The organism is Sphaerisporangium perillae (genome assembly GCF_023276435.1).
In the GTDB taxonomy this organism is placed as follows: Bacteria; Actinomycetota; Actinomycetes; order Streptosporangiales; family Streptosporangiaceae; genus Sphaerisporangium; species Sphaerisporangium perillae.
Map to the genome: position 1 here is coordinate 57,672 of NZ_JALLPO010000030.1, position 57,022 is coordinate 114,693.

Annotated in this window: 51 protein-coding genes and 1 pseudogene (1 of these 52 running past the window's edge); 21 read left to right on the plus strand and 31 right to left on the minus strand. The window is 71.5% G+C overall.

Annotation, left to right across the window (positions count from 1 at the left end; genetic code table 11):
• Positions 1–4, minus strand: partial view of a thiopeptide maturation pyridine synthase gene (locus MYF83_RS27475; RefSeq protein WP_248963612.1) — the start only. The gene continues 1,151 nt to the left of window position 1, outside the view; the window shows 4 of its 1,155 coding nt (coding positions 1–4); it begins with the start codon at positions 2–4; its stop codon lies beyond the left edge, outside the window.
• Positions 1–1,020, minus strand: coding sequence for a lantibiotic dehydratase C-terminal domain-containing protein (locus tag MYF83_RS27480; RefSeq protein ID WP_248963613.1), 1,020 nt, complete (start codon positions 1,018–1,020; stop codon positions 1–3). The genes MYF83_RS27475 and MYF83_RS27480 overlap by 4 nt, the downstream gene beginning before the upstream one ends.
• A complete protein-coding gene (locus MYF83_RS27485) occupies positions 1,017–3,593 on the minus strand; it encodes a lantibiotic dehydratase (RefSeq protein WP_248963614.1) in 2,577 nt (858 codons plus the stop codon). Before MYF83_RS27485 ends, MYF83_RS27480 begins: the two co-directional genes overlap by 4 nt.
• Before the next feature lie 207 nt (positions 3,594–3,800).
• On the minus strand, positions 3,801–3,980 hold the full coding sequence (locus MYF83_RS27490; RefSeq protein ID WP_248963615.1) for a thiopeptide-type bacteriocin: 180 nt from the start codon (positions 3,978–3,980) through the stop codon (positions 3,801–3,803).
• Positions 3,981–4,054: 74 nt separating this feature from the next.
• On the minus strand, positions 4,055–5,731 hold the full coding sequence (locus MYF83_RS27495; RefSeq protein WP_248963616.1) for a SagB family peptide dehydrogenase: 1,677 nt from the start codon (positions 5,729–5,731) through the stop codon (positions 4,055–4,057).
• Between the two features lie 60 nt (positions 5,732–5,791).
• Positions 5,792–7,774 carry a TOMM precursor leader peptide-binding protein gene (locus tag MYF83_RS27500; RefSeq protein WP_248963617.1) on the minus strand — a complete coding sequence of 661 codons (1,983 nt, stop codon included), beginning with the start codon at positions 7,772–7,774 and terminating at the stop codon, positions 5,792–5,794.
• Complete coding sequence (locus MYF83_RS27505) at positions 7,764–9,743, minus strand: hypothetical protein (protein ID WP_248963618.1); 1,980 nt, start codon at positions 9,741–9,743, stop codon at positions 7,764–7,766. The genes MYF83_RS27500 and MYF83_RS27505 overlap by 11 nt, the downstream gene beginning before the upstream one ends.
• 170 nt (positions 9,744–9,913) lie before the next feature.
• Between MYF83_RS27505 and MYF83_RS27510 the strand changes: the two genes are divergently transcribed.
• The 3 genes from MYF83_RS27510 to MYF83_RS27520 all read left to right on the plus strand — a co-directional run bounded on the left by MYF83_RS27510 (position 9,914) and on the right by MYF83_RS27520 (position 12,063).
• Positions 9,914–10,066 carry a hypothetical protein gene (locus MYF83_RS27510; RefSeq protein ID WP_248963619.1) on the plus strand — a complete coding sequence of 51 codons (153 nt, stop codon included), beginning with the start codon at positions 9,914–9,916 and terminating at the stop codon, positions 10,064–10,066.
• A 64-nt stretch (positions 10,067–10,130) separates the two neighbouring features.
• Positions 10,131–11,090 (plus strand): ATP-binding cassette domain-containing protein, encoded by a 960-nt coding sequence (locus MYF83_RS27515; protein ID WP_248963620.1) that lies wholly within the window; start codon positions 10,131–10,133, stop codon positions 11,088–11,090.
• A gap of 220 nt (positions 11,091–11,310) precedes the next feature.
• Positions 11,311–12,063, plus strand: a complete 753-nt coding sequence (locus MYF83_RS27520; RefSeq protein ID WP_248963621.1) for an ABC transporter permease — start codon at positions 11,311–11,313, stop codon at positions 12,061–12,063.
• Between the two features lie 73 nt (positions 12,064–12,136).
• Here the strand turns inward: MYF83_RS27520 and MYF83_RS27525 are convergent, their stop codons facing one another.
• The 4 genes from MYF83_RS27525 to MYF83_RS27540 all read right to left on the minus strand — a co-directional run bounded on the left by MYF83_RS27525 (position 12,137) and on the right by MYF83_RS27540 (position 15,744).
• The gene (locus MYF83_RS27525) at positions 12,137–12,970 is read right to left on the minus strand and encodes an NAD-dependent epimerase/dehydratase family protein (RefSeq protein ID WP_248963622.1); all 834 of its coding nucleotides are present in this window, start codon (positions 12,968–12,970) and stop codon (positions 12,137–12,139) included.
• A gap of 151 nt (positions 12,971–13,121) precedes the next feature.
• Positions 13,122–14,024 carry a hypothetical protein gene (locus MYF83_RS27530; protein ID WP_248963623.1) on the minus strand — a complete coding sequence of 301 codons (903 nt, stop codon included), beginning with the start codon at positions 14,022–14,024 and terminating at the stop codon, positions 13,122–13,124.
• Between the two features lie 23 nt (positions 14,025–14,047).
• Positions 14,048–14,569, minus strand: coding sequence for a SigE family RNA polymerase sigma factor (locus MYF83_RS27535; RefSeq protein ID WP_248963624.1), 522 nt, complete (start codon positions 14,567–14,569; stop codon positions 14,048–14,050).
• Positions 14,570–14,805: 236 nt separating this feature from the next.
• On the minus strand, positions 14,806–15,744 hold the full coding sequence (locus MYF83_RS27540) for a MerR family transcriptional regulator (protein WP_248963625.1): 939 nt from the start codon (positions 15,742–15,744) through the stop codon (positions 14,806–14,808).
• A gap of 183 nt (positions 15,745–15,927) precedes the next feature.
• On the opposite strand from MYF83_RS27540, the gene MYF83_RS27545 reads away from it, so the two are divergent.
• Positions 15,928–16,587 (plus strand): ATP-binding protein, encoded by a 660-nt coding sequence (locus MYF83_RS27545; RefSeq protein ID WP_248963626.1) that lies wholly within the window; start codon positions 15,928–15,930, stop codon positions 16,585–16,587.
• 110 nt (positions 16,588–16,697) lie between these two features.
• On the opposite strand, the gene MYF83_RS27550 is transcribed toward MYF83_RS27545, so the two are convergent.
• The 4 genes from MYF83_RS27550 to MYF83_RS27565 form a co-directional block, all read right to left on the minus strand.
• Positions 16,698–17,543 (minus strand): SAM-dependent methyltransferase, encoded by an 846-nt coding sequence (locus MYF83_RS27550; RefSeq protein WP_248963627.1) that lies wholly within the window; start codon positions 17,541–17,543, stop codon positions 16,698–16,700.
• 322 nt (positions 17,544–17,865) lie between these two features.
• Positions 17,866–18,660 (minus strand): class I SAM-dependent methyltransferase, encoded by a 795-nt coding sequence (locus MYF83_RS27555; protein ID WP_248963628.1) that lies wholly within the window; start codon positions 18,658–18,660, stop codon positions 17,866–17,868.
• Complete coding sequence (locus MYF83_RS27560) at positions 18,645–19,640, minus strand: aminoglycoside phosphotransferase family protein (RefSeq protein WP_248963629.1); 996 nt, start codon at positions 19,638–19,640, stop codon at positions 18,645–18,647. The genes MYF83_RS27555 and MYF83_RS27560 overlap by 16 nt, the downstream gene beginning before the upstream one ends.
• On the minus strand, positions 19,640–22,063 hold the full coding sequence (locus MYF83_RS27565; RefSeq protein ID WP_248963630.1) for an AAA family ATPase: 2,424 nt from the start codon (positions 22,061–22,063) through the stop codon (positions 19,640–19,642). The genes MYF83_RS27560 and MYF83_RS27565 overlap by 1 nt, the downstream gene beginning before the upstream one ends.
• Before the next feature lie 225 nt (positions 22,064–22,288).
• Between MYF83_RS27565 and MYF83_RS27570 the strand changes: the two genes are divergently transcribed.
• Both MYF83_RS27570 and MYF83_RS27575 read left to right on the plus strand, forming a co-directional pair.
• Positions 22,289–23,353, plus strand: coding sequence for a Dyp-type peroxidase (locus MYF83_RS27570; RefSeq protein WP_248963631.1), 1,065 nt, complete (start codon positions 22,289–22,291; stop codon positions 23,351–23,353).
• Positions 23,350–24,144 carry a family 1 encapsulin nanocompartment shell protein gene (locus tag MYF83_RS27575; protein ID WP_248963632.1) on the plus strand — a complete coding sequence of 265 codons (795 nt, stop codon included), beginning with the start codon at positions 23,350–23,352 and terminating at the stop codon, positions 24,142–24,144. Before MYF83_RS27570 ends, MYF83_RS27575 begins: the two co-directional genes overlap by 4 nt.
• A 9-nt stretch (positions 24,145–24,153) precedes the next feature.
• Here the strand turns inward: MYF83_RS27575 and MYF83_RS27580 are convergent, their stop codons facing one another.
• Positions 24,154–24,987: a PaaX family transcriptional regulator gene (locus MYF83_RS27580; RefSeq protein WP_372500257.1), complete on the minus strand. Its 834-nt coding sequence runs from the start codon at positions 24,985–24,987 to the stop codon at positions 24,154–24,156.
• Positions 24,988–25,147: 160 nt separating this feature from the next.
• Between MYF83_RS27580 and MYF83_RS27585 the strand changes: the two genes are divergently transcribed.
• Positions 25,148–26,215, plus strand: coding sequence for a phosphotransferase (locus MYF83_RS27585; protein WP_248963634.1), 1,068 nt, complete (start codon positions 25,148–25,150; stop codon positions 26,213–26,215).
• A 174-nt stretch (positions 26,216–26,389) separates the two neighbouring features.
• Here MYF83_RS27585 and MYF83_RS27590 read toward each other — a convergent pair whose 3' ends face one another.
• Positions 26,390–26,599 carry a substrate-binding domain-containing protein gene (locus MYF83_RS27590; RefSeq protein ID WP_248963635.1) on the minus strand — a complete coding sequence of 70 codons (210 nt, stop codon included), beginning with the start codon at positions 26,597–26,599 and terminating at the stop codon, positions 26,390–26,392.
• Positions 26,600–26,609: 10 nt separating this feature from the next.
• Here MYF83_RS27590 and MYF83_RS27595 point away from each other — a divergent pair, with 10 nt between their 5' ends.
• Positions 26,610–26,810 (plus strand): hypothetical protein, encoded by a 201-nt coding sequence (locus MYF83_RS27595; RefSeq protein ID WP_248963636.1) that lies wholly within the window; start codon positions 26,610–26,612, stop codon positions 26,808–26,810.
• 107 nt (positions 26,811–26,917) lie between these two features.
• Here the strand turns inward: MYF83_RS27595 and MYF83_RS27600 are convergent, their stop codons facing one another.
• Together MYF83_RS27600 and MYF83_RS27605 are read right to left on the minus strand one after the other, a co-directional pair.
• Entirely contained in the window at positions 26,918–27,610 is a 693-nt protein-coding gene (locus MYF83_RS27600) for a 3-oxoacid CoA-transferase subunit B (RefSeq protein ID WP_248963637.1), read from the minus strand.
• On the minus strand, positions 27,607–28,284 hold the full coding sequence (locus MYF83_RS27605) for a 3-oxoacid CoA-transferase subunit A (protein ID WP_248963638.1): 678 nt from the start codon (positions 28,282–28,284) through the stop codon (positions 27,607–27,609). Before MYF83_RS27605 ends, MYF83_RS27600 begins: the two co-directional genes overlap by 4 nt.
• Before the next feature lie 329 nt (positions 28,285–28,613).
• Between MYF83_RS27605 and MYF83_RS27610 the strand changes: the two are divergent.
• From MYF83_RS27610 to MYF83_RS27630, 5 genes and pseudogenes are all read left to right on the plus strand, one after another.
• Positions 28,614–29,003 (plus strand): annotated as a pseudogene (locus MYF83_RS27610) (FAD binding domain-containing protein); the annotation flags it as partial.
• A gap of 181 nt (positions 29,004–29,184) precedes the next feature.
• Positions 29,185–29,355 (plus strand): hypothetical protein, encoded by a 171-nt coding sequence (locus MYF83_RS27615; RefSeq protein ID WP_248963672.1) that lies wholly within the window; start codon positions 29,185–29,187, stop codon positions 29,353–29,355.
• Between the two features lie 22 nt (positions 29,356–29,377).
• Positions 29,378–29,971, plus strand: coding sequence for an SRPBCC family protein (locus MYF83_RS27620; protein ID WP_248963639.1), 594 nt, complete (start codon positions 29,378–29,380; stop codon positions 29,969–29,971).
• An 81-nt stretch (positions 29,972–30,052) separates the two neighbouring features.
• Positions 30,053–30,841 (plus strand): VWA domain-containing protein, encoded by a 789-nt coding sequence (locus MYF83_RS27625; RefSeq protein ID WP_248963640.1) that lies wholly within the window; start codon positions 30,053–30,055, stop codon positions 30,839–30,841.
• Entirely contained in the window at positions 30,769–31,302 is a 534-nt protein-coding gene (locus MYF83_RS27630) for a LysR substrate-binding domain-containing protein (protein WP_248963641.1), read from the plus strand. Before MYF83_RS27625 ends, MYF83_RS27630 begins: the two co-directional genes overlap by 73 nt.
• 54 nt (positions 31,303–31,356) lie before the next feature.
• Here the strand turns inward: MYF83_RS27630 and MYF83_RS27635 are convergent, their stop codons facing one another.
• The 4 genes from MYF83_RS27635 to MYF83_RS27650 all read right to left on the minus strand — a co-directional run bounded on the left by MYF83_RS27635 (position 31,357) and on the right by MYF83_RS27650 (position 35,387).
• On the minus strand, positions 31,357–32,343 hold the full coding sequence (locus MYF83_RS27635) for an aldo/keto reductase (protein WP_248963642.1): 987 nt from the start codon (positions 32,341–32,343) through the stop codon (positions 31,357–31,359).
• A gap of 115 nt (positions 32,344–32,458) precedes the next feature.
• Positions 32,459–33,214 (minus strand): hypothetical protein, encoded by a 756-nt coding sequence (locus MYF83_RS27640; RefSeq protein WP_248963643.1) that lies wholly within the window; start codon positions 33,212–33,214, stop codon positions 32,459–32,461.
• Positions 33,215–33,456: 242 nt separating this feature from the next.
• Complete coding sequence (locus tag MYF83_RS27645) at positions 33,457–34,629, minus strand: glutathione-independent formaldehyde dehydrogenase (protein ID WP_248963644.1); 1,173 nt, start codon at positions 34,627–34,629, stop codon at positions 33,457–33,459.
• A gap of 200 nt (positions 34,630–34,829) precedes the next feature.
• Entirely contained in the window at positions 34,830–35,387 is a 558-nt protein-coding gene (locus tag MYF83_RS27650; RefSeq protein WP_248963645.1) for a DUF6082 family protein, read from the minus strand.
• A gap of 496 nt (positions 35,388–35,883) precedes the next feature.
• Between MYF83_RS27650 and MYF83_RS27655 the strand changes: the two genes are divergently transcribed.
• The 4 genes from MYF83_RS27655 to MYF83_RS27670 all read left to right on the plus strand — a co-directional run bounded on the left by MYF83_RS27655 (position 35,884) and on the right by MYF83_RS27670 (position 39,651).
• Positions 35,884–36,411 (plus strand): hypothetical protein, encoded by a 528-nt coding sequence (locus MYF83_RS27655; RefSeq protein ID WP_248963646.1) that lies wholly within the window; start codon positions 35,884–35,886, stop codon positions 36,409–36,411.
• Between the two features lie 7 nt (positions 36,412–36,418).
• Complete coding sequence (locus MYF83_RS27660; protein WP_248963647.1) at positions 36,419–37,651, plus strand: efflux RND transporter periplasmic adaptor subunit; 1,233 nt, start codon at positions 36,419–36,421, stop codon at positions 37,649–37,651.
• The gene (locus MYF83_RS27665; RefSeq protein WP_248963648.1) at positions 37,638–38,303 is read left to right on the plus strand and encodes an ABC transporter ATP-binding protein; all 666 of its coding nucleotides are present in this window, start codon (positions 37,638–37,640) and stop codon (positions 38,301–38,303) included. Before MYF83_RS27660 ends, MYF83_RS27665 begins: the two co-directional genes overlap by 14 nt.
• Before the next feature lie 106 nt (positions 38,304–38,409).
• Positions 38,410–39,651: an ABC transporter permease gene (locus MYF83_RS27670; protein ID WP_248963649.1), complete on the plus strand. Its 1,242-nt coding sequence runs from the start codon at positions 38,410–38,412 to the stop codon at positions 39,649–39,651.
• Here the strand turns inward: MYF83_RS27670 and MYF83_RS27675 are convergent.
• The 8 genes from MYF83_RS27675 to MYF83_RS27710 form a co-directional block, all read right to left on the minus strand.
• Entirely contained in the window at positions 39,648–40,331 is a 684-nt protein-coding gene (locus MYF83_RS27675; RefSeq protein ID WP_248963650.1) for a response regulator, read from the minus strand. The genes MYF83_RS27670 and MYF83_RS27675 overlap by 4 nt on opposite strands.
• Complete coding sequence (locus MYF83_RS27680) at positions 40,328–41,752, minus strand: HAMP domain-containing sensor histidine kinase (RefSeq protein ID WP_248963651.1); 1,425 nt, start codon at positions 41,750–41,752, stop codon at positions 40,328–40,330. Before MYF83_RS27680 ends, MYF83_RS27675 begins: the two co-directional genes overlap by 4 nt.
• 104 nt (positions 41,753–41,856) lie before the next feature.
• Positions 41,857–42,063 (minus strand): TauD/TfdA family dioxygenase, encoded by a 207-nt coding sequence (locus tag MYF83_RS27685; RefSeq protein ID WP_248963652.1) that lies wholly within the window; start codon positions 42,061–42,063, stop codon positions 41,857–41,859.
• Positions 42,064–42,211: 148 nt separating this feature from the next.
• A complete protein-coding gene (locus MYF83_RS27690; protein WP_248963653.1) occupies positions 42,212–45,322 on the minus strand; it encodes an alpha-mannosidase in 3,111 nt (1,036 codons plus the stop codon).
• A gap of 6 nt (positions 45,323–45,328) precedes the next feature.
• Complete coding sequence (locus MYF83_RS27695; protein WP_248963654.1) at positions 45,329–45,517, minus strand: acetylxylan esterase; 189 nt, start codon at positions 45,515–45,517, stop codon at positions 45,329–45,331.
• On the minus strand, positions 45,514–47,943 hold the full coding sequence (locus tag MYF83_RS27700) for a glycosyl hydrolase family 95 catalytic domain-containing protein (protein ID WP_248963655.1): 2,430 nt from the start codon (positions 47,941–47,943) through the stop codon (positions 45,514–45,516). The genes MYF83_RS27695 and MYF83_RS27700 overlap by 4 nt, the downstream gene beginning before the upstream one ends.
• A gap of 97 nt (positions 47,944–48,040) precedes the next feature.
• Positions 48,041–49,993: an alpha-galactosidase D gene (locus MYF83_RS27705; protein ID WP_248963656.1), complete on the minus strand. Its 1,953-nt coding sequence runs from the start codon at positions 49,991–49,993 to the stop codon at positions 48,041–48,043.
• 72 nt (positions 49,994–50,065) lie between these two features.
• A complete protein-coding gene (locus MYF83_RS27710) occupies positions 50,066–51,232 on the minus strand; it encodes an ROK family protein (protein WP_248963657.1) in 1,167 nt (388 codons plus the stop codon).
• A gap of 44 nt (positions 51,233–51,276) precedes the next feature.
• Between MYF83_RS27710 and MYF83_RS27715 the strand changes: the two genes are divergently transcribed.
• From MYF83_RS27715 to MYF83_RS27730, 4 genes are all read left to right on the plus strand, one after another.
• A complete protein-coding gene (locus tag MYF83_RS27715; RefSeq protein WP_248963658.1) occupies positions 51,277–53,436 on the plus strand; it encodes an alpha-galactosidase in 2,160 nt (719 codons plus the stop codon).
• Positions 53,437–53,582: 146 nt separating this feature from the next.
• Positions 53,583–54,899, plus strand: coding sequence for an ABC transporter substrate-binding protein (locus MYF83_RS27720; RefSeq protein WP_248963659.1), 1,317 nt, complete (start codon positions 53,583–53,585; stop codon positions 54,897–54,899).
• A gap of 13 nt (positions 54,900–54,912) precedes the next feature.
• Positions 54,913–55,869: a carbohydrate ABC transporter permease gene (locus MYF83_RS27725; protein WP_248963660.1), complete on the plus strand. Its 957-nt coding sequence runs from the start codon at positions 54,913–54,915 to the stop codon at positions 55,867–55,869.
• Positions 55,869–56,774, plus strand: a complete 906-nt coding sequence (locus MYF83_RS27730; RefSeq protein ID WP_248963661.1) for a carbohydrate ABC transporter permease — start codon at positions 55,869–55,871, stop codon at positions 56,772–56,774. Before MYF83_RS27725 ends, MYF83_RS27730 begins: the two co-directional genes overlap by 1 nt.
• Positions 56,775–57,022 lie beyond the last annotated feature (248 nt).

The window sequence follows — 57,022 nt, forward strand, 5'->3', positions numbered from 1 at the left end:
TCACCTCCGGGAGTCGATGCGGCCGGCCAGGTCGGCGAGGGCGCGGGCGAGCAGGAAGGACACGTGGTGCTCGGTCCCGGCCCGCAGGCCCAGCCGGTTGTGGAACAGGTGGGCGCACCGCAGCAGGACCAGCGGAACCGTGCGGCGCTCGGGCGGCACCGCCATGGCGAGGAAGGCGTGCGGGGAGCCCGAGTCGGACGGCGCGCACCTGCCCGCCGCGTGCAGCGCGGCGAGGTCGTCGCGCAGGCCGCGCACCGAGGACGCCCACGCGCCGAGCAGGCCGCCGCCGGACTCCGGAAGGTCCCACAGCCCGCGGGTCTGCGCGAGCAGGGCATCCCTGCGGCGCAGCCAGTCGTCCTCCCCGCCTGGGATCTCGGGCCGCCGGCCCGCCTCCCGGGCCGCCGCGGCGAACCGGCGCGTGGCGGCGGGCAGGTCGGGCTCGCAGGCGGCGAGCGCGATGGTGAGCGCGGCCAGCCCGATCGCGGCGCGCCGCTCCATTCCGGCCCCCGCGCGCAGCACGTCGAGCGCGAGCGCGCTCGACACCGTGAAGTGCCGCTCCGCGGCGGAGACGCAGGCGGCGCCGCCGTAGGCCGCGTGCTCCGGCCGGTAGGCGATGAACTCCACCGAATCGGTGCGGTGCAGCCGCTCGTCATACCGCTCGCGCCGCTCGCCCCTGGCGACGGTCGCCGCGAAGGCGCGGTACGCCTCCAGGTCGACCGGGGGAGAGGGGCGCGCGGCGAAGTGGGCCGCCGCCCGCTCGCGCACCAGGTCGCGGGCGTGCGCCGCCCGCGAGGGATCGGGGACCTCCACCCGCAGCCGCACGTGCTGGCCGCCCTCCCAGTAGCGCAGGAAGAAGTGGCCGCGCGCCGTCCCGTCGGCGGCCAGCTCCCGCACCACCGGCTCCACCACGCCGGTGACCAGGGCGTCGAGGTCGCCGAAGTGGAACAGGTGGGCGCTGACCCAGCGGCCCGCGGCCCCCTGGTCCGCGCCCGTCCGCGCGCCCGTCCGCGTGCCCGTCATCGGCCCGGCCCCGCGGAGAGCTGGACGACGTACTCGGTGACCCGTCTCCCGGCGCCGTACAGGGGGGCGTCGGCCGGGTCGGGCAGGGCCTCCTCCAGCACCACCAGCGCCCCCGGGTCGCGCAGCGAGCGCAGGAACCCGGTCAGCAGGAGCATGTCGCTCACGTCGACGTACATGGGCTTGCGGTCCTTGCTGAGCAGCCCCACCAGCAGGCCGTCCCCGAGGTCGACCACCCGCGCGAAGAAGCGGCGGGGCATGCCGTGCCCTGCCAGCCATCCGGCCAGCCGCGGCAGATATGCGGCCTCGCCCTCGCCCTTGGCGGGCGCGGGGAAGTCGCCGGCCCGCAGCCGCCAGGCCGCCCGGGCGAGCGTCACGCGTCCGACGTCCATCCGGGGCCAGCGTTCCACGTCGCCCGCGGCCGGCATCTCGCCGCGGGTGCGGAAGACCCAGCCGGGCACCATCGCCGTGGACGGCTCGCCGAACGCCCGCACGAGGAACTGCAGCCACGGCGGCAGCCAGTGCTGGGCGGTCATCCCCAAGTGGACCGGCCGGACCGCGCGGCCCTTGCCGTCGTGCAGCGCCAGCCGGTCGCACCCGGGGTCGTAGCCGACGGTGAGGTCCGCGGGCGCGAGGGGCGGCAGGTCCGCGTCCCCGGCCGTGAACGGGTGGTTCAGGGCGAGGTCGGCCGTCGCCGTGCGCAGGTTGAGCCCGCCGCCCACGAGCCCCCGGCACTCGGCCACCAGCACGTCGCCCTGCGGGGCCCGCAGCTCCGGGGCGGGCGGGGCCTCCCCACCGGCCAGCCCGACCAGCCGATGCAGCCGCGACAGCCCCCTGCCGTACCCGGCCGAGATCGAGTTGACGACGGCGCGCACGCCGTCCGGCCGGTCCGGTACGGCCTGCAGGTAGCAGCAGATCGACCCGGGCGGCCGGGCGAAGCGCGGCAACGAGGCGGTGAAGCCGGCCAGGCGGGCGGCCGTGACGTCGACCACGGCCTCCGGCGCCGAGGGGCCGGCCCCCGCCAGCTCCCAGAACCTCCGCCGCAGCTCGGACAGCTCGCGCAGGCCCGGCGGGGGCTCCTCGCCAGGCACCACGCGCGGCGCGGCCACGGGATTGCGCAGCATCTCGCGCAGCAGCGCGCCGCCCGCCCCGGGGACCCCGGCGTGGACCTCGTGGTAGAGGTCCAGGGCCGGGATCCGGCCGCCGGGGCCGTGCCGGTCGAGGAAGAAGGCGGTGACGGCGATCTTGACCGGCAGGTCGGGGTCGAACAGGCCGAGCAGGCGGCGCACGGCGTCGAGGTCGTCGCACACCCCCCGCCAGGCCGCCGCGCTCAGCCGTCCCGCGACGCCGGGCATGACGGCGCTGTGCCAGAGCAGGTTCTTGCCGGGCAGCGACGGCCCGGCCGTCCCGGCCGGCAGCACCTCCTCCAGTGCCTCCCGCACCACCGCCGCGGGGCCGGCGAACTCTCCCTGCGGCGCCGGGTGCGGGTGCTCGGCAGGCGATGACGGCGGGTGGCCGGCTGCCTCCCGCAGTGCCTCGGCCATCCGGCCGACGGCCGCCGCGTACGGCGACGCGCCGGCCTCGGCGAGCCAGGACGCCAGCAGGCCCACCGGGCCGGCCGACTGCTCGTCGTACGGCGGGACCAGCTCCAGCAGACCCGCGTCGACCAGCGCCTCGATTCCGGGGGCCCCGGCGACCGTGGGGAAGGGGTGTCCGCGTACCCAGTCGAGGGCCTGCCGTACGCCGGGGCTCGCGGGCACGCTGGAGAGCGGCTCGGTGGGGCCGGGGCCGAGGAACCACACCCGGCCGCCGTCGTCGGCCGCGGAGGGGTTGACCCGTAGCAGCGCCCGCTCGCGCACGGGCCGGTGCCGGGTGAGCGCCGACCACAGCGGGCGCAGGACCGCCCGGTCGAGCTCGGCGACCTCGCGCCAGAGCGGCTCGCCGCTGGTCCATACGGCGGGACCGCCCGCCGTCCAGCGGCCGAGCCCGCTGAGGGTGAACGTGGCGTACGGGCTGGTCTTGACCGTCGCCCTCGCGACGTACCTCGCCAGCCGCAGCAGCTCCTGCCGGTCCGGTGGGCGGTCCGCCGGCCCGGCGAGCCAGGCGTCGAGGCGGGCGGCCAGCACCGGGCTGCCCTGGGCGACCCCGCGCCGGAAGCCGTCGTCGGCCACCGCCTCGCGCAGCAGCGCGGCCTTCTCCCGCGACTCCTCCGCCAGCACGGCGGGCAGCGCGGTCCGCAGCGCGTCCGCGCGGTCCCTCCGGGCGGTCCACTCCCTGACCCGCGCGGCAAGCTCCTCCGGGAGAGCGGCCAGCACCTCGGCGGAGGCGGCCCGGCCGGACGGGCGGCGTCCGGAGAACACCGCGCGCCGCAGCGCGACCAGCCCGGGCTTAAGCGGGCCGCCCGCCGCGCCACCGATCACCTCGTGCAGCGGGCCGGAGAGCTCGGCGCCCTCCCGCCGCAACCACTCGGTCAGGTCCGCGAGCCGGTCCACGATCTCCCACGTGCGGGTACAGCGCATCCGGTCGAGCCCCGCCAGGGGCAGGCCCGCGACGCGGACCGCGAAGACCGGCGACACGGCATAATTTCGATCGGCGAGCCTTATCGGGTCGCCGCCCCCGGCAGCGGGGGCGGCCTGCGTTACATGAGTCAACGGAACGCGCTCCTCGTGTGGTTCGCCGGGGGGCCGAGGGCGCCCGTGGCGTGGGCGCCCTCGGCCCTGCTCATCTCACCGGCGGGCCTGTGGGCTCACCGGTCCCGATCGCCGCCCTGGGCGTCGCGGGGCTTACGCCTCCGGCGCCCAGCAGCTGGTGGCCGACAGGTAGGACGAGCAATAGCCGGTGTAGGAGGAAGCGCCGGTCTCGATGGTGCCGTGGCCCTCCACCACGATGGAGTCGGCGGACAGCACGTCGATGGAGTCCACCTCCAGACCGCGCAGGTCGAGCTTCAGGCCGTCGTTGTTCATGTTTGTCTCCTTCTGAGAATGGTCACTGCGTCTTCGCTTGGGCGCGGGCCGTGAACCATGTGGTCACGGCGTCATCAGGGAGTGGGCGTCACCTCCTCGCGTGAGCCGGGCGGGATCTGGCGGGCCAGGAGCGGCCCGCCGGTCAGGGGCGTGCCCATCACCAGGAAGGACAGGCTCCGCAGCGGGGTTCCGGCGATCCCGAGCACCTCGTCGGTGGTGTCGTTCACGCCGTCGGAGTGGATGCGCGCGGCCAGGCCCAGCGCGGCGGCGGCCAGCGCGGCCCGCTGGGTGACCAGGCCCGCCTCGATCTGCTGCAGGCGGTACCACCGGTCGCCGAACAGGCCGACGCCCGCCAGCGGGTCGCCCACGGGGACGAGCACGGCGGCGGCCCCGCGCAGCGCGAGCCGGGTGTTGGCCAGCAGGCGTCCGGTGGCCACGGCGGCCACCCGGTCCGCGCCGGCGACCTCGCCCAGCACCCGCGCCTCCGGGTCGTACCAGTACGCGCCGCGGGGCAGCCCGTCCACCCTCAGGGCCAGCAGGCACACGGCGGTCGCCGCGGGTCCCTCCCCGGCTCCGGGCAGGTCGCCGGGGTACCCGCCGCCCGCGGCCGCCAGGATCGCGCCGAGCGCGCCTCCCGGGAAAGGGGCGGGCCGGTACCCGGCCGGCGGGGACGCGCGTCGCGGCACCCCCGCCGCCGGCCGCACCCCGGGTGCCGGCTCCGGCGCGGGGACGGTGGCGCCGGGCTCCACCGGCGGGCAGGGCAGCAGCCGAGCCGGAGAGGAGGGGCCGGGGGCGTGGCCGACCGTGCCGGCCCGGTGCAGGGCGGCGGCCGGGCCCTCGAGCATCGGCAGGGGGAGCGGCGCGCTCTCCCTGGCGGCCGGTCGCCAGAGTGGCGGGCCGTCCACGGGGCACGGCGCGCCGTCCGGGGCCGCGAGGGGCCTGAGCGGCGTGCCCGGGTCGCCCGCGGTCCGAGACCGGGGGAGGGGCGCGGCGTCCCGGGCGGTGCCGTGCGATCCCGCGGCGAGTCCGGATGGCAGCGTGAGCGTGAGCACGGCCAGCGCGGCCTCCCGCGCGCCGTCGAGCCCGAGCAGGCGGTCGACCTCCCCGTCCGGGAACCGCAGGTGGGCACGGGTGGCCAGGCCCAGCCGCCCGGCGACGGCCAGCGCCTGGGCGAGGAGCACGCCGGTCTCCTGGCACATCAGGCGGTAGCCGAAGTCGCCGTACTTGAACATCGACCGCCAGAACACCGCGGACAGCACGAGCGTGACGTCCGGCGCCGGCGAGTCCGCGAGCAGGCCGGTGAGAGCCGGGGTGTGGTCGCCCTCCCGCACGCGTTCCAGCGCGTGGTGCACCGGGTCGTAGTGGTACAGGGCGGCGGGCAGACCGGGGACGCGGGGTTCCCCGGCCGCGACGTACGCCTCGATGGGGTACAGCCCGCCCCCCGAGGGCGCCGGGCGGCCGGCGAGGAGGATCGGCGGCTCGCCCAGCGGGCCGCCGAGGTCGTCCAACTGGTGGAACCACACGACCCTGGCCACGCCGAGCAGCTCCCGCAGGAGCTCGCCGATCAGGTCGAGGGCCGCGCCCTCCCGGGTGGTGCCCCAGGGCAGGACGGCGCGCTCGGCCTCCGGGTAGCGCTTGTGCCGGGTGGGGGCGTTGGCCCGGTCGATGGAGAGCGGGCCCCGGTTCCGCATCGCGGCCAGGTAGCGGCGGGTGGCGTCGCCGGGCGCGTTCGTCGCCGTGGTGCCGTGCATCCGGTCTGCCTCGCTTCCTTGCCGGTTCTGCGGATTCCTGGTGAGCGGGGGCGGCCGCGGTCAGGGGAAGGGGTGCGGGTACGGGTTCAGCTGGTCGGGCCGCAGGTCGTCGTCCCGGTAGCCGAGCCGCCGGGGCAGGGACAGCAGCCGCGGCAGGCCGTGGGTGCGCCGGTGCCGGTGCCCGAACGTCATGGGCATCGCCCCCGGCACGATGACCTTCGCGGCGGAGAAGCCACCCGCCCGGGCCTCGGGAGAGGTGATGTCGACGGCGATCACGTCCAGGCCGCTCGCCAGGTAGCGCCCGGCCAGCTCGGCGAGGTCCGCCGTCAGGTCGTCGTGCTCGGGCCAGCCGAGCCGCGCCGTGACCTCCGCCACCGTGAGCGCGGGCCCCTCCAGCGGGAGGAAGCCCAGCCGCCCGGACGCCTCCGGGTGGCCGTAGAGCAGGGGATGGTGCTCCAGGAGCCGCACCTGGCCGGAGTCGGCCGCCAGCCGGGCCGCCTGCTCCGGGTCGTACCGCTCGATGTGCCCCTCCAGCATCGGGCCGAGGTCGTCGAGCGCCCGGCGCAGCGCCTCCTCCGGCGACAGGTGGGCGGCGGTGCCGCACAGCGCCCGCGGGCGGTCCGGCCGGCCCGTCGCCTCGACGGCCATCACCCAGAACACCGGCACCCGCTGCTCCAGCATGGCGGCGAACGCGTGGACGTCGTAGCCGAGCCGGTCCCGCACCCGCTGGGCGATCATGGGGATGCGCCGGTCGGCCGCCGACGCCAGGTCGACGCGGGGGATGGGCATCCGGGCGTACCACGTGGTGAGGAACGCGTCCCGCTCGGCCACCTCCAGCAGCCCGTACAGGATCGCCTCGGCCGGGTGGCCGCCGAGGGCGCACCCGTTTGAGCACTCGTAGGCGAACCCTGGGTCGTCCGCCGGGCGCGGCCCGAAGTACGCGTAGCTCTCCGGCACCAGCACCGGCTCGTCGCGGCGGAACGAGTACCCCCACACCCATGACGTGGGCCGCTCCGGATGGAAGCGGGCGAACCAGAAATCGGGCTGGTCGTACCAGTCGTCGGGGTACAGGCCCAGGGTCCGCGGGTCGAGGGCGCGGTCGGCGATGTCGGCGTACGCGGCGCGCACGACGGTGCGCCGCCCGCGCGGATGGATGCCGGCTATCCGCTCCACGGCCTCGGCCAGCGCGGTCGCCCGGGCGGAGGCGAAGTCGTCGCTGCGGCCATACCCGTGGTGGCTCTCGTGCGCGGTCCGCGCCGGGCTGAGCCGGGCGACCGCCATTGGGCCGCCGCCGCGCTCCTCCGCGACCAGGGCCTGCACGATCCCGGTCTCCGGGTCGACGAACCGCCGTTCCAGCTCCGCCGCCCTGTCGCTGATGCCACCGACCCGGAAGGCCGCCGGGTGCGGCTTGGGCGCCGGCGCCGGGATGTAGCGGCCGGCGTCCGGGCCGTCGTACGGCCGGGCGCCGCAGTCCGGGCACAGCGGGTCGGGCAGGAACGGGTGGCGGCGCACCGCTCCGGTCGGCACGCGCATTCTGAGCAGCGCGCCGGTGGTCCGTGCGGACCCGGGGTCGTGCCGCAGCCGGTCCACCTCGTCGGCCACCAGCGCCGCGACCGCCTTCGTGACGAGCGGCGTGAGGAGGGCGCAGGGCCGGGTGTCCAGCTCCGCGCCGAACCGCTCGCGCAGCGCGTCGCGCCCCACCGCGTCGGGCCGGTTGCCGGCACGCCGCCGCGCGACGCAGGTCGGGCAGCCCGGCCGGGGCGGGCGCGCCGCCGGGCCGACCAGCACCCAGCCGGCGTCGACCCGGACCGGCAGCCACGGTGCACCCTGCGCGGCCGCCCGCCGCGCCACCGCGGGGTACGGCCGGACGTCGTCCGCGTCGCTCGCGACGACGATCGCCGCGCAGCCGGGACGGGCCGGCCCGGCGGGTTCGGCGGCCGCGAAGGCCGAGCGGATCGCCGCGTGCAGCCTGCCCGTTCCCAGCACGGTCACCGGCCCCGGCGGTTCGGCGGGCGCGGTCGTCGAGGCGGTCTCAGTCGTCAAGGAGCACGACCTGGGTGACGAAGGGGAGCAGCCGGGCCGCTTCGGGGTCGCCGTCGAGCGGCACCGCCACCGGCACCCTGCCCGCCGCGCGGAGGGCGGCCGCCATGACCCGTACGGCCTCCGCCGGGTCGCCGGGCGGCGCCCACAGGGGGCGGGCGCCGGAGTACGCGCTCTGCCGTTCGGTCCGGGACTGCCGGCGCAGCAGCAGCCGTTCCAGTCCGTCCCGCAGGGCGGCCTGCGCCGTGGCGGCCGCTGACACCAGCGGCGGGTGGCCGGGGACGGTGAATGCCAGGGCGGGCACGCCGAGCATGGAAGTGCAATCGCGGACGTCCGGCGCCTCGCCGGCCAGCGCGAGCTGGCGCGCCAGCGCACCCGCCACCGGGTCGGACGCGTAGCCGGCCGGCGGGTTCGCTCCGGCGCCGCCCGCCGTGCCGGTCGGCGGGCGCGCGGCCAGCAGTGCCTCGCAGTGGGTCCGCAGCCCGGCGGCGACCGCCTCGTCCCAGCTCAGGCCGGCCCCGGCGCCGTCGGGAACCCGGAGGCCGCCGGTCCCGGCGAGCCGGAGGGCCGCCGCCGGCACCGGGCGCGGCCGGCCGTCCGGCAGCTCCGCGCCCCACACTTCCTCGCCGTCGGCACCCGCGCCCGCGAGGACGCCGTACGTGGCCAGCGCGGCCAGCAGGCAGCGCAGCCGCGCCGTGCGCCGGTCCTCGCCCCACCCGACGGCCCGCGGGGGCGGCGCCCAGCGGGGCAGCGCGCCGAGCGGGTCGGAGACGGTGGCCTGACAGACGGACAGCGGGGTCTGCGCCAGCCCCTCCTCGTCCAGCGTGCCGACGAGGCCCAGCCGGGAGTCGACCACCTCTGCCGCCCGGTCGAGCAGCTCCGCGGCGCCGAGCGGCGCGGCCGACGCCAGGAACTCGACCGCGGCCCGAACCCCCTCGGGTCCTCGAACCGCGTCCGGGTCCCGGGGCGTCTCGAGACCCTGATCGCCATCGGGTCCCCGGGCCTTACGGGTGCCCGCGAGGGGATGCCGGACGAACCGGTGTGGGACGGCGTCGAGGTTGCGCAGGTCGACCCGGGTGAGCTGGGGTTTCGCGCCCGCGCCGATGGCGTCGAGACCGGTCAGATGGGAGAAGCAGGCCAGGGCGTGCATGGCGGCGACCACCGTGGGCACCGGGCCCGTCAGCCAGTCCTCGCCGGAGTGGGGCGGGGTCGCGGCCGGCAAGGCGGACAACCGGTGCCAGCCCGACTCCACGGCCGTCACCGAGGGCCTGCCCACCTGGCTGAGCCACACCTCCGTAGGCCGGACAAGGGCCTGCCCCACGGCGATGCCGGCCGCCTCGCAGGCGCGGGCCGTGGTCACGAGCGCGTCGATGTCCGCGCACACGTGGAGCAGGACGTCGGCTTCCTCGGCGATCGCGCGGGGAAGGGCGTCGCCGGTGAGGGGGAGGATCCGTACCTCCTGCCCAGGATCGCGGCGGGCCCGGTCTCGGGCCTGGCGGATCGCCGCGGTGTCCGGGCAGATCACGCTGATCCGCCGCCAGCCGGAGCCGGCGCACGCCTCCAGCAGCGCCGCTTGCAGCGGGCCGTCGCCCGCCAGTACCAACCGGGAACGGCGGAGCCGCTCGAACCGCCACTCGGGGGAGTCGAGCACATAGCCGATGAAGGCGATCTCCTCCGCGTACGTGCGCCGTTCGGCCTCGGTCAGGCCGTGGGGCCGCGCCTGCCGGGCGTCCACGACGAACCGTTGCTCCGCCAGCCGGCGGACCAGGCTCTCGACCATGTCCCGCTTGTCGCCGGGGAGTTGCGCGGTCAGCTCCGCCAGGGTGTGCTCTCCGGTCAGCGCCGGAGCCAGCCTGGCGAGCCAGGCGTACGCTTGGCGTCCCCGCAGCGTGCAGGATCCGTAGTCGCCGTGTACATAAACCCCATCCGGGCATTCGGCGAAACGGACATCGTCGTTTAATCGCGGTCGCATCGCCGTATCGGCGTGTGGGAGCGCTCCCATGGACCCATATTAAGATCTTATGACCAAAATGTAAATCTTCCGCCGGCTCCCCTTGGTGTGTAGAATTCCGGGTTTCGCGGATCGGTGTTTCGATTACCTGGGATCGGCGGATTGTCGGAGCTCGGTGCGATGCTGTCGTCGTGTCACTTCGTCTACGTTGCGAGAACGCCGTCCGCCTCGGCGCCGCCCGCCGCATTGACGAGTGCCTCGACCCGGCCATCGCCCGGTTCAGAGCCCGGTCGACCTGGCTCGGCCGGGCCGTGGAGAAGGTCAGGAACGGCGAGCTGCCGTAAAACCGCTTGACCCTCCCCCCACGTGAGCCTTCACGCTGGTGTCCCCCCGAAACACGGAGAAAGCATGATCATCGAAGCGCGAGACCTGCGCAAGACCTTCGTCGTCAAACGACGGCGAGGCAAGAGAGAGGAGGTCGAGGCCGTCCGGGGCATCGACCTGGAGGTCGAGCCGGGCGAGGTCTTCGCCGTGCTCGGGCCGAACGGCGCGGGCAAGACCACCACGGTCCGGATGCTCGCCACCTTCACCGCTCCCACGTCGGGAACCGCCCGCGTCGCCGGGTTCGACGTGGCCAAGGAGGCCGCCAAGGTCCGGGAGAACATCGGCTACGTCAGCCAGGCCGGCGGCATCGACGAGATCGCCCCCGGGATCGAGAGCCTGCTCCTCGCGGCCCGGCTCAGTGGGATGTCCCGCAAGCAGGCCCAGGCCAGGGCGGACGAACTGCTGACCGCGTTCAGCCTGACCGAGATCGCGAACCGTCCGGCGAAGACGCTTTCCGGCGGTCAGAAGCGCCGCTTCGCGATCGCCGTCGGGCTGGTGACCGCGCCGCCGCTGATCTTCCTGGACGAGCCGACCACCGGTCTCGACCCACAGAACCGGGCCAACCTCTGGGACGAGGTCCGCAAGTTGCGCGAGCAGGGCACCAGCGTGCTGCTCACCACGCACTATCTGGACGAGGCCGACGCGCTCTGCGACCGGCTTGTCATCGTCGACCAGGGCAAGATCGTCGCCGAGGGCACGCCGGAGGGCCTCAAAAAGGAGGTCGCGGGCGACGTCGTCACGCTCCGCCTGGAGGGCACGGCCGCCGCCCGGGACCTCCTGGCCTCGCAGCCGTACATCAAAGAGGTCCACGCCGAGGACGGCATCCTGCGCGCGTATCTCGACGACGGCGAGCACGGCCTGCCGCACATGCTGCGGACGCTCGAGGAGCACAGCCTGGGCATCCAGTCGATCTCCCTGGACCGGGCCACCCTCGACGACGTGTTCCTCAAGCACACCGGCCGCTCCCTCCGCGACGCGGCCTGACCTCTTAGGACGTCCGTCAACGACCCCGGCCTGAAGGCCGGGGCTTCGGCAGTTTCAACATCGCCACCCGGCACGGCCTCGTGCAGGGCATCCACCACCGCCATGTCCGCCTGCTTCAAAGAGCGGACGGCTACGGCTCCGCAACCCAACCGGAAGCGCGGCACTGTTCCGCGTTTCCTGCCCCGCCTGAAAGCGGGGGTATCCAGCTTAAGGAGATTAGATGATGGTTCGGCACACGATGCTCTTCCTGGGCTACGAGCTCAGGAGCCTCCTCCGCAACCCGGTCTGGCCGCTGTTCGGGATCATGCAGCCGGTGCTCTACCTGGTGTTCTTCGCACCCCTGCTGAGAAGCACGGTCCCCGGTGGCGATATGACGGACGTGCTGGCGATGTTCACGCCGGGCTCCATGATGATGATCGCTCTGTTCGGATCGATGTTCGCGGGCTTCGGCCTGATCAATGAGACCCGCAACGGGGTGCTGGAGCGGCTGGCGGTCAGCCAGGCATGGCGCCCGGCGATCATCCTCGGCCGCCTGCTCAAAGACGTGATCGTACTGATCCTCCAGGCGATTCTGGTGATCGGCATCGCCGCGCTGATGGGCCTGCGGATCGGCGTGCCCGAGATGGTCCTCGTACTGCTGCTCATGGCCGCCACCGGCCTGTTCGCGGCGAGCCTGTCCTACGGCCTGGCGCTGACACTGCGCGACGAGAACGGGATGTCACAGGTCGTGCAGTTCTTCGCGATGCCGCTGACCCTGATCGCCGGGCTGTTCCTGCCGATCTCGCTCGGTCCCCAGTGGCTGCAGACGATCGCGAAGTTCAACCCGCTCTACTACGCGGTCGAGGCGGGAAGGTCGCTCTTCCGCGGCGACCTGAGCGCCAGCACGATCCCGATCGCCTTCGGCCTCTTCGTCGTGCTGACGGCGCTCACCCTCACCTGGTCGGTGCGCTCGCTGGGCAAGCTGGCGGGTTGACCGTGTGGGTGCCGGAGAATCGGCGCACGCCGTGCGTGATCGGAGTGCGGCCCGGTTTCGGCGCCCACACGCGTCACACGTGGTCGCGCCAGGAATGCCGCGGGATGAAGCCGAGGACCTCGCGAGCGCTGTCGATCGCGAGCAGCGTCTCGAACTCCCCGAGGTCGCGCCTGATCTCGACGCTCGGGAAGACCTCTTTCATCAGGTCGGCCGACGGGCGGTTCATCACGGTGTCGGCGGCGGCGATGACGAAGCTTCGCGCGCCCTCGACGGGTGCGTCCAAGGCGAGCCGGCAGGAGGCGGCGGCGTCCCGCGTGTCGATGTAACCCCACAGGTTCCACTTGCGAAGGAGCGGGTCGTCCCAGTAGCCGGGGAAGGCCTTGTAGTCCTCGGGGCCGAGGATGTTCGAGAAGCGCAGGGCCACGAAGGGAATGCCCGACCACTGGGCGATGTGCTCGGCCATGGTCTCCGTGACGACTTTGGACAGCGAGTACGTCGAGGTCGGGACGGGGTAGTGGCCCTCGTCGACGGGGGCGTAGCGCGGGGGCACGTCGAACGGCAGTCCGAGCGTGGTCTCGCTGGATGCCCAGACGACCCGGTCGATCTTCAGTTGCGCGGCGGCCAGGAAGACGTTCGAGTTCATCACCGTGTTGCCGTTGAACGTCTCGGCGGGGGTGTAGATCCCCGGCGCCGGGATGTTGGCCAGGTGGACGACGGCGTCGACACCGTCCAGAACCTCGACCGCCTGCCCGTACCGGGTCAGATCCGCCAGCAGCACCTGCACTCCGAGATCCGGGGGCCCCGGCCTGACGTCGGTCGCCACGACCTCGTAGCCGTGGTCGAGCAGGTCCCGCACGACGGCCCGCCCAAGCTTGCCGCTCGCCCCGGTCACGCAGATCTTCGCCATCGTTCCTCCTGCGGTGAGCTGATCCGTGGAGCTTTATTGCTCTACGGATACTTTCGCAGAGGTATTGGGTGGTTTGTCCGCCGGACCGTGGCCTGGGCCCGAGGGGATCTCGGTCCGGCCCAGGCCACGGTCGAGGGTGCTGGATGGCTGGTCAGGGGTTCTTGACGGTCGGCTTCTCTCCTGGCTGGTCGGGCTTGCCGGTCGCCTTGTCGTCCGGCTTCTGCCGCACCTGGTCCTGGTCGGGCGTGCCGGTCGGCTTGACGTCCGGATTGTCGTCCGGCTTCTGCTGCACCTGGTCGGCGGGCGGGGCCGTGACCGTCACCGGGGTGCCGAAGTCGCCGAAGTCCATGACATCACGCTGGCCGTTGTCGCTGAAGGTGACCTCCAGACGCCGGACCCGTCCCTGGTCGTCCACCTCCACAGCGCCTGTGACCGTGAAGGGCTTGTCTGAGGCGTTGCTGGAGCCGAGCCGCTCGTCACTGTTCAGCGAGAACTTGAACCGCTGACCGGTCCATCCGGTGCCGGAGGCCGAACCGTCCTCACGGACGTCAGTGGCCGAACGGAGTTGCTGCAGGGCGCCCTGAGGGTCCAGGGGGGCGAGCTTGACCAGGACGGTGGCCGCCGGGGCGTCCTTTCTCAGCGCCTCGCTACGCGGGTAGACCGTCCATTTCGGCGCGCCAGGCTCCCGTATGTACATCAGGTCGCCGATGAAGCGGGTATCGGTCCCGTCCCCATGCCCCGTGATGCTGCCGACGCGCTGAACGGGATCGAAGGCACCATCGAACGTCTTGACGCCGGCATCGACGTGGATGCGGTAACTCTCGCTGCTGGTGTTCTCGATCGCGGCGGCCACCTGGGCCTGCGCCGAGGGCTGGCTCCCGGGGAGCACCAGCACGGTCGTACCCACCGCGGCGACGACACCCACCGCGGCGATCATCGGCACCAGGGATCGGGTCCGCTTGGGCCTATGCGTCATCCTCGGCATGAGATCGATGCCCGCGGGCCGATCCTCGGTGGCTTTGATGAGCAACGTGCGGAGTTCTCTCTCGTTCATGGACGGCTCCTCGTGTTGGTGTCTCACCGGATCCCACTCCCTTCCTCCTCGGTTCGGTTGACCACCGTTTCGGGCGAAATCAGGCGCCGCATCGCTTGCAGACCGCGATGCGTGTGGGACTTGACCGTCCCCGCCGAGCAGCCCATCAGATCGGCGACCTCCGCTTCGGGCAGGTCGGCGAAGAAACGCAGTACCAAAGCCGTGCGCTGCCGGACGGGCAGCTTCGCCAGCGCGTTGCGAACGTCCTCGGCTACGGCCCGAGCGTCCCCCAGGTCACCAGGACCGGGAAGTTCGGGCAGCTCGGCGCGCGGGATCTCCCGGCGCCACCGAGCACGCCACCAGGATCGGTAGGTGTTGACCAGGATGCGGCGCAGGTAGGCGTCGGGCTCACTGCTGGTGTCCAGCCGCTGCCACACCTGGTACAACTTGCCGAGGCAGGACTGCACCAGATCCTCGGCCGTGTGCCAATCCCCGGTGAGCAGGACCGCCGTTCTCAGATGATGGTCTCCCCGGCGCCGCACGAAGTCCGCGAAATCCGCATCCACCCGGTCTCCTCTCGTCGGTGAAAGTCACCCCTGACACTCCTTGAGCCCCACCCCAGGTTGACCAGAAGCACACGAAATCTCTCTCACCCAAGACATGCCGGCAGACGTACATGATGCCTATCAGTGCCTTATCGGGGGCCGGCTATACGAGCAGGTTCAGCGGTGGCTGAATGCACCACCTGAGGAGACCCCCTCGACACGGACCAGCTGGGAAGGTGGTCGAGCAGGGCTCATGGCTATCCCGGTGTCCGGGTGCGCAAGGCCTGGATGGTCCAGTCGAGGGCCGGTGTCAGGGTCTCCGGGGCCGGCCAGTTGTTGATCACTGCGAGCAGCCGGAGGTAGCGCTCCCTGCGCGGGTCGTTCGCGGTCTCCAGCCGGGTCAGCAGGCGGCGCCGGAGGTCGGCGTCGTCGGGGCGGCCGACGAGGTGGGCGTATTGGGCCGTGACGGCCGTGACGATGGGGTCGGCCTGAGGTGAGGCCGGGTCGATGCCGGCCGCCAGGGCCGGGCCGGCCTGGTCACGGGCCATCGCGGCGGCGTCGCGGCGCACACTCCTGGTGTCGCCGCCGGCGCGGTCGGCCGCATGCTGCTCGGCCAGGCGCCGCATGCCGTCGCGGAAGTCCGGGTCCTGGGACAGTTCGGCCAGCTCCACCCAGGCTTCGACCTGCTCGGCCTCGGGGTTGTCGGGCAGTTCGGGGGTCATCGAGCTTGTGATCCCCGCGAATCCGGGGTCGGCGTCCAGGCCGCCGAAGGCGGCGTCGAGGAAGTCGCCGATCAGGCGGCGGCGTTCGTCCTCGGAGAGCTTGGCGAGCTTGTGCATGAGATCCATCTCCTCAGGGGTGGACCCGCGTTCGGCCACCGCCGTCAGCACCGCGCGCCGCAGCCGCAGCGTTCGGATCTGCGCAGCCAGTGCTTCGGCGTGCGCCGCGGCGACCTCGGGAAGGGAGATCTCCCGGTCCACGACCTTCCGGATCGTGGGAAGGTCCAGTCCCAGGTCGCGCAGCGTCCGCACCAGCTCCAGGCGTGCGACGGCGTCGATGTCGTAGAGGCGGTAGCCTGCCGGGCTGCGGTCGGTGGGCGGCACGATCCCGCGGTCGGAGTAGAACCGGATGGCCTTCACCGTCAGCCCGGTCCGCCGGGCCAGATCACCGATCGAGTAAAGCGTGCCGCCGTCCATGCCCCCACCCTCGCGCCTCCCCTAAGAGGAGACTCAAGCCGATCTACCGCCGTCAGCCGACCACTCGGTCAAGGGACTGAAACTCTTGCCAGGCCCCAAGCGTTCCTCATAGCGACGGGCCCGATCGGACCGAAGATCTCCATTCGCTTCGCATCGGGCTAGCTCGCGGAGGATGAGAGGTCGATGACCCCTGAACCGACCATTTCGCGGCCGGAGCAGGAGCCGCGCCAAGTGCACATGATGGCCTCCGCCGAGGAACTGCGCTATCCCGCCGCATCGCTGGTGCTGCTCGCGGGGCTGCCCGGCGCGGGCAAGAGCACCCTGCTCGCGCGCCTGTACGGACTGGACGGTGGTGAGACGGAGCCGGCGGTGGCCGGCGGCGTGCACGTGGTCGACTCGCGCCAGTCGCGTAACTGGTGGGCTCGCTTCCTCGGGCCGGTCCCCTCTCGGTTCCGTACCCCCCTCGTGCACGCGACCCATGTGTTGCGCATCGGGCGAGCGGTGCTGCGCGGACACCCCGTCGTCGCGCACACCAGAGGCACCTGGCCGCACATCCTGTACGGGTTCGCCTGGCTCGCCCGGCGTCGTGGCGGCGCCATGCACCTGATCCTGCTCGACATCCCGCCGCAGACCGCCCGTGCCGGGCAGTACTCGCGGGGGAGGGTCGTCACCGCGGCCACCTTCGCCCGGCACTGCCGGCGCTGGCGGGTGCTCGTCGGACTTGCCCGCGCCGGCGGGCTGCCCTCGGCCGCGAGCGTCACCGTGCTGGACCGCGACGCCGCCGACCGGCTGTGCGCGATCCGCTTCGACGCCGTGCCGGTCCACGGCGACGATGACTCGTGACCCTGGTATCGCTCATGCCCGGCGAGCGTAGACGGTCGCACCGCCCCGGCACGGGTGGGAAAGGGTCCGCCGGATCGTTCGGAACAGCCGACGCGGGGGTCAGGTCGCGTTCAGGGCTTGCGGGCGACACCGCCGGCGAAGGTGTGCAGGGTGAGCGACAGCTCGGTGGGGTCCGCGGGGTCGGGCCGCCAGGCCGACAGCGGTACGATCCCCGGCTCCACCAGCTCGAGGTCGCCGAAGAAGGCGAGGATCTCCTCGCGCGTGCGGAACCGTCCGGTCCCGAGATGCTCGTTGAAGACCCTCTCGCCGTTCACGGCCTGCTCGGACGCCTGCGGATGTTCCTCACCCGGGTTGAAGAAGTGAGCCACGGCCATGTGGCTGCCCGGCGGGATCGCCTCGCGGAACGTGGCCGCCACCTCGCCGGGACCTTCGTCGTCGTGCAGGTGGTGCAGGATGCTGAGGAGCAGCAGCCCTACCGGCTGGGTGAAGTCGATCAGTCTCCCTACCGTGGGGTGGCCGAGGATCCGCTCCGGATCGCGCACGTCCGCCTGGATCACCGCTGTCGTGCCGTCGTCGGCGAGGAGTTCCCTGCTGTGGGCGAGCACCATCGGGTCGTTGTCCACGTAGACGACCCGTGCCGCCGGATCGATCTCCTGGGCGATCTGGTGCACGTTGCCATGTGTGGGAAGCCCGGACCCGAGGTCGAGGAACTGGCGGATCCCCACCTCCGCGGTCATGTACCGCACCGCGCGCCGCAGGAACCGCCTGCTCGCGACCCCGACCTCCTTGGCGTCGGGCGCCACCCGGAGCGCCATCTCCCCGAACTGCTGGTCGACGGGGAAGTTGAGCGTGCCTCCGATCATGAAGTCGTAGACGCGTGCGATGCTCGGCTTGGATGTGTCCACCTCGGGCGCCGGCTCGTCCTGCCGGCCACTGTCCTCGTCGCGCCCAGACAATTCCGCCTCGCCCTCTGAACAGTCCGTGGACCTGTAGTGGTTGTGGCAAATCCGGCAACTCTACAGATACAGCACTGCTTCGATCATGGCGAGGAGCCCGGTTGACTTCTTTCCCGAAGCGGCGAGGCGGCGGACGAGACCTCACCGCAGACGCACTGCGGAGACCGGCGGCGGGGGACTTCAGTAGCTGAAGGTGGTCGCGCCCTCGTCGCCGATCCACTGCCACATGGGGACGGTGCCGCCGAGTTCCGCGCCTTCGATGAGTCGCCCCTTGTCGAGCCTGCGGGCGTCGAAGCAGATCGGGCAGATCGAGGGGGTGTGCTTACTGGGCGGCTTTGTCAGGGCGTTCGGTGACGCGGATGGTGCGGAAGACGACGAGGTCCATGGTGCTGGTGATCGGGCCGGTCGCAGGGGAGCGGTCGGCGTCGCGCATCAGGCGCTTGAGACCCTCGGCGAACCGGTCGTCGGCGAGGCGTCGCAGCGGGCTGTGCGCGCGCAGCGCCACCTGGGCCGCGAAGTCCGCCAGTGTCGGCGCCGACATCTGGACGACCGTGTCACGGTGCTCGGGACGCAGGCCCACCCCTCGCAGTGCGCGGGTCAGGCCGGCGAGAGCCTGGCCCCGCTCCTCGGCGAAGGCGGCGAGCTCGGGGAAGTAGGTATGGAACAGGGTCGGCCGCTCGGCATCGTGGAAGGCGCCGCGGACGACGAGCCGGCCCCCGGGGATCAGGACCCGCCGCACCTCGGCGGCGCACCGGTCGAAGTCCTTGATGTGGTGGACGACCTGGGATGCCCAGATCACCTGGAAGGCCTGCGCCGCGCACGGTATCGCCTCGGCCTGGCCGCCCACCACGAACACCTCCGGGCCGGCCGCGGAGGCCGCGCGTTCGCGCATCTCCGCTGAGGGCTCGACCGCGACCACCGGAACGGAGAAGTGCTCGGCGAGCGCGCGGGTGAAGCGGCCCGTCCCCGCGCCGAGGTCCAGGACCGGGCGGCCGGAGGCCGTGACGAAGGCCGCCATGGCGCGCATCCACGTGGACACCGTCTCGGCCGGAAGCCGGCGTCCGTCCAGATAGTTGCGCGCGAGATCGCCGTCGAAATCCATTACCGCGCGGCCCACTGCCGCAGTATCGACTCGACCGCGGCCTCGTCCGCGCGTGGGGAGACGCCCCAGTGGCGGTAGGCGTTGTTGAGCTTCTCGGTGAGTTTGGCGACCAGTTCGGGCTCCGGCTCGGGAGCGGCGGACGGATCGACGAACAGCTGGGCGTAGCGGACGGTGTCCACGATGGCGGACTTGATCTGCTCGTGGGCGATATAGACGTCCAGGTCATGCTCCCAGCCGCGGATGTACTCCGGCGGGAGGGCGCGCACCCAGAGCCGCAGGACGCGGTCGCGCTCGTCAGGAAGATAGCCCATCTTGTGGAAGTGCACGGCCAGCTCGTAGACCGGGTCTCCCCACAGCGCGAGCTCCCAGTCCAGGAAGACCGTCCGGCCGTCGCTCACGATCATGTTCTTGCGGTGGATGTCGGCGTGCACGCACACCAGCGGGCGCGCGGTCAGCGTCGGCCACGCCGCCTCCGCCGCGGCGACCGGGTCGGCGGGAACGCGGAACGCGGTGTAGAGCCACTCGTAGTCGGTGACGAACGTGGAGTGCACCCACAGTGTCAGGTCGGAGAGTTTCCGCCCGAACCCCGGGGTGTCCTCACCTACCGGCCAGTCCGGCGGGAGGGCGGGGAGCTTCTCGCGAGGGACCTCCACGAGCTGGGCGAGCAGTCGCACGACGTCGGTGGGCACGTACCCGGGAACCGGGACGCCCCGGGGGGCCAGGTCGTTGAGGACCCGGCCGTGGATGAACTGGTGCACCTGGAAGAGCGGATCCGACGAGGTGTGCAGCAGCCGCGGAGCGTGGGGGACGTAGGGGGCGATGGCCGGCAGGACCTCGTCCTCGCGCCAGATCCGCAGGTCCATGACGTCCGCGCCGTCGATCGGGATGCGCACGTTGACCGGCCCGTCGGGGGTGGAGACCCGGACGTTCTTGTTGTAATAACCCGCGGCGGCGTCCAGGTGCGCCCGGGCGCTCTCGTACAGTTCCATGGTCATCAGTGTGCTCCCAGAACCGAGTCGATCAAGCCGGCCAGCCGGGACTCCAGCGCCACCAGGGAGTCCAGCGGTTCGATCTGGCCTCGCGCGTGCTCGGCCGCCCGCGTCACCTGGGCATCGGGCAGGCCGATCCGGGCCAGTGCCTGATGGGCGGCCACGATCAACGTCGGGTACACCTCGGCCTCGATGAACTCCTTGGCCGCCCAGACCAGCGACCGGGCCGCCTGCTCGGGCGCCCCCCGGCGGACGTGCAGGAACGCGCGGAACAGCTCAGCTCTGGCCCGCCCGGACCGGTATCCCGCCCGCTCGAGGAACTCGCAGGCCAACGCGAACGAGTCAAAGGCGGCCGGTTCGTCGTCGAGGCGCATCTGGGCGAGCGCCAGCGCGGTGTAGGTCTTGCCGAGTTCGTGCACTGCGGAGAGCTCTTCCTGCTGCCTGATCGCCTCGGCCGCGAGCCGCAGAGCCGACACCGGGTCGTTCCACGCCGCCAGTTCGACCCGGTTGGTGGCGATATTGGCCAGCCCCACCACTGATCCCGCCCGCGCATAGCACGCGTGGGCCTCCTCCAGCCGCCGGACCGCGTCGTCGAAGTCGAGGTGGAACCGGTAGCCGAGGTGCATCAGCCGTACCACGTCCCCGCGCAGCACCCAGTCGTCTTCCGGGGCGTCGCGCAGCACCTGCTCCGCGAGGGAGAACGCGGTGGCGAACCGCCCCTGCCACATGGGGACCTCGGCCACCCACAGCCCCGCGATCGGGCGTACCGGGCCCTGGTGCCGCTCCCAGACCAGAGAGTAGATGTGGCCCGCCTCGGTGGTGTCCCCGGCGAGCCGCTTGGCGTGCGCCGCGGCCATCGCAAGCCGAGCCCCGGCCGTACTCTCCACATTGGGGAACGCTCCGAGATCGGTGAGGACCGCGGCCTCCGCGGCGTTCCCCATGGTGATCGCCGCCTCGGCGCGCAGGCAGCGGGCCGCCTCCGCCAGCTCCCCGCCGAGACCGAGTTCCGTCAGGTCGGCGAGGATGCCGTCCCCCGCCTGCTTGCCGCCGCGCTGGATGCTGCGATCGGCGTAGCTCAGGACGTCGTCCGCGGTGAGCACCCCGGCCCGCACCCCGTGGTACACCGCCTCGCGCAGCGCCGTTCCGTCGCCGGTGGTGGCACGGGCGTCCCAGGCCGCGCGCAGGTGCGCGTGCACCTCCCGCATCGCCTCGGTGCTGAGCCGCTCCCGCAGCGCGACCACCATCAGCTGGTGGAGCCGCAGTCCGTGCTGCCCGGCGGGATACACGAACGAGTAAGCGGTGAGTGATTCCCACGTGATCCGGTCGCCAGGGAGATCGAACGCTGCCGCCAGCGTGTGGAAGATCTCGAAATCGAAGGTGCGGGAGATGCTCAGCAGCTCCAGCAGCCGCACCTCGGCGGGGGCCACATGATTGAGGAACCGCTGCAGGATCTCCTCCAAGGAGACCGCCCGCGCGTTCCCCGCCTGGGTGTCCAGCGCCAGGTGCAGGTAGAACGGCAACCCCTGGGAGGCCTGCGCGATCACGGTGCCCTCGGAGATGCCCGCCTGCTTCAGCAGCTCGAGCCGCGCGGCCATCGGCAGCCCGTCCACCGGGCATTCCCGGACGATGTCGGCCCATTCGGGATCGTGCACCTGCCAGCCGAGAGGCTCCCGGCTGCCCATCACCACCAGGCCGTGGTCGAGCTGGGCGATCAGGTCCCGCAGCCACGCGTCAGCGCTCGAGACCCGCCCGGTCTTGACCGGGATGGGGACCAGCGCCTCGTACGCGTCGACGAACACCACGTGCGGCTTGGTGCCGGCGGCCCGCAGGTCCTGGGCGAACAGGTAGGTGACCGCGTCCAGCACATCGGTGTTCGACAGCTCGTCCAGCCGCTGGAGTATCTCGTCGTCCTTGATCACACGGCGGTGCCGCACCGAGGACCGCGCCCGCTGCGCGAGTTTCAGCAACCCCACCGCCGTCCCGAACACCGGCAGCCCGGACGTCTCGTCCAGAATCGAGGTGAGGATCTCGCTCTCCTCGGCGAACGGCAGATCCGACTGGCTGATCTTCAAATGCGGGTGCAGCCGCTGCCACAGCACCGCGTACGCGATGTCGAAGTGGTCGAATATCACGCCCTGCCGGCCGAGGTCCATCCGCAGGACGGCGAGCGCGTCCTCCTGCTGCCGCATCGCCGGCACCTGCAGATCCAGCAGCGCCGTCCGGCACCCGTTCTCGGCGGCACGGTTCTTCAGCTCCCGTAGCAGGCGGGATTTGCCGATGCCGCCGACGCCGGTCACGTTGAAGACCCGAGGGCCCTGCCGATCGAAGGCGCGCCGCAGCTCGTGCGTGAACGCCTCGAGTACGTCTTCGCGATCGACGAACCGCCGATCGAGCGCGGCCACCCGCCGAAACCGCGGCTGCAGCGACATCCGATCTCCTCGGGGGGCGGGAGTAATGATCAGAGATGCTTTCGATCGCCTGGCGATCTACCATCCTAAACGCTCGGGGCGCGGTATTCGTGGCCCACAGGGGCGCCGAGACCGAGATGCTCTCCGGTTTCCCGCCTGCCCGGGTACCGCCCCCGGGGTGAGCGCCCGCCGGCGCGGACTGACAGTCTTGTTATCTCAAGGCGAGACGGTCGGGAGGGCGTGGAGATGACGCAGCAGGTGCCCGATGGGGGGCCAGGGCGGCAGGCGGTGCCGCAGCCGGTGCTGAGCCCGCTGACGACGGCGGCGATCTTCCTGGTGGTGACGGTCGACCCGGGCGGCGAGCCCGTCGTGCGGGAGCTGCTGACCGATCTCCCGGCGCTCCAGCGGTCCGTCGGCTTCCGGGTGCCCGAGGGCAGGCTGAGCTGCGTCGCGGGCATCGGGTCGCGGGCGTGGGACCGCCTGTTCGCCGGGCCGCGCCCGGCCGAGCTGCACGAGTTCCGGGAGCTGGCCGGAGCCGTGCACCGGGCGGTCTCCACCCCTGGAGACCTGCTCTTCCATGTCCGGGCGATGCGGCTCGACCTGTGCTTCGAGCTCGCCTCCCAGATCATGGACCGCCTGCGCGGGGTCGTCACGGTCCAGGACGAGGTCCAGGGCTTCAAGTACTTCGACGTACGCGACCTGCTCGGCTTCGTCGACGGGACGGAGAACCCGGTGGGGCCGGTGGCGAGCGAGGCCGTCCTGATCGGGGAGGAGGACCGGGAGTTCGCCGGCGGGAGCTACGTGATCGTGCAGAAGTACCTCCACGATCTGACGGCGTGGAACGCCCTGCCGGTCGACGAGCAGGAGAGGGTGATCGGACGGACGAAGTTGTCCAACATCGAGCTGGACGACGCGGCCAAGCCGGCCGACTCCCACGTCGCCCTCACCACGATCACCGACCCGGACGGGACCGAGCGGCGCATCCTGCGCGACAACATGCCGTTCGGCAACGTGGGGAGGGGCGAGTTCGGCACCTACTTCATCGGCTACGCCCGCACCCCCGCCGTCACCGAGAGGATGCTGGAGAACATGTTCCTGGGGGACCCGCGGGGCAACCACGACAGGATCCTGGGCTTCTCCACGGCGGTGACCGGCACGCTGTTCTTCGTGCCCACCGTCGACTTCCTCGACGACCTTCCCGAGCCCCCCGGCGCCGGCGTCATGGCCGAGGCCGGTACGACTCCCGATGCCCGGGCCGCGCACGACGGGTCCCTGCGGATCGGCGATCTCAAGAGGAGCACGACCCGATGAACAACCTGCACCGCGAGCTGGCCCCTATCTCGGATGCGGCGTGGGCCGACCTGGAGGAGGAGGCGCGGCGCACGTTCAAGCGCCACGTGGCCGGCCGCCGGGTCGTCGACGTCCCCGAGCCGGCCGGCCTGGAGTTGTCGGCGGTGTCCACCGGACACCTGGACTCCGTCGAGCCGCCCGCCCCGGGGGTCGTCGCCCGCACGCGCCGGTCCCAGCCCCTCCTGGAGCTGCGGGTGCCCTTCACCGTCGACCGGCGGCAGGTCGACGACGTCGAGCGGGGGGCCAAGGACGCCGACTGGCAGCCAGTGAAGGACGCCGCCAAACGCATCGCGTTCGCCGAGGACCGCGCGGTGTTCCAGGGGTACGCCGCGGCGGGCATCGCCGGCATCCGCGACAGCTCGTCGAACCCGGCGCTGACGCTCCCGTCCGAGGTGGGCGACTACCCCGACGCCGTCAGCCAGGCCATCTCCGCGCTGCGCCTGGCAGGCGTGGGGGGCCCGTACGACCTGGCCCTCAGCGCCGACGCCTACACCGCCGTGAGCGAGACCGCAGTGCACGGTTATCCGGTCATCGAGCACATCGCGCGCCTGCTGGACGGGCAGATCATCTGGGCGCCCGCCATCGACGGGGCGTTCCTGCTGTCCAGCCGGGGCGGCGACTTCGAGCTGTGCATCGGCCAGGACCTGTCCATCGGCTACCTGTCCCACGACGCCACCAGCATCGAGCTCTACTTCCAGGAGACGCTGACCTTCCTGGTCCACACCGCAGAGGCCGCGGTGACGCTCCACTAGCGACCGCGGTCAGAGGGGGAGCTCGTCCAGGACGGTGGTCGCCAGGGTGTTCGCGCGTGGCTCGTACTCGCGGGCGAGTGTGTGGAACACCAGCTCGGCCCGGATGGCCGGCCAGTCCTCGGGCAGGTGTTCGGCCGGCAGGTGCGGGTCCCGGCGGACGAGCTGGAGCCAGTCGGTGTGCAGGAGCAGTTGCCGTGCGAGGTCGTCGGGCGCCGAGGGGGGCGAGCCGGGGGTGGCCCAGCGGCCGAGGAAGGCGCGGTACCTTTGCGCGATCTCCTCGGTGTCGAAGGCCTTGCGGACGAGGTCGGCGGACTCGGTGGGCTTGGCCGACCGCGCCGTCAGCACGGTGACGTGGTCGCCGAGGTCGAGCGGGGCGAGGATGGCCGCGACGTCCATCGTGCCGGGCGCGATCCACAGCCCGCTCTGCAGCAGGCCGAATCCGGCCCAGATGAGCCGGGAGCGCAGGTCGTGCCGGGTGCTCCGGCGGCTGTCGGGGAGCGAGAATCCCACCAGTGTCCAGGTGCCGTCCCAGTCGCGGTTCACCGCGCCGGTCTCCCAGACCCGCCTGCGCCCGTCCTCGAGCACCTCCGCGGCGTGTCCGGTGAGCCCGAAGTACATCTTCCGCCCGTGGCGGTGCCGCGCCAGGAGGTTCCGCTTGACCATGCGGGCGAGCGTCGAGCGCACGGCCTCCTCGGAGACGCCGAGGCGGGCGAACACGTCGATGATGCTCCCGGAGTAGACGGCGACGTCCCGCCCGAGCACGTAGATGCCGAGAAAGCTGAACATCAGGGACTGCGGGCGCGCAGCGGGCGCCGCTTGGTCGTCTTCGTCGCTGAGCCTCACAACACGAGGGTAGGCGAGCCCGATACATCCGGCAAAAATTTGACGTGCGTTACCGAACCGCCTTGGCTTGCCGGGTTCGCGGCGTGAGGGAGACGCAGTCGCCTTCAGCGGCTCGCACCTCACCCTCGAACTCTGACCGGGTCCGGGATAATCGCGGCTCATGAGGGACTGGCCCGAGGGTGTGGAGGAGACCGATCTGGTCTCGGCGCTGGGTGGCGGGTGGGCGGTCGAGGTCCGGTCGGCGCGCTACCTTCCGGTGGGCGCCGGGGGCTACCACTGGTCCGTGGCCGATGACGGCGGCCGGGCGTGGTTCGTGACGGTCGACGACCTCGGTGCCGAGGAGGTTTCGGGGGAGGCCGCCTTCGGCCGGCTCGGCAGGGCTTACGCCACCGCGCTGGCCCTTCGGCGGGACGCAGGGCTGGAGTTCGTGGTCGCGCCGATCCCCGCCCGCACCGGGGCGACGGTGTGGCGGCTCGGTCCGCGGTACGCCGTCTCGGTGTTCCCGATGGTGGAGGGCGAGGCCGGGGACTTCGGCGCGCACCGGCCGCAGGACCGGGACGAGGTGGCCCGGCTGCTCGTCCGGCTGCACGCGGCCACGCCGGTCGTCGCGGCCGGCGCTCCGCGCGCCGACCTGGCCCTGCCCGGCAGGGACCGGCTCCAGGACGCGCTGGACGCCCTCGGCCGGGAGTGGGCGGGCGGGCCGTTCTCCGAGCCGGCGCGGCGATTGCTGGCCTCCCGCGCTGGTCATGTCGAGCGGTTGCTCGGCGACTTCGACCGGCTCGTCGAGCGGGTGCGGGGCACGGACGCCGGCTGGGTCGTCACCCACGGCGAACCGCACCCCGGCAACCTGATCCGGTCCGCGGCCGGTCCGCGGCTCGTCGACTGGGACACCGTCCAGATCGCCCCGCCCGAACGGGACCTGTGGATGCTCACCGGCGACTCCGGCGACTCCGGCGACTCCGGCGACTCCGGCGACTCCGGCGACTCCGGCGGCTCGGGCGGCTCGGGCGGTTCAGGTGACTCCGGCGGCGTGCTGAGCGGGTACGGACGCGCCACCGGCCGGCCCGTCGACCCGGCCGGCCTCGCCCTCTATCGGGTGTGGTGGGAGCTGGCCGACATCACCATCTTCGTCGACGAGCTCCGCCGCCCGCACGGCACCGGCGAGGACATCACCGCGTCGTGGACCTACCTCAACGGCTACCTCGACGGCGGGAACCTCAGTCCTTGACCGCGCCCGCCGTGACGCCCGCGGCGACGTAGCGCTGGGCGCCGCGAGTCCACCTCGGTGCCGTACCCCGCCCCGTCTCCGGGTGAGCGCCCCGGCGGCCGGGGCGCGTCCGCCGAGATGGCGTACGGGTTCACCCTGGGCCGCGGGCGGACGAGATCGTCGCATCGTGTCAGGTCAAAGCGTGGACTCGCGGATCGTCAGGCGGCAGGGCATCCGGTGGACGCCCGGGGTCGCCCGGCCGTCCATCGCCGCGAACAGGTGCTGGGCCGCGGTGCGGCCCAGCACCTCCAGGTTCATGTCCACCGTGGTCAGCGGGGGCCTGGTCTCGGTGGACAGGACCTCCCAGTTGTCGTAGCCGCCCCCAGCGCTGCGACCACCGCTCACGGCCATCACGATGGCGATCGCCCTGGTGCTGGGCATGGCAGGCGCGGCGTTCGCCGCCAACCCGATCATCACCTCCATCTACACCGCCGACCCCTCCGCCCTGGTGGTCGGCGACACCATGTACATCTACGCCAGGCACGACGAGGCCGCGCCCGGCGCCACCAACTTCTACATGCGCGCGGCGTCGCCGCCGGCACCTTCAACGACGTGACCTTCACCGCGGTGAGCACCACCAGGATCAGGCTGAACATCACCTCCCGCAGCGGCTACTCGACCGGGCTGCTGGAGGTGAAGCCACTTGCTCCCTGACGACGGGGCTTAGCCGTCGCCGAGGCGGTGCACGGTGACGTCCAGCCGGGACGCGAGCTCCGCCACGGTCGCGCCGTACGTCTCGAGCACCGTCACACCGCCGGAGTCGATGTGGAAGAGCGCCTGGTCTGTGTAGATCCGGCTCACACAGGCCAGGCCCGTGAGCGGGTAGGTGCATTCGGGGACGACCTTTGGGGTGCCGTCCTTGGCGAACAGCGTCATCATGACGAACACCTCCTTGGCCCCGATCGCCAGGTCCATGGCGCCGCCGACGGCGGGGATCGCGTCGGCGGCGCCGGTGTGCCAGTTCGCGAGGTCGCCGCGTTCGGAGACCTGGTAGGCGCCGAGCACGCACACGTCGAGATGGCCGCCTCGGATCATCCCGAAGGAGTCGGCGTGGTGGAAGTAAGAGGCGCCCGGCAGCTCGGTGACCGGGATCTTGCCCGCGTTGGTCAGGTCGGGGTCCACCTCGTCGCCGTGCGCGGCAGGGCCCATGCCGAGCATGCCGTTCTCGGTGTGCAGGACGACCCCCGAGTCGGCCGCGAGATGGTCGGCGACCATCGTCGGCTGGCCGATGCCGAGGTTCACGAACGAGCCGCGCGGGATGTCGCGGGCGACCACGGCGGCGAGCTCGTCACGGTCGAGCGGGCCACGGCCGAGGTGCTCGACGGTACGGCCGGCGGGGTGGGTGGCGACGGTCATGCGGCGGCCTCCGCTGTGCTCAGGTCGAGGACCCGGTCGACGTAGATGCAGGGGGTGACGACGGCCTCAGGGTCGAGCTCGCCGACCTCGACGACCCGGCGCACCTCGGCGATCGTCACTCTCGCCGCGGTCGCCATGACGGGCCCGAAGTTGCGGGCGGTCTTGCGGTAGACGAGGTTGCCCATCGTGTCGCTGACATGGGCGCCGATGAGCGCGACGTCACCCTTGATCGGGTACTCCAGCACGTGGTCGCGGCCGTCGATGGTGCGCGTCTCCTTGCCCTCGGCCAGCAGCGTGCCGGCCCCGGTGGGGCAGTAGAAGGCGCCGATGCCGGCGCCGGCGGCGCGCATGCGCTCCGCCAGGGTGCCCTGCGGGACGACCTCCAGCTCGATCTTTCCCGCCCGGTAGAGGTCGTCGAAGACCCAGGAGTCGCTCTGACGCGGGAACGAGCAGATCATCTTGCGCACCCGGCCGGCGGCGAGCAGCGCGGCCAGGCCGGTGTCGCCGTTGCCCGCGTTGTTGCTGACCACGATCAGGTCCTTGGCGCCCTGCCGGATCAGCGCGTCGATGAGCGTGACGGGCATGCCCGCCATTCCGAAACCCCCGACCAGGACGGTGGAGCCGTCCGCGATCCCCGCGACCGCTCCGTCGGGTTCGGTGGTGACAACGGTCATGACGTGCTCATGGTCTCACGAACGACGGCCGGTCCCTGGCCCGCGCCGACGCGGATGCCGGCGACGCCCGAGGACGACCGCCGAGGCGCCGTCGTTGAACCCATGACGTCCCCCTTTTTGTGTGTTCGCTATGCGAACGCTCGTTCTTGTTGCGAACGCCAGTAGTCTAACCGATTCCTTCCCGGACAGAACCTGTGTGATCCCGGCGGCGGGCATCGCGTGGCGGCGCACCGTCACGAGGCTGATTAAGTGATTCCTTGGTTCGCTGTTGACACCTGATCCGCGTGGGAGTCCACTCAGGTGCCGACCACGAGACTGAGGAGCCTTCGATGCAGGTTCCGGCACCGTTTGACTATGAGCGCGCCACCAGTGTCGATCACGCGATCGGGCTGCTGGAGCGGCTGGGGAGTTCGGCGCGGCTCCTCGCGGGCGGGCACAGCCTGCTCCCGATGATGAAGCTCCGGCTGGCCGGCCCGGAGTACCTCATCGACATCTACGATCTGCACCACGAACTCGGGTACATCCGGGCCAGGCCGGGGGAGATCCGCATCGGCGCGCTCACCCGGCACCGCGAGCTGCTGGAGTCCGATGAGCTCGCCGAGGCGTTCCCGATCTTCCGCGACGCCGAACGGGTGATCGCCGACCCGGTCGTCCGCAACCGCGGCACGCTGGGCGGCTCGCTGTGCCAGGCCGACCCCTCGGAGGACCTGTCGGCCGTGTGCGCCACCCTCGGGGCCCGCTGCGTGATCCGAAGCCTCGCCGGCGAGCGCGTCGTGACTCGCGGAGCGGGCCGCGGACATCCTGCGCCGTTCGGTGCCCACCGCCGGCGAGACCCTGATCCGGTCGGCCACCGACTTCATCGGCCGCGTCCGCGGCCTCGCGCTGGACAAGGCGCCCGGCATGGCCGAGACGATCGACTGGGTCTCGGCGCTGTCGGCGCTGGGCGCCACCGACCTGGTCCGGCAGGACGTCGTCCGGACGCTCGGCACGATCGCGAAGACGCCGGACGATCGCGACACGATCGCCGGCGCCCTCCACGGCCAGGGCCACGCCCGCAGCGCGACCGCCTAGCCTGCGAGACAGGGAGAAACCCGTGAGAATCGACAACGAGTTCACCGTCGGCGTTCCGATCGATCAGGCGTGGGCGGTGCTCACCGACATCGAGGGCATCGCCCCCTGCATGCCCGGAGCCCAGCTGACCGGCGTGGACGGCGACGTCTACTCCGGCAAGGTGAAGGTCAAGGTCGGCCCCGTCACCGCCGAGTACGCCGGCACGGTGCGGTTCGTGGAGAAGGACGACGCCGCCCATCGGGCCGTCCTGGACGCCAAGGGCCGCGACTCGCGAGGCGCCGGCACCGCCGCCGCGGTCATCTCCGCCCAGCTGCGGGCCGACGGCGGGCGCACCGTCGTCACCGTCGGCACCGACCTGAAGATCTCCGGGAAGATCGCCCAGTTCGGCAGCGGAATGATCAAGGAGATCTCCGGGAAGCTGCTCGGCCAGTTCGTGGACTGCCTCGAGGGCAAGCTCGCGGCCACCACCCCCGCCGGCACGCGGTCGCGCCCCCCGTGGAGATCCCGGCACCCGCTGTCGCCGACGACGCGACGGCACCCCCGGCCCCGGCGTCCCAGGGCGCGACCGGCGGGCGGGTCATCACACCGGAGGCCGAGGCCGAGCCGCTGGACGTGATGAGCATCGCCGGCGGGTCGATCTACAAGCGGCTGGTGCCGGTCGTCGTGGTGCTCGTCGTCATCGCCGCCGTCGTCATCTATGTCCTCGTCTCATAGCCGGACTCCCGCGCCACTCCTCCGGAGCGTCGACCGCGCGGCGTTCGCCGTCCGGCTGCGCCGGCGTGGCGTGCCCGTCGGCTTCACCGGCATCGAGGATCTCGTCCGCGCGCTCGCGGTGTGCCCGCCGGACTCGTTGCCGCGCCTGTACTGGACCGCCCGGATCAGCCTGGTACGGCAGCGCTCCGACATCGGCGTCTTCGACGCGGTGTTCGCGGCGGTGTTCGGCGCCGTGCCACCCGAGCTCGGACCGCACGCCCGCCGCGGGCCCCGGCGCACCGCCGCGGGCGGTGACGACGACGCCTTCGCCTCCATGCCGGCGCCCTCCGCCGCTGAACAGCACGGCGGCGGGCTGCCCTGGATGACGCTACCCCCGGCGGTCGCCGGCGCCGAGGACGCAGGCGACGCGCTCACCGTTCCCGAGCGCCTGCCCAGCGACCTCGCCGGGTCGGCCGACGTGCCGTTCGAGCAGCTGGACGCCCGAGAGATGGCGATGCTCGGCAAGTGGCTGGAGGCGGCCGTGGCCGGCTGGCCCACCAGGCGCAGCCGCCGGCACAGAGTGGACCCCCAGGGCCGCCGGATCACCCTGCGGGCGACCCTGGAGCGATCCCGCCGTACCGGCTGGGAGCCCATCGACCTGATCCGGGTACGGGCGGTCGACCGGCCGCGGCCGGTCGTCATGCTCTGCGGGCCGTCGACGTGGCCATCGGGCCGCAACCGGGAAACCTGGACGAGTCGCTGGTCTGCCGCCCGTTCCTCAACTACCAGGTGATCATCGTGTCCGGCCCGGAACACCCGCTCGCCGGAGGGCACGCGAGCGCCCAGCAGTTGCGCGACCAGACCTGGCTGCTCGGCCCGTCCGCCGCGGCCAAGCACGGGGTGATCCCCGCGATCCTGCGCCGGATGAACGTCTCCGAGGAGCGCCAGCGCATCTTCCAGAGCCACGCCGCGGCGCTGGAGGAGGTCAAGCGCAACCACGGCCTGGCGCCGACGGTCTCCTTCGCCGTGACGCAGGACCTCGCCAGCGGACGCCTCGTCCGCGTCGGCGGCCAGTCGCTGCAGTTCGGTGGCGCGTGGAACACGGTGACCCTCGTCGAGCGCGGCGCGCCCTCGGCGGCGGCCGAACTCGTCCGCTTCGTCGCCACTCCGCGCGCGACGCAGGCCATGCTGCGCGGCCCGGGCGTCCGCGTCGGCCGCTTCCGCCCCGCCATCCACGTCACCCTCTGGAGCTGACGCCGCCACCGCCGCCGCGCCGCCGGGCCGGCGCGCACCTCAGCGTGAGGACGGTCATTCCCCGGCCGCGCCGGTGGCCGTCCTCGTGATCGCCGCGCGGTCCTCCGGCGGCAGGGGCAGGTCCACGGCGGCGCACATGGCGGCGAGCTGTTCCGGTGTCCGAGGGGCCATGATCGCGGAGGTGACGGACGGGTCGGTCACCACCCACGCCAGGGCGAGGGTCGCCGGTGCCACGTCCCGTTCCGCCGCGGCGCTCAAGAACCGGCCGAGGATCCGGAAGACGGCGTCCTTGGGCAGGTGCCCGTACCAGTCCGGCAGCAACGCCAGCCGCGAGCCGGCGGGGACCTCCTGACCCGGACGGTACTTGCCGGTCAGCCAGCCACCGGCCAGAGGGCTGAAGGCCGTGAACCCGACGCCGTGGGCGTCACAGACGCCGAACGCGTCCGGCTCCGCCGTGCGGTCCAGCAGGTTGTAGCCCCCTTGCAGGTTGACCGGCCCGGCGGTGCCGAGCCGGTCGGCGGCGGCCACGGCCTGTTCGAGCTGCGCGCCGCTGAAGTTGCTCATCCCGTAATGGCGGATCTTCCCGGCGCGTACGAGATCGTCGAACGCGCCGATCGTCTCCTCGATCGGCGTGGCGGGATCGTGGACGTGGGTCAGGTACAGATCGACGCGGTCCGTCCGCAGGCGCCGCAGGCTCTCGTCGACCTGCCCGCGGATGTGGCCGGCCGACAGACCCGCATCGTGCGGGCCCGGCCCCACGCGGTTGCCGACCTTCGTCGTCACCATGACCTCGTCGCGGACACCTCTGCCGGCCAGCCACCGGCCGAGCCATTCCTCCGAGCGGCCACCGCCGTAGGAGTCGGCCGTGTCGAACATCGTGATGCCGGCGGCCAGCGCGGCGTCGAGCATCGCGTAGGCCGTCTCCTCGTCGTCACCCCTGCCGAACAGATGCCCCGCCGAGCCCACCCCGCCGAAGTTGCCGCATCCGAACGACAGGACCGGTATCCGCAGATCGCTGTGCCCGAGCCGTCTGTAGCGCATGCGGAAACCTACCACCGGTGCTCCGCCGTGACTCGACCCGCAATGCCCGCGATCGAGGCCGTCAGCCAGCCGAACGGACGTCATGACGCCGGGGGTGTGACGCCCGCCGCCGGCGTCAGGAGAAGCGTTCGACGGTCACGGGGATCAGCCCTTCGAAGCGCATCACCGTGGTCAGCTCCCGCAGCAGCGGCCCGATGGCCTTGCCGGACGGGCCGCCCAGGCAGGCGGTCAGGTCGAGGCACCAGGCGACGCCGGGGCCGATCCGGCGGAGATCCCAGCTGAACAGGTCGCCGCCCACGCGCAGGTGGGCCGTCCCGGCGACGCGAGCCCGCGGATCGGCGAAGTCATCGGCGGGCGCCATCTTCCACACCGCCAGAAGGCGCGCCAGGCGGTCCTCGCCCAGTTCGTTCGCGAACAGGATGCGGTAGACCCGCATGTCGTGGAACCCTTCGGGGACCTGCGGAGGGCCGAACAGCAGGGGAGCCGAGCCGGTCAGCGGCTGGCGGTCGCGGAAGTGGATCCGCAACGCCGGCTCGCCGGGCAGCTCGCCCCCGCCGAGCCGGCGGTAGACGATCTCGGCATCGTGACGGCGGACCGGAACGACCCGCCCGCGCAGTCGCGGGTCCGCGCGCATCGCGCGGCTGAAGGCCGCCGAACTCCACCAGCCACCGTCCGCCGCGGTCCACCCGGCGCCGTTCAGGCCGGTCGCCGTGCAGTCGTCCGCGAACACGAACTCCTCGACGACGATTCCGTCCGCCGGTGCGGACGGCTCACGGACACCGGTCTCGGACAGGACCACGTAGTAGTCCAGCAGTGGCCGCGGCGCGCCGGTGGCCGGCGTCTCACCGGACCCGCTCATGTCGATGCTCATACATCGCACATCCTCGCAGTACCTGACCGTCTTCTCAGCCGGCCGCACGCGGACTCGCCCGGACGCCTGCCGGCGGGACTCTGCGTGAACGGCTCTCGCTGCCCGGGCCGGCTCATCTCCTCGCCGGAGCCCGACCGGCCTTCCCGGCCCCGGAGCCCCAGCCCGCGCTTTGAGCACGCAGCGGCATCCCCGTCAGCAGCGCGTAGCCTTCGCTTTGCCGCTGTCCAGGGGACGCTCGTTCTTCATGGTCGCAGGACGGCCTTGATGACTCCGCCGGCACGCTGGTCGAACGCCCGGTACAGCTCCGGGGCGTCCTCGAGCCGCCCGTGATGAGTGACGACGGCGCTGGGACGCGCCCGGCCGGCGAGGACCAGGTCGCGCAGCAGCACGGTGTACCGGCGGTCGTGCGTACGGCCGAACCCGATCGACACCCCCTTGGCGAAGAGAGTGGCCCACGGAACGGTAAGGCGGCCGTTGGCATGTCCCTCGAGGGCGGGATGCAGGTCCTTCTCGGTGTAGACACCGGCGATGCCGATATGCCCGGTGGGGTCGACCAGTCGGGCGAGGTCACTGACGATCTGCGCCGGGTTCTCCTGGCCGGGCGTGGATCGGTCGCACGCCTGGAATCCCACCGCGTCGATGCCGATCTTCACCCCGCCCATGGCCTCCTCGCCGATCGGCAGCCCGCGGACTCGGCGCAGGTCGCGGATCTGCTGGACCGGATCTCCTCGCCGGTAGTCGATGGGGGTGGCGCCGAGCTCGGCCGCCTTGTCGAGCCGCTCGGGTACCTGATCGACGACGTAGATCTCGGCGGCGCCCTTGAGCAGGGAGCTGTAGGCCGAGAGCAGGCCGATGGCTCCCGCGCCGAACACCGCGACGGTGGAGCCGGGGAAGACCTGCGCCAGCTCGGTCGCGTGCCAACCGGTCACGAAGGCGTCGGCCAGCATCACGAAGTCGTCTTCGAGGTCATCCCCTGGCTCCCCGGGCACCGGGACGCAGTTGGCGTCGGCGTAGGGCACCCGCAGTAGCTCGGCCTGCGCGCCGCGGTAGGCACCCATCCCGGCGTAGCCGTAGGCCGCGCCGAACCCGCCCGGGCGCACCCGCAGGCAGGCGGCCGAGAGCCCGCGCGCGCAGTTGACGCACACTCCGCAGTACAGGTGCGTCGGCATGACGACCCGGTCCCCGCGCTTGACCATCTCCACCGCGGAGCCGACCTGCTCGATCACACCGAGGGGTTCGTGACCGAGGACCAGCCCGGGTTCGGCCCCGGTCCGGCCGTCGTACATGTGCAGGTCGGTGCCGCAGATCGCGCTCGAAGTGATCCGGACCACGACATCGGCCGGCTGTTCCAGCTCCGCGTCCGGCACGTCCACGACCTTGACCGTACGGACGCCGGCGTAAACGACGGCCTTCATGCCGCCCGCCCACGGTGTTCGGCTGAGATCTCGCTCATTTCCCGTCCCCCAGGTGACCTGTACCCGCCGGACCGGCCTCTGCCACCTGCGGCGCTGACCCGGAGCGATCGGCTGGGACCGGTCCCGGCGTATGACACCAGAAAACCCCTACCAGCACGTGAGAGGGAACCTAGCGGTATGAAAGGGGGCGGATCGGTTTACTATTTACGATTTTCTCTGTTTTGCCCTATCAGTCTTCGCCTCTGGCTCAGGAGAAGTCGGCGAAGGATCTCGGTCGTCACGAGTGCCGTCACAAGTGCGACGGCGGGCCAGGCATGAGGCAATCTGATCGTCAGTTGAGGGCGCTGCGACTGCGCGGGAATATGTGCGGGTGATGCTCCGGCCCTTCGGTACTCCTCGTCGAGGATCTCCTGGAAGCGCCGCTCACCGCGGGTGGTCGTGCCGGTGGTTCGCAGCTCCCGAACGTCGTGCCAGTAGCGGCGGCCCGTGGGTCCCGAGAACAGCTTGTGGGCGAGGGAGCGCAGCTGTTCCTCGGTGATGGTGCGCAGTTCGTGCTCCATGGCCCATTGGGAGACAAGGAGGTTGACGTACGTCTGCTCCCGTGGCCCGCCGGGGTCTTCGGACTCGAAGAACGGGCCCCAGGCGCGCCGATAGAGCGGGTCTTCCATCCTGCTGGTGGAATGTCCCAGTTCGAGAGCCAACTTGCCGAGGCGGCGTTTGAACTCCGCCGAGGGGTTCGTTTCCCATGGCCGGACCATCGAGTCCTCCCACTGTTACGGCGATGTCCGCAGCCTGTCATAAAGATTGATCAGGAACAACGATTCACGGAGCAACTCCAGCTGTTTCGGCCAGGTTTTCGGTAGTCCTTATGGGATATCCTCCCATTCACCTTAATAGCGAAAATCTACTTAGATCACCCATTGATGGCATCCAGCCGGCCGGCCTGGGCGCGGTACGACGGTGAAGGACGTGAGTGTCCGTGGGGATCTCAAGCGGCCGAGAAGGCCGCCAGGTTCGTGCGTACCTGTGACGCCTTCGGCGTGCCGCTGATCAAGCCGCAGCCGCCCCCGGCCGCGGCGCGCTCGCGCCCGCGTGCTGCCCGACGCCGACGCAGGCCCTCAAGGCCGCCGCATCGTCTTCGCCGAAACCTGACACGCACACCTTGATCCGGCGGGCCTACCCCCCAAAGTGAGGGGGTGGGTTGGCAACGTTTGGCGGAGGCCGGGAGGGGTGGCCAGAGAGGAAGGTAAAGACATGATCCCTTCCAAGAACGTACTCAGAAGAACGGTCGTGCTGGCGGCGACAGGCGCGCTGGCATTCGGACTGGCGGCGTGCAGCAAGGAAGCGCCGGCGTCTTCCGGTAGCTCAGATAACGTCGCGGCGCAGTACCGCCGGCTGGCGGAGTGCATCCGCAAGAACGGCGAGCCGAACTTCCCCGACCCGGTGCAGGACAGCAACGGGCAGTGGCGGCTGGCGCCCGGCACGATGGCTCCGCCGGCCGCGGCCCAGTCCGCGTGCAAGTCGATCCTCGACAAGATCCCGGCCTACCAGGGGCCGGAGGGCAAGCCGGTGACAGCGGCCGATATGGCGAAATGGCGGGCATGGGCCCAGTGCATGCGTCAGAAGGGCATCTCGGACTGGCCCGACCCGAACACCGACGGCAGCTTCACCCTGCCTTCCCGGCTGGGCGGCCCGTCGGGCAAGGATCTGTACCAGACGCAGTTCGACGCCTGCCGGCCGCAGCTGCCCCCCGGCGGCCTCACGGTCACGAGCAAGGGGTGAGGATCGCGTGCACGGGCGCATCGACCAGGAGCCGCAGAACTCCGGGAAGCACCCGGAAGAGCGACGGCAGGAGCGGCAGGTGGACGAGATGCCTGCGCGGGTGAGCGCGACGGCGCCCGCGGTGGCAGAGTGCCGGACGGGCGGCAGGCGCGGCCGTACCGTGCTCGTGACAGTGCTGGCCCTGGCCGTGACAGGCACCGCTGGATGGGCCGTACTACAGGTCACCACGGGCGGCAACGCCCAGCCGACGCCCCCGGCCATGGCTGGGCCGGCGCTGGCCACCGCCAAGGTCGAGCAGGCCGACGTGGCCGAGCGGCGGCTGGTGAACGGCACCCTGGGATACGCCGGTGCGTACAACGTCATCATCAGCCGCTCGGGCGTGGTCACCCGGCTGCCGGCGATCGGCAGCACCGTCAAACAGGGCAAGGCCGCCTATGAGATCGACGGCGTACGCGTCCCGCTGCTGTACGGCGACCGCCCCGCCTGGCGCGACCTGCGGGTGGGCGTCTCGAACGGGCTGGACGTCCTCCAGCTGGAAAGCAATCTTCGCGCGCTCGGCTTCGGCAAGAACCTGACGGTCGACCAGCACTTCTCCTACTCGACCTACTACGCGGTCCGCCGCTGGCAGAAGGCCGCCGACCTCAAGGTCACCGGCCAGGTGCCGCTGGGCCAGGTCGTCTTCGCCCCGGCCGCGATCAGGATCGGCGGCTGGGACACGAAGGTCGGCAGCGTCGTGGCGCCCGGCCAGCTCATCTTCCACGGCACCAGCCAGGCGCCCGCGGTGCTGGTCCAGCTGTCCCCGGCCGAACTGCCGCAGATCCGCGTCGGCGACCAGGTCGTGGTCACGCTGCCGGACGGCAAGACCCGCAAGGGCCGCATCAGGATCATCGGCGCGGTGGCCGTCGACGGCGGCACCGCCGATGCGACCGGCAGCGGAGCCGCGGCGAAATCGGTGGCGCCGGTGACGATCGAGCTGACCGGCAAGGTTCGCGGGTTCCTGGACCAGGCGCAGGTCCAGGTCTCGATCGTCACCCAGCAGCACAAGAACGTGATCGCGGTGCCGATGACGGCGCTGCTCGCCCGTCCGCTCGGCACCTACGAGGTGGTCGTGGTGGAGGGTGGCAGCCGGCGACGGGTGCCGGTGGAGACCGGGTTGTTCGACGAGAGCACCGGCATGGCCGAAGTGACCGGGGACCTCAAGCCCGGCATGCTGGTGGAGGTGCCCGGTGACGGTTCTTGAGCTGCGTGACGTACGCAAGATCTACCCGGGCGAGCCGCCGGTGGAGTCGGTGCGCGGGGTGAGCCTCGCCGTCGAGGCGGGCGAGATGATCGCGATCCGCGGCGCCTCGGGATCCGGCAAGTCGACCCTGCTGCACCTGATGGCCGGGCTGGACCGGCCCACCAGCGGGTCCGTACGCCTCGACGGCCAGCACGTCGAGCTGCTGACCGACCTGCAGCTCGCCGGGCTGCGCGCCTGGCGGGTCGGCGTGGTGTTCCAGCAGTTCTTCCTGCTCGAAGCGCTGACGGCGGTCGAGAACGTGGCCTCCGGCCTGCTGTATCGGGGTATCCCGGCCAGGCAGCGCCGCGCGGCGGCCGTCGAGGCGCTGGAAAGGGTCGGCCTGGCCCACCGGATGCACCACAGGGCGACCAAGCTGTCGGGCGGCGAACGGCAGCGGGTGGCGATCGCGCGGGCGGTGGTGGGCCGCCCCGCCATCGTGTTCGCCGACGAGCCGACCGGCAACCTCGACTCGGCCAAAGGCGGCGAGATCCTCTCCATCATGCGCGAGCTGAACGAGGAGGGGACGACCCTGGTGGTGGTCACCCACGAGGAACGCGTCGCCGCCGCCTGCCAACGCTGCATCGAACTACGTGACGGAGTGGTGGTGTCATGAGCAGCCCTGTGTCGAACCGTTGTCCCTTGACCGTTCCGGCGGTAACCCGGCGGCACCTCGCTTGCATCAGCAGTCTCTCAACTGCCGGCAAGAGGATGGTGCACCAGTGAGCGGCGTCCTGCAGGACGAGAAGGACGCGGTCGGGACACGGCCGCAGATCAAGCGCAGCAGCCTCCGGCTGTACGACCTGATTCCCACCGGCACGCTGGGCCTGCGCACCCGCCGGACCCGGGCGGTGCTGTCGGCGCTGGGCATCGCGATCGGCATCGCCTCGATGGTCGCGGTGCTCGGCGTTACCCGCTCCAGCGAGTCCCACCTGCTGGGGCAGCTCGACCGGCTCGGCACCAACCTCCTGACCGTGGTGAACGGCGACGACCTGGGCGGCACCGAGGTCGAGCTGCCCGCCACGGCCGCGCCGATGCTCCGGAGGATCTCCGGGGTCCTCGCGGTCGCCCCCACCGCACAGATCAGCACCGCTCGCGTCTACCGCAACGACCAGATTCCCACCGGACAGACCGGCGGCCTGGCCGTACGCACCACGGACGCCTCACTCCTCGCCACCCTGCAGGGATCGCTGAAGCTCGGGCGGTTCCTCACCGCGGCGGACGCGCCGGTGACCGTGCTCGGCCACGATGTGGCCAAGCAACTGGGCATCGTACGACTGGACGCCGGCACCCGGGTTTGGCTGGGCGGGCACTGGTTCACGGTCGCAGGCGTCCTCGATCCGTTCACACTGGCGCCAGAGATCGACCGGTCCGCACTCATCTCCTTCGCCGCGGCCAAGGAACTGCTCGACTACGACGGCGCGCCCAGCCGCATCTACGTACGGACCGACCCGGACCAGGTGACGCAGGTCGCCGATCTGCTGGCTGGCACGGCCAACCCGGCCAACTCCTTCCAGGTCAAGGCGAGCCGGCCCTCCGACGCTCTGACCGCGCAGATCGCGGTCAAGCAGTCGGCCGGCGCGCTGTTCCTCGGGCTGGGCGCGATCGCACTGCTGGTCGGCGCCATCGGCATCGCCAACGTCATGGTGATCTCAGTGCTGGAACGCCGGGCGGAGATCGGGCTGCGCCGCACCTTGGGCGCCACCCGCATGCACATCGCCGCCCAGTTCCTCACCGAGTCGCTGGTGCTGTCCGCGCTGGGCGGGCTCGGCGGGGTGCTGATCGGCTCGGGGGTCACCGTGGTTCTGGCCATGGCGCAGGACTGGGGAATCGCGATCCCGCCCGCCGCGATAGGTGGCGGCTTCGGCGTGGCGATCGTGTCCGGAGTCTTCGCGGGGCTCTACCCCGCGATGCGGGCCGCGGCGCTGTCACCGACCGACGCTCTGCGTACCACCGGCGGCTAATCCTCGACGGAGAGCTGGTCGGCGGATAGCGCCTCACCAAGCGGGACAAGACCGCACTGCAAGCCGAAGATGGCCGCTTGCGTGCGGTCTTGGAGTCTCAGTTTGGTGAGGATGCTGGAGACGTAGGACTTGACCGTGGTCTCGCTCAGCGACAGCGTCCGGGCGATCTCCCTGTTCGACTGCCCGCGCGCCAGCACCGCCAGCACGTCCCGCTCACGCGGCGCCAGCATCCGCAACGGATCCTCCTTCACCGGGCTGTCGTCGTCGCGAACCCGCTGGACCAGCATCGCCGCGACCGGCGGGTCCAGCACGCTCCCACCCGCCGTGGCCATGCGCACCGCCTCCACCACCCGGTCCACCGCGCTGGTCTTCGACAGGTACGACAACGCGCCTCCGCGCATCGCCTGCAACGCCACCTCGTTCTCCACGAACGAGGTCAGCACGATCACGGCGGGCGGCGCCGGCCGCTCCCTGAGCCGTTCCAGCACCTCCAGCCCGCCCATGCCGGGCATCACCATGTCCAGCAGAACGACGTCGGGCCGCAAGCTCTCGATCGCCTCCACTGCGGCGTGCCCGTCAGCGCACTCCCCGGCCACCTCGATGTCCGCCTCGTCCTCCAGGACGTAACGCAATCCCTGGCGAACCACCTGATGATCGTCCACGATCAGTACCCGGATCATGCTTCCTCCGCCGGAATCCGTACCCGCACCGTCGTACCGCTGGCCGGCGCGCTCACCACCTCGATCACCCCGCCGACCTCGATGACCCGCTCACGCATCATCTCCAGCCCCATCCCATGCCTGTCCTGATTCCGCTCCATGTCGAAGCCGCGGCCGTAGTCGCGGACCACGATCTCGACGTCCTCGCCCTCCTGGCTCAGGCGCAACTCGATCCGCTGGGCACCCCCGTGACGCGTCGCGTTGCTCAGCGCCTCCTGCACGATCCGGAGCACGGCGTGCTCCGCGCCGGGTCCCAGCCGCACCTCCTGCAGCTCGGTGTCGACCGTGACGCCGAGCCGCACCTGGAAGGCCTCGCACAGGTCGCGCAGCGTCGCCACCAGGCCCGCCTCCTCCAGCGCGATCGGACGTAACTGCAGGAGCATCGCCCGCATTTCCCGCATCGTGTGCTCGACGGTCTTCACCATGGACTCGGCCTGTTCCTGGAAACGCGAGCTCTCCGGCAGCGTACGCCGCAGGCTGCGGGCCACCAGGCTCAGCGAGAACAGATCCTGCGAGACCGAGTCGTGCAACTCCCTGGCGATCCTGGTGCGCTCGAGCCGCCGCGCCTGCGCCCCGGCCAATTCCCGTTCCACTCGGCCGGCCGCCACCAGCCGCTCGGCCATCACGTTGAAGCCCTCCTCCAGGCGGCCGATCTCGTCACCGGCCGAAACGGGCACCCGAGACGTCAAGTCGCCGTCGGCCATGGTGGCCGCGCCGGCTGCCAGCCGCTGGATCCGCTTGATCAGCTTGCGGGTGCTCAGCAGCCCGAACACCAAGCACACCGGGACGAGCACCACCAGCGCGAGCCCGGCCGAGACCGGTCCCGCCCGGTTGTCGCCGTTGGAGGCGACGTCGACGACCGGCCCGCAGTCGGTGGCGCTGCGGTCCTCCAGGTAGACGACCCCGATCACCTTCCCGCCGGCCACCACCGGGTTGATCGCCCAGCCGACCTCTTTTCCCGACAACGTGATCGCGCCGGTGCGCGCCTGCGTGCCGGGCGACAGCCCGGGCGGCGTCGACCCCGCGCCGTAGACGAACGGCTCCGACGCCTGCACCAGCCGCCCGTCCAGGCCGGCCACCGCGCGCACCACTTTGCTCTCGGCCGACGGGCCCGCAGCCGACGGGCTCGCGGCCAGCCAGCGCCGGGCCACCGCCGCCAGTATCTCCGGGCGGGACCGGCCGTCTTGCTGCCGCGTCAGGTCGTCCGCGAGCAGGCTCAGCCCCGCGGCTTGTCCCGCCCCGAGGAGCCCCGCGCGATCCTGACGCGTGCAGCCATTGCTGGTCTGCACGGTTACTTTCGTGTTCATCACGCTGGGGACGATGAAACCGGCGATTCCCCCCGCTACCAGCGCCGACATGGCAGAAATGACCACATATGACATGGCTATCCTGGAGCGAAGCCCATAGCGGGAGGACATCCACCATCTCCAACAGAAGAACTTTCCTAGCAGATATAGGATCTTTCATTGCTGCTTACGCCCACATGTTAGATCCCCTGCCGGCTTTCAGTAGATGGACCGCTCCGCTCGGGGCCGCCGCCGCGCCCGGGACTTCCGCAGGTCGCGGTGACGTTGATGCGCTTGAGCCACCGATCCGTCCCGTCATGCCGGGCGCCGAACGGCTTGCGACCGTGAACCACCCGGTAATTGTCGATGAAGCAGAACTCGCCGCTTTCTAATGACATGTCGAACATGTTGTCGTGCGTCCATTCACGGGGTGAGTCCGCGTCAAGCGGCGATGGGCGTCGGCAGCCAGGTGCGTCAGGGGTCTTCTTCGCTCGCCTCATGGGAGCCGGCCGCCGCCGGGCCTGCCGGCCGAGGCCGGCAGGCTCACACGACTTCTCAGGAATGGTCGCGGCGCAGCCGCAGGGTCAGCACCTGGAACGGGCGCAGCCTGATCGGGATGCCGCCGTCGGCGTCCACGGCGACCTGCTCGTCGTCCAGCGGGCGCTCCAGCAGATCGTTCACCTCCACCGCGGTGACGGGGAAGGCCGGGAGCAGGCGGGTGACGCCCCGGCCGCCGAGCGACTCGTACACTCGGACGATCACGTCGCCCGAGCGGTCGTCCGCGAGCTTGACCGCCTCGACGCGTACGGCACGGCCCTCCGCGGTCACCAATGGCGCGGGGGAGCCGCCCGTCCCGCCCGGAGTCACCCGGAGCGGCAGGTTGAGCGCGTATCCCGACGCCACGGCGTCGGCGACGGTCGCGCCCGGCACCAGCGCGTAGGTCAGGCGGTGCCTGCCCTGGTCGGCCTCGGGGTCAGGGACCCGGGGCGCCCTGACCAGGCTGAGCCGGGCGGTCGTGGTGGTCCCGCCGTCCGGCCGGGTGGTGCGGCCGACGTCGTGGCCGTAGGTGGAGTCGTTGGCGATGGCCACGCCGTACCCGGGCTCGGCGAGATGGATCCAGCGGTGGTTGGAGACCTCGAACCGGGCCGCCTCCCAGCTCGTGTTGGTGTGGGTCGGGCGGAATATGTGGCCGTACTGGATCTCGGCGGCCGAGCGGTCGGCGTGCACGTCCAGCGGGAACGCCGCCTTGAGGATCTTCTCGCGCTCGTGCCAGTCGATCTCCGTCTCGATCTCGATCCGCGGGCTGCCGGCCTTCACCCGCATCGTCTGGACGATCCGTGAGGCGCCGAAGGAACGCTCGATCCTGACGGCGGCGACGAGCGGCCCGCTCTCGACGACGCTGACCGAGTCGGCGTCGGTGAGGTCGACGTGCTGCCGGCGGTAGTGGCGGTCGATGTCCCAGGCGTCCCAGTGGTTCGGGAAGTCGGTGTGGAGCTGGAGCAGGTTGCCCCGGGATCCGGGGGCGAGCACCTCGCGGCCGGCGACCAGGTCCCTGACCGAGGTGAACAGCCCCGCCTGGTCGATCTCCACCCGGACCACGCCGTTGTCGATGGTCGTCCCCGTCACGGTGACGGGAGCGGGGAGCGTCATGGGAGCGCCGAGCCGTGCCGCGCCGGAACCGGGCACCTCGGCGAACACGGCGGCCGATCCGTCGGCGAGCGTCTGGCCTGCCCCGGCCGCGAGTTCGGCGGGGACGGTCACCACCTCGGCGCGTGCCTCCGGGCTGGTGTTGAGCACCCACGCGGCCTGCCCGTCTCCGGCCAGCGCGGCGGCGGCCGCGGAGATGATCGCTTCGAGGTCGGTGCGGACCTGGGCGTAGGTAGCCTCGGCCTCACGGTGCACCCACGCGATCGAGCTGCCGGGCAGGATGTCGTGGAACTGGTGCAGCAGCACGACCTTCCAGAGACGGTCCAGCTCCTCGTGCGGGTAGGCGAATCCGGCGTGCACGGCGGCGGTCGCCGACCACAGCTCCGCCTCGCGCAGCAGGTGCTCGCTGCGCCGGTTGCCCGCCTTGGTCCTGGCCTGGCTGGTGTAGGTGGCGCGGTGCAACTCCAGGTAGAGCTCGCCGGACCAGACGGCCGCCTCGGGCTGCTCGGCGCGGGCCGCGGCGAAGAACGCGTTGGGGTCCTCGATCACGACACGCGGGGAGCCTTCGAGATCGCGCAGGCGGCGGGCCTTCTCCAGCATCTCGCGGGTGGGGCCGCCGCCCCCGTCGCCGTACCCGAAGGGCAGCAGAGACCGGACGCCCGCGCCCTTTTCCGCATAGTTCCGTACGGCATGCGCCAGCTCGCGGCCCGCGAACGTGCCGTTGTAGGTGTCGGCGGGCGGGAAGTGCGTGAAGATCCTGGTGCCGTCGATGCCCTCCCACCAGAAGGTGTGGTGAGGGAACTTGTTGGTCTGGTTCCAGGAGATCTTCTGGGTGAGGAACCAGTCCATCCCGGCGAGGCGGGCGATCTGGGGGTAGGCGGCGGTGTAGCCGAAGGAGTCGGGCAGCCAGACGCCGCGGGTCTCCACGCCGAACTCGTCCATGAAGAAGCGCTTGCCGTGGACGAGCTGCCGGGCCAGGGCCTCGCCGCCGGGCAGGTTGCCGTCGGCCTCCACCCACATGCCGCCGACGGGCACCCACTGCCCCGCCTTGATCGCCTCGCGCATCCGCTCGAATATCTCGGGGTAGCGCTCCTTGACCCATGCGTACTGCTGGGCCTGCGGTCCGGCGAAGACCAGCTCGGGATAGTCCTTCGCCAGCGCCGTGACGTTGGAGAAGGTCCTTGAGGTCTTCCGCTTGGTCTCCCGGATCGGCCACAGCCACGCGCTGTCGATGTGCGCGTGCCCGGTCGCGGAGATGGTGTGGGCGCTGGCGTGGGCGGGGGAGGACAGCACGTCCACGAGGAGTACCCGGGCCTGCTCGGCCGTTCCCGGCACGTCCTGGATGTCGATGGCGTCCATGCAGCGCTCGAGCGCGCGGAGGATCTCGTGCCTGCGCGGGCTGTCGGTGGGCAGCTCCGCCATGAGCTCCTTGAGCACCTCGATGTCCAGCCGCAGGTGCCAGACGTTCTCGTCGAGGACGGCCAGGTCGGCGTAGGCCAAGCGGTAGAGGGGCTCGTTCCCGGCCGTGACCTTGTCGCCCAGCGGCGTCGGGATGAAGTCGCCGGCCAGGCCGATGTCGGGGTTGGCGGCCATCTCCAGGAGGAACCCGACCTGCTCGCCGCCCCGGCTTGGGCCGGCGACCGGGACGTACTGGTTCGACGGCTCGATGCCCTTGACGGGCCGTCCCTCCAGGTCGTAGACGAGCGCCTCGGCCTGGCCTCCGGGCCGGTCGCCGATGAAGCCCAGGTCGAAGACGGCCTCGACCCGGCGTCCGGCCCATTCGGCCGGCACGGTGCCGGTCGCGCGCAGCCAGGTGGTGGACCACGGCCTGCCCCAGCGAGTGCCCGCCGCGAACGGCTCGTAGTCCGCGGCCAGCGCGTCCGTGACGGGCACGGGCTCGTCGGGCACGTGCCACGCCGCCAGCGTCAGGGGTACCCGCTCGGCGTGGATCGCGGGGGTGACGCGCTGGCGCAGCACCCGGTCGATCCGCGCCTCGACGAGTTCGCGGTCATCGTGCATCGGTGTTCAGTTCCTTCCACGGAGGTAGCCGAGCTGTGACATTCCAGGCGCGTCCGGCGTCAGTGCCGGCCCGAAGGCGTCGAGGGCGATCTCCAGATCGTCGAGGGTGTCGCGCCAGAACGCGTCGAAGTCCGCCGGCGCCTCGTAGGAACTGCGGTACGCCCAGAGATCGGCCTGTTCCGAGTCGGCCGTCATCGGTGTGCCGTCCTCTCGCGAACCTCCAGCGACGGCCCGAGACGGACCTCTTCGCCCCCGGCGAGGATCAGCTCCGCCGTGGTCCCGCCGCGGCGGATGCGCGCCGAACGACCGGTCCCGTCCCGAAGCTCGTTGCGAACGGTCATCGTAGTGAGCTCACCCTGCCGCCATGCGAGGTCGACGGCCCACCCGCCCCGGCAGCGAACGCCCCACGCGGATCCGTCGGGCCATTCGCGGGGCAGGGCAGGGAGGACCCGGATGACCCCGCCGTGGCTCTGCACCACCATCTCCAGCAGCGCCGCCATGAGGCCGTAATTGCCGTCGACCTGGAACGGGGGATGGGTGCTGAACAGGTTGGGCAGCAGCCCGCCCCAGCGCGAGCCGTCCACGGGGACGTTCACCGCCGGGTCGTCGCTGTACGGGTGGGTCGCCTCCAGGAACAGGTCCCGCGCCGTACGGGCGTCACCCAGCCGCGCGCGCAGCGCGATCTTCCAGGCCCAGGACCATCCCATGGCGCCGGGACCGCGGGCGTCCAGCGACCGTACGGCCGCCGCGGCGAGATCCGGCGTCCGCTCAGGATCGATCTGTCCCAGGGGGTAGACGCCGGCCAGGAACGACAGGTGCCGATGGTGCGGGTCCTGTTCCGGGTGGTCGTCGGCCCATTCCCGCAGCCGCCCGTCGGGCGCGATCTGCGGAGGTCGCAGGCGCGGCATCGCCGTCCGGATCCGTCCGCGGATCGGATCGTCGAGGCCCAGCGCCTCAGCCGCCGCGAGGCAGTCCGAGAACAGGGCACGAATCAGCGCCATGTCCATGGCGGTGGAGTACGAGAGCGATTCGGGGGTCGACCGGCGGGAGACGAACAGGTTCTCCGGCGAGGTGGAGGGTATGGTGTCCAGCCACCCGCCCGGGCCGTCGACCAGCCAGTCCAGGCAGAACTCGGCGCAGCCGCGAAGCAGCGGCCAGCCGCGGTCACGGAGGAACGCAAGGTCCTGGCCGAACTCGAAGTGTTCCCAGAGATGGTGGGCCAGCCAGACGCCGCCCATCATCCAGATCGCCCACGAGGGGTTCCCATGTCCCATGCCCACCGGCAGGGCCGAGCCCCACATGTCGGTGTTGTGATGGGCGACCCAGCCTCTCGCGCCGTACAGTTCCCGGCTCACCTGGGCTCCGGTGTGCGAGAGCCGTTCGATCAGGTCGAACAGCGGCTCGTGGCACTCGGGCAGACCCGCGGTCTCCGCGCCCCAGTAGTTCATCTGGGTGTTGATGTTGATGGTGTAGTTGGCCGACCAGGCGGGGCGCAGGTCGGCGTTCCACATGCCCTGCAGGTTGGCCGGCGGCCCGCCGGGGCGGGACGCCGACGCGAGCAGATACCTGCCCAGCTGGAACGTCACCGTGGCCAGCAGCCCCTCGTCCGCGCCTGTGAGGATCTCCTGCTCGACGTCGAACGTGCCCGCTCGTCTGGCGCCGATCGCGAGCCCGGCCGGGCTCAGCAGGGCGCGGATGTCCTGCCGGTGTGCGCGCAGCAGCTCTCCGGCACCCGCCGCGACCGCGGCCTCGGCGTCGCGTACGGCACGGGCCAGATGCTCTTCCCTGGTCGCGGAGGGCGCAGTCTCCGCCGGTCGCGCCCAGAAGTCGGCCGCGCTGGTGGAGCTGGTGAGGACGAGCAGCGCCCGCGACATGTCGTGGACCGACCAGGCGCCTTCGGAGGCGGAGACTCCGCCGTCGGTGTCGATCCGGACGGCGGCCGCGGCGAACGGGTCGTAGCCGCCGGGGACCGGCGCCGAATAGCGCAGGGGCTCGGTGACATCCGGCTCGTGCAGTGGCGCGCCGTCGACCGGGACCTCGACGCCCAGCGTGAGCCCGGTCACGCCGGCCGCGCGGTGGACCACCCGCAGCGGGGAGGAAACCTCCAGCCGCATGTCCGCGGTCCCGCCCTCGACGGTGACCTCGACGCAGACCGCCCGCGCGGGCCTGCTCGCCCATGTCCGCCGGCGGACGGTACGTCCGCCCAGGTCGATCACCTCGGTGACCACACCGTCGTCGAGGTTCAGCGTGCGGCCGAGGTAGGCGGCGTCATCGGCTGCCTCCAGGGTCATCCACAGGTCCGTGAAGGGCAGGTACTCCTGGCTGTAGCTCCCCTCGAACGACATCAGCAGGTTCTCGGCGCGCCGGTGGTCCTCGTCGCGGACGGCCTGCCTGACCTCGGCGAGCCGTTCCGGGCCCGCGCCGGCGGCGAGGACCTCCGAGAGAGCGTCGGCCGGACCCTCGGGCCGCCCTGACCAGACCGTGGAATCGTTGATCTGGAGCCGGCTTCGGCGAACGCCGCCGAACACCATCGCGCCGAGCCGGCCGTTGCCGACGGGCGCCGCCTCGAACCAGCTCGACGCCGGCCGCGGCCAGGCCAGCACGAGATCGTCGCCGGCCATCTGTTCCTCATCCACTTCATGCCCCCGTGAATCTCATGGAGCTGACGATGCCGAGGCCCGGAACGGCGGCGCCGTTCCGGGCCTCGGCGGACTCTGTCTACCGGACGTTCAGCGGGACCTCGACCTTGTCGATGTCGGGCGAGTAGACCGGTGTGGTGCTGTCGATCTCGATCGTGTTGGCGCCGGCGCGCAGCTGCATCGGCACGGTGATCGTGGCGGGGATGTCCCAGCCGCCGCTCGGCGGGAAGGCCAGGGTGACCGCGTTCTGGCCGTTGGCCGAGACCGTCGCCGAGCGCGGGTCGCCCGTGACGTAGCGGATGTTCACCTGGTAGACGCCCGCCTTCGGCACGGTGACGTCGTTGATGCGCAACGCGCCGCCGTTGTAGAGGTTGCCGGCCTTCGACCCGCCGGAGCAGTTGGCGCAGCCGTCGACCGAGGCGCCGTTCACGAGGGTGTTCGCGCCGGCCTCCGCCTCGTAGCTCGCCACCTTCAGGGACCCGCTCTTCGGCGTGACCTTGAACAGCCGGGAGCCGTGCGCCGGCAGGGTGGCGGAGACGGAGCCGTCGAGCACGCCCAGGTCGTTCTTCTGCCACAGGTCGCGGACGGTGGCGGTGCCGCCGAAGCCGAAGCTGCTCCAGTTCGCGGTCACCTGGGCCGGGAAGCTGCCCATGTTGAACAGCGCGACGGTGTAGGAGCCGTCGGCGTTCTTCATGCCCCAGACCTGGGCGGGCCTGGTGGGCGTCACCGGCCGTGCAGGGATGCCCTGCTGGTCGACCGCGATCACCTCGCGGTTGGTGAGCAGGGACAGGCCGTAGTCGTCGAGCTTGGTGAGGTCGTCACCGGTGTAGAGCGGGGCCGCCGAGATCGCCCACAGCGTCATGTAGCTCTGCCGCTCGTCCTGGTTGAGGCCGTCCATCTGGCCGTTGCCGACGTCGAGCGAGTCGAGGTCGTTCCAGCCGCCGGGGCCCGCCCACGGTGTCCAGGCCGGCACGTCGTCCCACCTGACCTTGACGGAGTTGTTCCATGTCACCAGGGTGTCGCAGTAGCACTCCACGTCGGTCTCGATGCGCCAGCCGTTGGAGTACTTCTTCCAGTCGGCGGCGTGGTTGCGGTCCAGCGACCAGGACAGCTCCAAGTGGATCGGCCGCCCGGTCTTGGTGATGGCGGCCTGCCAGGCGGCGATGTCCGGGATGTTGTTGTAGTTGTCGCCGCTGCGCCACGAGCCCGGCCCGACGCCGTCGATCTTCAGGAAGTCGAAGCCCCAGTCGGCGATCAGCTGTGCCTGCGAGTCGATGTACTTCTGGGCGCAGGGCTTGGTGAAGTCGATCTTGTAGGAGCTGTCCCAGCCGTTGGTCGTCCGCAGGTCCGGGTAAACGATGTCGGCGAGGGTGCAGCCGGGGGCGTTCCAGATCGGCGTCGTGCCGTTGTTGTACGCCTCCTTGGCCAGGCCGATGGCGAGGTAGATGCCGGCCTTGAGACCCTTGCCGTGGACGTAGTCGGCCACGTACTTCATGCCGTGCGGGAACCGTTCGGGCGAGGCGATCTCCCGCCCGTACTGGTCGAACCCGGGCGTCCAGGAGGTCGTCCTCGACCAGCCGGCGTCGATGTTGACGTACTCGTAGCCGTAGGCCTTGAGCTTGCCGGCGAGCGCGTCGACCTGCGGCAGGAGGTTGGCCTCGGTCAGCCAGTTCCCGAAGCCGCCCGGGTTGAGTCCGGGGTAGTTGCTGGACTGCATGCTCCAGCTGCTCCACCCCATGTACGGGCGGGCGGCGATGCCCTCGGCGACCGCCGCGGCCGCCGCCTTCTGGGCGGCCGCCCGCTCGGCGGCCGACGGGTCCTTCGTGGTGGCGCCTGGCGCCGCGATGCTGGGCGAGGGGCTGGGCTTCGGGCCGGGCTTCGGGCCCGATCCGGCGGCCTGCGCGGTGGACACGCCCGCGCCGAGGGCCACGGCCAGCGCGACGGCGAGGGCCGAGGCTCCGGTACGGATCCGGCGTCCGCGCCGGGCGGGGGAGTCGCCGGGGCGTCCGGCTGTACCTGATGGTGACTGCAAAGTCACGGCTCCTGAGTGGGGGGTGGCGCCGGCCGGGAAGCGGCCGGACGGGGGAGAGCGAGGCAGACAGGATCAGGGAGCGACGAGCGACTGGATGCTCACCGCGGCCGCGCCGCGTGCCCACTCCTCGAAGGGCAGTGGGCGGATGGACAACGGGCAGTCGACGGCGGCGCCGAACGCCTGCCGTTCGAAGCCCGCGCGGATGTGCGTTTCGAACAGGTCGTAGGCGGCGAGTCCCTCGCCGGAGACGACGATCCTCGCCGGGCCGACCAGGTTCGCGACCGCCGCGATGCCGGTGCCGATGGCGTTGCCCCCGCGGGCGAAGATGGCGCCGATCTGCTCGTCGCCGCCGCGCGCCAGGGCCACCGCGTCGTCGATGGTGAGCTCGGGCCGGCCAGAGCACTCCCGGGCCTGCCGGACGATGGCGGGCGTGCCGGCGATGGCCTCCACGCAGCCGCGGCCACCGCAGTGGCAGGTGGGGCCGGTGGCGTCGACGCCGATGTGGCCGATCTCCCCGGCCACGCCGTGGGAGCCGGAGACCAGCCGGCCGTTGACGACCAGGCCGCAGCCGATGCCGGTGCCCACGGTGACGAGGGCGAACGACTCGGCGCCCACGCCCTCGCCGAACCAGTGTTCGGCCGTGGTCAGCGCCTTCACGTCGTTCTCCACCGTGACGGTGAGCCCGGTGACCTCCGCCGCGAGTCGCTCCAGCGGCACGTTGTGCCACTGGAGGAACGGCGAGTACCGGACCAGGCCGGTGTTGCGGTCGACGTCGCCGGAGACGGCGAGCCCCAGCCTGCGGGTGCGGGCCCGGTAGCCGCCGGGGCCGTCGAGCAGGTCGTCGACGAGCCGGCCGAGCTCGTTGAGGACGGCCTCGACGCTCGGGTCGGTCAGCGGCCGGTGGGCCGACGTCCGCACGTCCGCGCAGAGATCGCAGACCACGCCGATCAGCTCGTCGCCGGTGATCTTCACCCCGACGAAGAACTCGCGGTCCGCCTGCACGGCGAGCGGGCTCGCTGGACGCCCGGCGCCTGGTCCCGTCCGCTCGGTGGCGGCCAGTTCCTGCAGGTAGCCCATCTCGATGAGCGGCCGCGCGGCCTTCGTGACGGCGGCGGAGGACAGCCCGAGCTGGCGCGCGAGGCTGACCCGGCTCAGGGGTCCTTCGGTCAGCACCGCCGTGAACACGGCCGTCGCCGCCGGAGTCTCCGTGAGAGCGCCCTTGCCGGTCTCGGTAAGCATGGCCCGAAACGTAGGCGTAATAATTTCCTTCGTCAAGTATTGATTTGCCGCCGGACGAGACCTACGCTCAGCGGCACTCACCGACCTTCCTGCCCGACTTTGAGGACCAGATGCCCGCCGTGCTGTTCCACCCCGACCACCGCTTGTGGCTGCTGCGCGGCCCGGCCTCGGCGTACGCCGTCCGGCTCGCCGAGGACGACAGCCTGCGGCACGTTCACTGGGGTGCCGTGCTGACGCTCGACCAGGCGGTCGAGCTGGCCGAGCGCGTGTCACCGGCGGCGAGCAGTTTCGAGGCGACGGCCGGCGTGGACGAGCTGGCGGTGGAGGGCGGCGCCCGTTTCGGGCCGCCCAGCCTGCTCGTGCGATTCGCCGACGGCACCCGCGGAGTCGAGTGGCGATACGCCGGCCACGACATCGACGGCGGGCACCTGCGCGTCCACCTGCGCGATCGGCACTACCCGTTGCACGTGACCCTGAACTACCGGGTGCACGGCGACGGCGACGTGATCGAACGATGGACGACCGTCGAGAACCGCGACGACGAGGCGCCGGTCACCGTGCTGCGCTGCGACTCCGCCGCCTGGACGGCGCCGCACCGGACGCGGTACCGGATGAGCCACCTCGTCGGGGGCTGGAACAGTGAGTTCCAGGTCCGGCGCACCGACGTCCCCGTGGCCGAGACGGTCCTGACCAGCCGGCGCGGCATGACGAGCCACCACGCCAATCCCTGGCTGGCCGTCGACGACGGCACCGCCGGCGAGGACCACGGCGAGGTCTGGAGCACCGCGCTCGCCTGGAGCGGAAGCTGGCGGATCACCCTTCACCGGGACCCGGTCGGCCGGACCACGTGGACGGGCGGGTTCGGCCACGAGGGCCTCACCTGGTCGCTGGCGCCGGGCGAGACGCTGGAGACCCCCGTCTTCGCCGGCCTCTACACGGCGGGCGGGTTCGGGGCGGCCAGCCGCGCCTGGCACGGACACGTCCGCGGGCAGGTGCTGTCCCACCCGGACGAGACCCGGCCCGTGCTCTACAACTCCTGGGAGGCGACCGGGTTCGACGTCGACGAGGCGGGCCAGATGGCCCTCGCGGCGCGCGCCGCGAGGCTCGGCGTCGAGCTGTTCGTGATGGACGACGGCTGGTTCGGCGCCCGCGGCAGCGAACGAGCCGGGCTCGGGGACTGGGCGCCCAACCCGGCCCGCTTCCCGTCCGGGCTGGGCCCGCTGGTGGCGGAGGTGCGCCGGCTCGGCATGCGTTTCGGGCTCTGGGTGGAGCCGGAGATGGTCAACCCCGACAGCGACCTCTACCGCGCCCACCCGGACTGGGTCCTGCACATGGCCAACCGCGGCCGGACCGAGATGCGCCACCAACTGGTGCTCAACCTCGCCCGGCCGGACACCGCCGGGTGGACCCACGCCTGGCTCGACCGGCTGGTGGCCGAGCACGGCATCGACTTCCTCAAGTGGGATGCCAACCGCCCGTTCACCGAGGCCGGATGGCCGGGGCACGGTGATCCCGACCGGCTGTGGATCGAGCACACGCGGGCGGTCTACCGGATCATGGACCGGCTCCGCGCCGACCACCCGGGCCTGCGGATCGAGGCGTGCTCAGGCGGCGGCGGGCGGGCCGACCTGGGCATCCTCGCCCGGACCGACCAGGTGTGGACGTCGGACAACACCGACCCGGTCGACCGGATCGGCATCCAGCACGGGTTCAGCCAGCTCTACCCGGCCCAGGTCATGGGGGCCTGGGTCACCGACAGCCCCAACGTGGCCACCGCGCGGCGGACCCCGCTGCGCTTCCGCTTCCACGTCGCCATGGCCGGCGTTCTCGGCATCGGCGGCGACCTCACCACCTGGACCGAGGAGGAGCTGAAGGAGAGCGCCGAGCTGGTGGCCGCGTACAAGCGCGTCCGGCCGGTCGTCCAGCACGGTGCGCAGCACCGGCTGCGCGGCGACGGCACGCTGACCGCGGTGGAGTACTCCCGCGGGGACGACCACGTGGTGCTCGCCTGGTGCCCCACCCGCCCGTTCGGTCACGCTCCGGCGCCGCTGCGGCTGGCCGCGGTACGGCCGGACGCGGTGTACCGGGACCTGGACACGGGGGCGACGTACCCGGGCGCCGTGCTGCTGCGGTCGGGCCTGCCCCTCTGCCTGCCGCCGGGCGACCACGCCAGCGTGCTCGTCCGCCTGCAGAGGGTGGGATAGGCCGGCATGGACACCTCAGGGACGCGCGATCGGCGAGGGCCGCGTCACGACCACACACCGCATCTCGACACCTCGACGGCCCGGAGCCGCCGGCCCCAGAGGTCACTCCCCTCACCACCATTGGAGATTCCGTGGAACCGCACCGCATGACACCTGCCAGCCCACTCGACTCCCGGCTGAACCGGCGCGCCCTGCTGAAGGGGCTCGGCGGCGCCACCGCCGCGTTCGCCGCGGCGCCGCTGCTCGCGGCCTGTAGCGGCGGCACGGCCCCGTCCGGCACGGCCGGCACGGCCGGCACGGCAGCCAAGGCGACGTCGCTCGGCTCGGGCCTGTCCGACCCGGTCCCGCGGAGCGCCATCCAGGCGATGGTCGACGCGTACAAGGCTAAGTCCGGCGCGACCGTGAAGATGAACGTGATGCCGCGCGCCCAGCTGGTCGACAACATCAGCTCGTACCTGCAGAGCAACCCGGAAGACGCGATCACCTGGTTCGCCGGGTACAAGATGCGGTACTACGCCGCCAAGGGCCTGCTCGCGCCGGTCGACGACGTGTGGGAGCAGATCGGCGGCAACTTCTCCGAAGGCCTCACCACGGCGTCCCAGGGCGACGACGGCAAGAAGTACTTCGTGCCCAACTACAACTACCCGTGGGGCTTCTTCTACCGGAAGAGCCTGTGGACGGAGCGCGGCTACCAGATCCCGGCGACCTTCGACGCGTTCCTGGCGCTGTGCGCCCAGATGAAGAAGGACGGCCTGATCCCGATCGCCTTCGCCGACAAGGACGGCTGGCCGGCGATGGGCACGTTCGACTACATCAACATGCGCACCAACGGCTACCAGTTCCACCTCGACCTGTGCGCCCACAAGGAGTCCTGGGACCAGCAGAAGGTCAAGGACGTCTTCGACCACTGGAAGGCGCTGCTGCCGTACCAGGACAAGGCCGCGCTCGGCGCCACCTGGCAGGAGGGGGCCCGGAGCATGACGGGCAAGAAGTCCGGCATGTACCTCGTCGGCTCCTTCATAGCCCAGGACGTCACCGACCAGGCGGTCCTCGCCGACCTGGACTTCTTCCCCTTCCCCGCCATCGCGGTCGAGGGCACCGACGCCATCGAGGCGCCGATCGACGGCTTCGTGTTGTCCAAGAGGGGCGGGAGCAACAAGGCGGCCAAGGACATGCTGGCCTTCTTCGGCAGTGGCGCGGGTCAGGACGCGTACGCCGCCAAGGACCCCTCGAACCTGCAGACCGCCAAGGACGCGGACACCTCGTCGTTCAGCGAGCTCAACCGCAAGTGCGCCGCCGCGATCGCCGCCGCCAAGAACATCAGCCAGTTCTTCGACCGCGATGCCCTGCCCGCGATGGCGAACAACGTCATGATCCCGGCCCTGCAGGGCTTCATCAAGGACGGGACCATCGACACGCGAAACATCGAGGCACAGGCCAAGACCTTGTACGCGGCCGAGTGAGCCGATGAGCCTCATGCCGCAGACGAGCCTGCCGCCGGCAGCCGACGCACCGGCCGAGAAGTCCGCGCCCCCGGCGCGGTCACTCCGGGTGCGACGGCTGTCGGGGCGGGACCGGCTCGTGCTCGGCCTGATGGTGGGCGTTCCGACGCTCATCCAGGCCGTCCTGGTGTGGATCCCCACGCTTTTGTCGGTCGGGTTGTCGTTCATGAAGTGGAACGGCCTGAACCTGGCCGACATCCGGCCGGCCGGCCTGAGCAACTACACCTACGCCGTCCAGGACTACCCGCCGTTCTGGCCCGCCGTGGCCCACAACATCATCTGGCTGGCCTTCCTCGCTCTGGTCGCCACCCCGATCGGGCTGCTGCTCGCGGTACTGCTCGACCAGAAGATCCGCGGCACCCGGCTCTACCAGAGCATCTTCTTCGCCCCGGTCATGTTGTCGATGGTCATGGTCGGGATCGTCTGGCAGCTGGTCTACGCCCGTAACGAGGGCCTGCTCAACAACCTGCTCGGCACCGCGGGGACGCCGGGCGCGGTCGACTGGTTCGGCGACTCGGGCGTCAACCTGTGGGCCGCCCTGGTGGCGACCACCTGGCGGCACGCCGGCTACATCATGGTGCTCTACCTGGCCGGGCTGAAGGGCATCGACCCGAGCCTGCGAGAGGCCGCCGCCATCGACGGCTCCAACGCCTGGCAGACGTTCTTCCGGGTCGTGCTCCCGGCGATGCGGCCCATCAACATCGTGATCGTGGTCATCACGATCATCGAGGCACTGCGGGCCTTCGACATCGTGTACCTGATCAACAAGGGCACCAACGGGCTCGAACTGCTCAGCGTCCTGGTCATCCAGAACCTGGTAGGCGTGGGCCAGGTGATCGGTGTCGGGTCGGCCCTCGCGGTGATCCTGCTGCTCATCTCGCTCGGCCCCATCGTCTACTACCTGGTCCGCACCTTCCGGAGGGCTGACTGATGACGGCGACAGCGACGACCGCGCCGGCGACCGGCCGTCCCGGTGCCGGCGACCGGCCTCGCAGGCACTACGGCACCCACCTGTTCCTGATCGCCATGGCGGTGATGTGGCTGGTGCCGCTGTTGTGGACCCTCTACACCGCACTGCGTCCGAAGGCGGCGACCGACAAGTACGGTTACTGGAGCCTGCAGGGACCGATCAACCTGGACAACTTCACCGGCGCGTGGACCCAGGGCGGCATGGCGACCTACTTCGGCAACACGCTGCTCATCAGCGTCCCGGCGGTGGTGCTCACGCTCGCGCTCTCCTCGATGATGGCGTTCGCGGTGAGCCGGTTCACCTGGAAGTTCAACCTGACGCTGCTGGTCCTGTTCACCGCCGGCAACATGTTGCCGCCGCAGGTGCTCGCCGCGCCGCTGTTCGAGATGTTCAAGCACACGCCGCTGCCGTACTCGATCAGCTCGTCCGGCACTCTGCTCGACACCTACTACGCCGTCATCGCCGTGGAGGTGGCCTTCCAGATGGGCTTCTGCACGTTCGTGCTGGCCAACTACATGAAGGCCCTGCCGGGAAGCCTGACGGAGGCGGCCCAGGTGGACGGCGCGAGCGTCTGGCAGCAGTACAGCCGCATCATCATGCCCCTGTCGCGGCCGGCGCTGGCCGCCCTGGGCACGCTGGAGGTGATCTGGCTGTACAACGACTACTTCTGGCCACTGCTGTTCATCCACAGCGGCGACCGGCTGCCGATCACCACCGGGGTCACGAACCTGCAGGGACAGTTCCTGCTCGACTACAACATGATCGCGGCCGGCGCGACCATCACGGTCATCCCGACCCTGGCGATCTACCTGGCCCTGCAGCGGCACTTCGTCGCCGGTCTGACCCTCGGCGCCAGCAAGGGCTGAGGCCGGGGCGGGCGCACCGGCACGCAAGCGGCGCGGCCGACTTCATCACCTTCAACGCCCGTCCCAGCGTCACCTCACCCGGCGCGGAGGCGCTGCGCGAGTTGAAGGTGCGGCAGGCGCCGGCGTACGCGTGAACAAGATCAAACCTCGTCCAGGCGCAGGGTGGCAAGATCGCGGCGAAGCCGCTCGGGCAGATCATCACCTCTACGATCCTCGGCCACGAGGACTTCGACCCCTACGCGACGCCC

Coding starts and splice junctions, on each gene's coding strand:
- MYF83_RS27725 (WP_248963660.1), top strand. CDS start 54,913: ATGCCGCAGACGAGCCTGCCGCCGGCAGCCGACGCACCGGCCGAGAAG.
- MYF83_RS27640 (WP_248963643.1), bottom strand. CDS start 33,214: ATGAGCATCGACATGAGCGGGTCCGGTGAGACGCCGGCCACCGGCGCG.
- MYF83_RS27540 (WP_248963625.1), bottom strand. CDS start 15,744: ATGGACGGCGGCACGCTTTACTCGATCGGTGATCTGGCCCGGCGGACC.
- MYF83_RS27585 (WP_248963634.1), top strand. CDS start 25,148: ATGAGGGACTGGCCCGAGGGTGTGGAGGAGACCGATCTGGTCTCGGCG.
- MYF83_RS27625 (WP_248963640.1), top strand. CDS start 30,053: ATGTCCTCGTCTCATAGCCGGACTCCCGCGCCACTCCTCCGGAGCGTC.
- MYF83_RS27635 (WP_248963642.1), bottom strand. CDS start 32,343: ATGCGCTACAGACGGCTCGGGCACAGCGATCTGCGGATACCGGTCCTG.
- MYF83_RS27520 (WP_248963621.1), top strand. CDS start 11,311: ATGATGGTTCGGCACACGATGCTCTTCCTGGGCTACGAGCTCAGGAGC.
- MYF83_RS27730 (WP_248963661.1), top strand. CDS start 55,869: ATGACGGCGACAGCGACGACCGCGCCGGCGACCGGCCGTCCCGGTGCC.
- MYF83_RS27685 (WP_248963652.1), bottom strand. CDS start 42,063: ATGTTCGACATGTCATTAGAAAGCGGCGAGTTCTGCTTCATCGACAAT.
- MYF83_RS27700 (WP_248963655.1), bottom strand. CDS start 47,943: ATGGCCGGCGACGATCTCGTGCTGGCCTGGCCGCGGCCGGCGTCGAGC.
- MYF83_RS27645 (WP_248963644.1), bottom strand. CDS start 34,629: ATGAAGGCCGTCGTTTACGCCGGCGTCCGTACGGTCAAGGTCGTGGAC.
- MYF83_RS27605 (WP_248963638.1), bottom strand. CDS start 28,284: ATGACCGTTGTCACCACCGAACCCGACGGAGCGGTCGCGGGGATCGCG.
- MYF83_RS27675 (WP_248963650.1), bottom strand. CDS start 40,331: ATGATCCGGGTACTGATCGTGGACGATCATCAGGTGGTTCGCCAGGGA.
- MYF83_RS27515 (WP_248963620.1), top strand. CDS start 10,131: ATGATCATCGAAGCGCGAGACCTGCGCAAGACCTTCGTCGTCAAACGA.
- MYF83_RS27655 (WP_248963646.1), top strand. CDS start 35,884: ATGATCCCTTCCAAGAACGTACTCAGAAGAACGGTCGTGCTGGCGGCG.
- MYF83_RS27710 (WP_248963657.1), bottom strand. CDS start 51,232: ATGCTTACCGAGACCGGCAAGGGCGCTCTCACGGAGACTCCGGCGGCG.
- MYF83_RS27680 (WP_248963651.1), bottom strand. CDS start 41,752: ATGTCATATGTGGTCATTTCTGCCATGTCGGCGCTGGTAGCGGGGGGA.
- MYF83_RS27480 (WP_248963613.1), bottom strand. CDS start 1,020: ATGACGGGCACGCGGACGGGCGCGCGGACGGGCGCGGACCAGGGGGCC.
- MYF83_RS27490 (WP_248963615.1), bottom strand. CDS start 3,980: ATGAACAACGACGGCCTGAAGCTCGACCTGCGCGGTCTGGAGGTGGAC.
- MYF83_RS27600 (WP_248963637.1), bottom strand. CDS start 27,610: ATGACCGTCGCCACCCACCCCGCCGGCCGTACCGTCGAGCACCTCGGC.
- MYF83_RS27530 (WP_248963623.1), bottom strand. CDS start 14,024: ATGAACGAGAGAGAACTCCGCACGTTGCTCATCAAAGCCACCGAGGAT.
- MYF83_RS27575 (WP_248963632.1), top strand. CDS start 23,350: ATGAACAACCTGCACCGCGAGCTGGCCCCTATCTCGGATGCGGCGTGG.
- MYF83_RS27690 (WP_248963653.1), bottom strand. CDS start 45,322: ATGCACGATGACCGCGAACTCGTCGAGGCGCGGATCGACCGGGTGCTG.
- MYF83_RS27495 (WP_248963616.1), bottom strand. CDS start 5,731: ATGCACGGCACCACGGCGACGAACGCGCCCGGCGACGCCACCCGCCGC.
- MYF83_RS27595 (WP_248963636.1), top strand. CDS start 26,610: ATGGCGATCGCCCTGGTGCTGGGCATGGCAGGCGCGGCGTTCGCCGCC.
- MYF83_RS27505 (WP_248963618.1), bottom strand. CDS start 9,743: ATGCGACCGCGATTAAACGACGATGTCCGTTTCGCCGAATGCCCGGAT.
- MYF83_RS27720 (WP_248963659.1), top strand. CDS start 53,583: ATGACACCTGCCAGCCCACTCGACTCCCGGCTGAACCGGCGCGCCCTG.
- MYF83_RS27545 (WP_248963626.1), top strand. CDS start 15,928: ATGACCCCTGAACCGACCATTTCGCGGCCGGAGCAGGAGCCGCGCCAA.
- MYF83_RS27560 (WP_248963629.1), bottom strand. CDS start 19,640: ATGACCATGGAACTGTACGAGAGCGCCCGGGCGCACCTGGACGCCGCC.
- MYF83_RS27570 (WP_248963631.1), top strand. CDS start 22,289: ATGACGCAGCAGGTGCCCGATGGGGGGCCAGGGCGGCAGGCGGTGCCG.
- MYF83_RS27525 (WP_248963622.1), bottom strand. CDS start 12,970: ATGGCGAAGATCTGCGTGACCGGGGCGAGCGGCAAGCTTGGGCGGGCC.
- MYF83_RS27650 (WP_248963645.1), bottom strand. CDS start 35,387: ATGGTCCGGCCATGGGAAACGAACCCCTCGGCGGAGTTCAAACGCCGC.
- MYF83_RS27695 (WP_248963654.1), bottom strand. CDS start 45,517: ATGACGGCCGACTCGGAACAGGCCGATCTCTGGGCGTACCGCAGTTCC.
- MYF83_RS27615 (WP_248963672.1), top strand. CDS start 29,185: ATGGCCGAGACGATCGACTGGGTCTCGGCGCTGTCGGCGCTGGGCGCC.
- MYF83_RS27565 (WP_248963630.1), bottom strand. CDS start 22,063: ATGTCGCTGCAGCCGCGGTTTCGGCGGGTGGCCGCGCTCGATCGGCGG.